This is a genomic window from Serinicoccus sp. CNJ-927 (assembly GCF_001942435.1).
Classification (GTDB): domain Bacteria; phylum Actinomycetota; class Actinomycetes; order Actinomycetales; family Dermatophilaceae; genus Ornithinicoccus; species Ornithinicoccus marinus.
In genome coordinates, this window is sequence record NZ_MKKF01000011.1 from 340766 (window position 1) to 396767 (window position 56002).

Annotated in this window: 53 protein-coding genes, 4 tRNA genes, 4 pseudogenes and 1 riboswitch (1 of these 62 only partly in view); of the genes and pseudogenes, 41 read left to right on the forward strand and 20 right to left on the reverse strand. The window is 72.3% G+C overall.

Annotation, left to right across the window (positions count from 1 at the left end; genetic code table 11):
• From BJF86_RS05565 to BJF86_RS05590, 6 genes are all read left to right on the forward strand, one after another.
• On the forward strand, positions 1–223 hold the 3' end of the coding sequence (locus BJF86_RS05565) for an NAD(P)-dependent oxidoreductase (protein WP_075817264.1). It extends 722 nt beyond the left edge of the window; the window shows 223 of its 945 coding nt (coding positions 723–945); the start codon falls outside the window, past its left edge; it ends in the stop codon at positions 221–223.
• A 237-nt stretch (positions 224–460) separates the two neighbouring features.
• Complete coding sequence (locus BJF86_RS05570; RefSeq protein ID WP_158068377.1) at positions 461–3307, forward strand: cell wall-binding repeat-containing protein; 2847 nt, start codon at positions 461–463, stop codon at positions 3305–3307.
• A 138-nt stretch (positions 3308–3445) separates the two neighbouring features.
• A complete protein-coding gene (locus BJF86_RS05575) occupies positions 3446–3970 on the forward strand; it encodes a SixA phosphatase family protein (RefSeq protein WP_075817266.1) in 525 nt (174 codons plus the stop codon).
• Between the two features lie 56 nt (positions 3971–4026).
• The gene (locus BJF86_RS05580; protein ID WP_083652733.1) at positions 4027–4950 is read left to right on the forward strand and encodes an ABC transporter ATP-binding protein; all 924 of its coding nucleotides are present in this window, start codon (positions 4027–4029) and stop codon (positions 4948–4950) included.
• A complete protein-coding gene (locus tag BJF86_RS05585; RefSeq protein WP_075817270.1) occupies positions 4943–5800 on the forward strand; it encodes an ABC transporter permease in 858 nt (285 codons plus the stop codon). Before BJF86_RS05580 ends, BJF86_RS05585 begins: the two co-directional genes overlap by 8 nt.
• Complete coding sequence (locus BJF86_RS05590; protein WP_414819931.1) at positions 5797–6639, forward strand: ABC transporter permease; 843 nt, start codon at positions 5797–5799, stop codon at positions 6637–6639. The genes BJF86_RS05585 and BJF86_RS05590 overlap by 4 nt, the downstream gene beginning before the upstream one ends.
• A gap of 14 nt (positions 6640–6653) precedes the next feature.
• On the opposite strand, the gene BJF86_RS05595 is transcribed toward BJF86_RS05590, so the two are convergent.
• Entirely contained in the window at positions 6654–7520 is an 867-nt protein-coding gene (locus tag BJF86_RS05595) for a hypothetical protein (RefSeq protein WP_075817272.1), read from the reverse strand.
• A 289-nt stretch (positions 7521–7809) separates the two neighbouring features.
• Between BJF86_RS05595 and BJF86_RS05600 the strand changes: the two genes are divergently transcribed.
• The gene (locus BJF86_RS05600; RefSeq protein WP_075817274.1) at positions 7810–8910 is read left to right on the forward strand and encodes a branched-chain amino acid aminotransferase; all 1101 of its coding nucleotides are present in this window, start codon (positions 7810–7812) and stop codon (positions 8908–8910) included.
• A 48-nt stretch (positions 8911–8958) separates the two neighbouring features.
• Here BJF86_RS05600 and BJF86_RS05605 read toward each other — a convergent pair whose 3' ends face one another.
• A complete protein-coding gene (locus BJF86_RS05605) occupies positions 8959–9840 on the reverse strand; it encodes a 3-methyladenine DNA glycosylase (RefSeq protein WP_075817275.1) in 882 nt (293 codons plus the stop codon).
• 81 nt (positions 9841–9921) lie between these two features.
• Positions 9922–9988, forward strand: a riboswitch (guanidine-III (ykkC-III) riboswitch).
• A 21-nt stretch (positions 9989–10009) separates the two neighbouring features.
• Here BJF86_RS05605 and BJF86_RS05610 point away from each other — a divergent pair.
• Genes BJF86_RS05610 through murI form a run of 5 tightly spaced genes read left to right on the forward strand, consistent with a single transcriptional unit; the run spans position 10010 to position 12717 of the window.
• The gene (locus BJF86_RS05610; protein ID WP_321166150.1) at positions 10010–10345 is read left to right on the forward strand and encodes a multidrug efflux SMR transporter; all 336 of its coding nucleotides are present in this window, start codon (positions 10010–10012) and stop codon (positions 10343–10345) included.
• 43 nt (positions 10346–10388) lie between these two features.
• Positions 10389–11168, forward strand: coding sequence for a fumarylacetoacetate hydrolase family protein (locus BJF86_RS05615; RefSeq protein WP_075817277.1), 780 nt, complete (start codon positions 10389–10391; stop codon positions 11166–11168).
• Positions 11169–11199: 31 nt separating this feature from the next.
• Positions 11200–11451, forward strand: coding sequence for an antitoxin (locus BJF86_RS05620; RefSeq protein WP_022924336.1), 252 nt, complete (start codon positions 11200–11202; stop codon positions 11449–11451).
• Positions 11448–11876, forward strand: coding sequence for a TA system VapC family ribonuclease toxin (locus BJF86_RS05625; protein ID WP_075817279.1), 429 nt, complete (start codon positions 11448–11450; stop codon positions 11874–11876). The genes BJF86_RS05620 and BJF86_RS05625 overlap by 4 nt, the downstream gene beginning before the upstream one ends.
• 13 nt (positions 11877–11889) lie before the next feature.
• Positions 11890–12717, forward strand: a complete 828-nt coding sequence (gene murI / locus BJF86_RS05630; protein ID WP_075817281.1) for a glutamate racemase — start codon at positions 11890–11892, stop codon at positions 12715–12717.
• Here murI and BJF86_RS05635 read toward each other — a convergent pair.
• Both BJF86_RS05635 and BJF86_RS05640 read right to left on the reverse strand, forming a co-directional pair.
• Entirely contained in the window at positions 12711–13088 is a 378-nt protein-coding gene (locus tag BJF86_RS05635; RefSeq protein WP_075817283.1) for a type II toxin-antitoxin system VapC family toxin, read from the reverse strand. The two genes, murI and BJF86_RS05635, sit on opposite strands and share 7 nt — an antisense overlap.
• The gene (locus BJF86_RS05640) at positions 13085–13336 is read right to left on the reverse strand and encodes a ribbon-helix-helix protein, CopG family (RefSeq protein WP_075817285.1); all 252 of its coding nucleotides are present in this window, start codon (positions 13334–13336) and stop codon (positions 13085–13087) included. The genes BJF86_RS05635 and BJF86_RS05640 overlap by 4 nt, the downstream gene beginning before the upstream one ends.
• Positions 13337–13467: 131 nt before the next feature.
• On the opposite strand from BJF86_RS05640, the gene BJF86_RS05645 reads away from it, so the two are divergent.
• The 6 genes and pseudogenes from BJF86_RS05645 (at position 13468) to BJF86_RS05670 (ending at position 20731) form a co-directional block, all read left to right on the forward strand.
• Complete coding sequence (locus BJF86_RS05645) at positions 13468–15039, forward strand: inorganic phosphate transporter (protein WP_143553698.1); 1572 nt, start codon at positions 13468–13470, stop codon at positions 15037–15039.
• Positions 15040–15181: 142 nt separating this feature from the next.
• Complete coding sequence (locus BJF86_RS05650; RefSeq protein WP_075817287.1) at positions 15182–16594, forward strand: hemolysin family protein; 1413 nt, start codon at positions 15182–15184, stop codon at positions 16592–16594.
• Complete coding sequence (locus BJF86_RS05655; RefSeq protein WP_075817289.1) at positions 16591–17607, forward strand: CNNM domain-containing protein; 1017 nt, start codon at positions 16591–16593, stop codon at positions 17605–17607. Before BJF86_RS05650 ends, BJF86_RS05655 begins: the two co-directional genes overlap by 4 nt.
• A gap of 118 nt (positions 17608–17725) precedes the next feature.
• A pseudogene (locus BJF86_RS05660) lies at positions 17726–18483 on the forward strand (MBL fold metallo-hydrolase).
• A gap of 154 nt (positions 18484–18637) precedes the next feature.
• Positions 18638–19045 (forward strand): hypothetical protein, encoded by a 408-nt coding sequence (locus BJF86_RS05665; protein WP_075817291.1) that lies wholly within the window; start codon positions 18638–18640, stop codon positions 19043–19045.
• A gap of 63 nt (positions 19046–19108) precedes the next feature.
• A complete protein-coding gene (locus BJF86_RS05670; protein ID WP_075817293.1) occupies positions 19109–20731 on the forward strand; it encodes a molybdopterin-dependent oxidoreductase in 1623 nt (540 codons plus the stop codon).
• Here BJF86_RS05670 and BJF86_RS05675 read toward each other — a convergent pair.
• Both BJF86_RS05675 and BJF86_RS05680 read right to left on the reverse strand, forming a co-directional pair.
• Positions 20718–21050 carry a hypothetical protein gene (locus BJF86_RS05675; RefSeq protein WP_237768092.1) on the reverse strand — a complete coding sequence of 111 codons (333 nt, stop codon included), beginning with the start codon at positions 21048–21050 and terminating at the stop codon, positions 20718–20720. The genes BJF86_RS05670 and BJF86_RS05675 overlap by 14 nt on opposite strands.
• 52 nt (positions 21051–21102) lie before the next feature.
• Positions 21103–22578 (reverse strand): PLP-dependent aminotransferase family protein, encoded by a 1476-nt coding sequence (locus tag BJF86_RS05680; protein WP_083652735.1) that lies wholly within the window; start codon positions 22576–22578, stop codon positions 21103–21105.
• A gap of 106 nt (positions 22579–22684) precedes the next feature.
• Here BJF86_RS05680 and BJF86_RS16885 point away from each other — a divergent pair.
• A pseudogene (locus tag BJF86_RS16885) lies at positions 22685–23397 on the forward strand (YczE/YyaS/YitT family protein).
• A 42-nt stretch (positions 23398–23439) separates the two neighbouring features.
• On the opposite strand, the gene BJF86_RS05695 reads toward BJF86_RS16885, so the two are convergent.
• Positions 23440–23724: a Rho termination factor N-terminal domain-containing protein gene (locus BJF86_RS05695; RefSeq protein ID WP_075817301.1), complete on the reverse strand. Its 285-nt coding sequence runs from the start codon at positions 23722–23724 to the stop codon at positions 23440–23442.
• Here BJF86_RS05695 and BJF86_RS18120 point away from each other — a divergent pair.
• The 6 genes from BJF86_RS18120 to BJF86_RS05725 all read left to right on the forward strand — a co-directional run bounded on the left by BJF86_RS18120 (position 23723) and on the right by BJF86_RS05725 (position 27942).
• Positions 23723–23995: a hypothetical protein gene (locus tag BJF86_RS18120; protein WP_187345594.1), complete on the forward strand. Its 273-nt coding sequence runs from the start codon at positions 23723–23725 to the stop codon at positions 23993–23995. The two genes, BJF86_RS05695 and BJF86_RS18120, sit on opposite strands and share 2 nt — an antisense overlap.
• A 122-nt stretch (positions 23996–24117) precedes the next feature.
• Complete coding sequence (gene rph, locus BJF86_RS05705) at positions 24118–24912, forward strand: ribonuclease PH (protein ID WP_075817303.1); 795 nt, start codon at positions 24118–24120, stop codon at positions 24910–24912.
• Positions 24909–25640 (forward strand): non-canonical purine NTP pyrophosphatase, encoded by a 732-nt coding sequence (locus BJF86_RS05710; protein ID WP_075817413.1) that lies wholly within the window; start codon positions 24909–24911, stop codon positions 25638–25640. Before rph ends, BJF86_RS05710 begins: the two co-directional genes overlap by 4 nt.
• A gap of 161 nt (positions 25641–25801) precedes the next feature.
• Positions 25802–26896 carry a threonine synthase gene (gene thrC / locus BJF86_RS05715; RefSeq protein ID WP_075817305.1) on the forward strand — a complete coding sequence of 365 codons (1095 nt, stop codon included), beginning with the start codon at positions 25802–25804 and terminating at the stop codon, positions 26894–26896.
• Complete coding sequence (locus BJF86_RS05720; RefSeq protein ID WP_075817307.1) at positions 26896–27846, forward strand: homoserine kinase; 951 nt, start codon at positions 26896–26898, stop codon at positions 27844–27846. The genes thrC and BJF86_RS05720 overlap by 1 nt, the downstream gene beginning before the upstream one ends.
• A gap of 13 nt (positions 27847–27859) precedes the next feature.
• Positions 27860–27942: transfer RNA gene (locus BJF86_RS05725), tRNA-Leu, on the forward strand.
• A 92-nt stretch (positions 27943–28034) separates the two neighbouring features.
• Here the strand turns inward: BJF86_RS05725 and BJF86_RS05730 are convergent.
• Entirely contained in the window at positions 28035–28517 is a 483-nt protein-coding gene (locus BJF86_RS05730; protein ID WP_075810831.1) for a peroxiredoxin, read from the reverse strand.
• A gap of 88 nt (positions 28518–28605) precedes the next feature.
• Between BJF86_RS05730 and BJF86_RS05735 the strand changes: the two genes are divergently transcribed.
• Positions 28606–28884 carry a DUF3618 domain-containing protein gene (locus BJF86_RS05735; protein WP_022924315.1) on the forward strand — a complete coding sequence of 93 codons (279 nt, stop codon included), beginning with the start codon at positions 28606–28608 and terminating at the stop codon, positions 28882–28884.
• 32 nt (positions 28885–28916) lie between these two features.
• On the opposite strand, the gene BJF86_RS05740 is transcribed toward BJF86_RS05735, so the two are convergent.
• Positions 28917–30890 (reverse strand): heavy metal translocating P-type ATPase, encoded by a 1974-nt coding sequence (locus BJF86_RS05740; RefSeq protein WP_414819932.1) that lies wholly within the window; start codon positions 30888–30890, stop codon positions 28917–28919.
• 9 nt (positions 30891–30899) lie between these two features.
• Here BJF86_RS05740 and BJF86_RS18730 point away from each other — a divergent pair, with 9 nt between their 5' ends.
• Positions 30900–31085, forward strand: a complete 186-nt coding sequence (locus BJF86_RS18730; protein ID WP_237768093.1) for a hypothetical protein — start codon at positions 30900–30902, stop codon at positions 31083–31085.
• Positions 31086–31264: 179 nt separating this feature from the next.
• Here BJF86_RS18730 and BJF86_RS05745 read toward each other — a convergent pair whose 3' ends face one another.
• The 4 genes and pseudogenes from BJF86_RS05745 to tdh form a co-directional block, all read right to left on the reverse strand.
• Positions 31265–31762, reverse strand: coding sequence for a hypothetical protein (locus BJF86_RS05745; RefSeq protein WP_237768094.1), 498 nt, complete (start codon positions 31760–31762; stop codon positions 31265–31267).
• 2 nt (positions 31763–31764) lie between these two features.
• The gene (locus tag BJF86_RS05750) at positions 31765–32253 is read right to left on the reverse strand and encodes a hypothetical protein (protein WP_075810828.1); all 489 of its coding nucleotides are present in this window, start codon (positions 32251–32253) and stop codon (positions 31765–31767) included.
• A gap of 52 nt (positions 32254–32305) precedes the next feature.
• Complete coding sequence (locus BJF86_RS05755) at positions 32306–33499, reverse strand: glycine C-acetyltransferase (protein WP_075810827.1); 1194 nt, start codon at positions 33497–33499, stop codon at positions 32306–32308.
• A 10-nt stretch (positions 33500–33509) separates the two neighbouring features.
• Positions 33510–34561: pseudogene (gene tdh, locus BJF86_RS05760) on the reverse strand (L-threonine 3-dehydrogenase).
• A 167-nt stretch (positions 34562–34728) separates the two neighbouring features.
• Between tdh and BJF86_RS16890 the strand changes: the two are divergent.
• From BJF86_RS16890 to BJF86_RS05785, 4 genes are all read left to right on the forward strand, one after another.
• Positions 34729–35673, forward strand: a complete 945-nt coding sequence (locus BJF86_RS16890) for an NUDIX domain-containing protein (RefSeq protein ID WP_083652736.1) — start codon at positions 34729–34731, stop codon at positions 35671–35673.
• A gap of 152 nt (positions 35674–35825) precedes the next feature.
• Positions 35826–35901, forward strand: a tRNA-Lys gene (locus tag BJF86_RS05775).
• A gap of 182 nt (positions 35902–36083) precedes the next feature.
• Entirely contained in the window at positions 36084–36713 is a 630-nt protein-coding gene (locus BJF86_RS05780; protein ID WP_075810815.1) for an ATP-binding cassette domain-containing protein, read from the forward strand.
• Entirely contained in the window at positions 36710–37399 is a 690-nt protein-coding gene (locus BJF86_RS05785) for a hypothetical protein (RefSeq protein ID WP_075810814.1), read from the forward strand. The genes BJF86_RS05780 and BJF86_RS05785 overlap by 4 nt, the downstream gene beginning before the upstream one ends.
• Positions 37400–37409: 10 nt before the next feature.
• On the opposite strand, the gene BJF86_RS05790 is transcribed toward BJF86_RS05785, so the two are convergent.
• On the reverse strand, positions 37410–38060 hold the full coding sequence (locus tag BJF86_RS05790; protein WP_075817313.1) for a DUF1801 domain-containing protein: 651 nt from the start codon (positions 38058–38060) through the stop codon (positions 37410–37412).
• Between the two features lie 72 nt (positions 38061–38132).
• On the opposite strand from BJF86_RS05790, the gene BJF86_RS05795 reads away from it, so the two are divergent.
• Positions 38133–39188, forward strand: coding sequence for a YihY/virulence factor BrkB family protein (locus tag BJF86_RS05795; RefSeq protein ID WP_237768095.1), 1056 nt, complete (start codon positions 38133–38135; stop codon positions 39186–39188).
• Positions 39189–39291: 103 nt separating this feature from the next.
• Positions 39292–39364 (forward strand) — tRNA-His (locus BJF86_RS05800).
• Between the two features lie 73 nt (positions 39365–39437).
• Here BJF86_RS05800 and orn read toward each other — a convergent pair.
• Entirely contained in the window at positions 39438–40049 is a 612-nt protein-coding gene (orn, locus tag BJF86_RS05805) for an oligoribonuclease (RefSeq protein ID WP_075815006.1), read from the reverse strand.
• A gap of 42 nt (positions 40050–40091) precedes the next feature.
• Between orn and BJF86_RS05810 the strand changes: the two genes are divergently transcribed.
• Positions 40092–41321, forward strand: a complete 1230-nt coding sequence (locus tag BJF86_RS05810) for a PrsW family intramembrane metalloprotease (protein WP_083652738.1) — start codon at positions 40092–40094, stop codon at positions 41319–41321.
• Positions 41322–41405: 84 nt separating this feature from the next.
• Here BJF86_RS05810 and BJF86_RS05815 read toward each other — a convergent pair whose 3' ends face one another.
• Both BJF86_RS05815 and BJF86_RS05820 read right to left on the reverse strand, forming a co-directional pair.
• Positions 41406–41636, reverse strand: coding sequence for a hypothetical protein (locus BJF86_RS05815; RefSeq protein ID WP_022924305.1), 231 nt, complete (start codon positions 41634–41636; stop codon positions 41406–41408).
• A 94-nt stretch (positions 41637–41730) separates the two neighbouring features.
• Positions 41731–41803 (reverse strand) — tRNA-Arg (locus BJF86_RS05820).
• Between the two features lie 44 nt (positions 41804–41847).
• On the opposite strand from BJF86_RS05820, the gene tyrA reads away from it, so the two are divergent.
• The 6 genes from tyrA (at position 41848) to BJF86_RS05850 (ending at position 49852) form a co-directional block, all read left to right on the forward strand.
• Positions 41848–42990: a bifunctional chorismate mutase/prephenate dehydrogenase gene (tyrA, locus tag BJF86_RS05825; protein ID WP_075815005.1), complete on the forward strand. Its 1143-nt coding sequence runs from the start codon at positions 41848–41850 to the stop codon at positions 42988–42990.
• Between the two features lie 53 nt (positions 42991–43043).
• Entirely contained in the window at positions 43044–44747 is a 1704-nt protein-coding gene (locus BJF86_RS05830; RefSeq protein ID WP_075815004.1) for a dynamin family protein, read from the forward strand.
• Positions 44747–46390 carry a YfjP family GTPase gene (locus tag BJF86_RS05835; protein ID WP_075815002.1) on the forward strand — a complete coding sequence of 548 codons (1644 nt, stop codon included), beginning with the start codon at positions 44747–44749 and terminating at the stop codon, positions 46388–46390. The genes BJF86_RS05830 and BJF86_RS05835 overlap by 1 nt, the downstream gene beginning before the upstream one ends.
• A gap of 149 nt (positions 46391–46539) precedes the next feature.
• Positions 46540–47112 (forward strand): single-stranded DNA-binding protein, encoded by a 573-nt coding sequence (locus BJF86_RS05840; protein WP_158068378.1) that lies wholly within the window; start codon positions 46540–46542, stop codon positions 47110–47112.
• Between the two features lie 61 nt (positions 47113–47173).
• Complete coding sequence (ettA, locus tag BJF86_RS05845; RefSeq protein WP_075817317.1) at positions 47174–48856, forward strand: energy-dependent translational throttle protein EttA; 1683 nt, start codon at positions 47174–47176, stop codon at positions 48854–48856.
• 285 nt (positions 48857–49141) lie between these two features.
• Positions 49142–49852: a pseudouridine synthase gene (locus BJF86_RS05850; RefSeq protein ID WP_237768096.1), complete on the forward strand. Its 711-nt coding sequence runs from the start codon at positions 49142–49144 to the stop codon at positions 49850–49852.
• Here the strand turns inward: BJF86_RS05850 and BJF86_RS05855 are convergent.
• Positions 49844–50038, reverse strand: a complete 195-nt coding sequence (locus BJF86_RS05855; protein ID WP_075817319.1) for a hypothetical protein — start codon at positions 50036–50038, stop codon at positions 49844–49846. The genes BJF86_RS05850 and BJF86_RS05855 overlap by 9 nt on opposite strands.
• Positions 50039–50202: 164 nt before the next feature.
• Here BJF86_RS05855 and BJF86_RS05860 point away from each other — a divergent pair, with 164 nt between their 5' ends.
• On the forward strand, positions 50203–52035 hold the full coding sequence (locus BJF86_RS05860) for a glycoside hydrolase family 15 protein (protein WP_075814994.1): 1833 nt from the start codon (positions 50203–50205) through the stop codon (positions 52033–52035).
• 131 nt (positions 52036–52166) lie between these two features.
• On the opposite strand, the gene BJF86_RS05865 is transcribed toward BJF86_RS05860, so the two are convergent.
• Both BJF86_RS05865 and BJF86_RS18735 read right to left on the reverse strand, forming a co-directional pair.
• Positions 52167–53558, reverse strand: coding sequence for a S8 family serine peptidase (locus BJF86_RS05865; protein ID WP_075817321.1), 1392 nt, complete (start codon positions 53556–53558; stop codon positions 52167–52169).
• A gap of 92 nt (positions 53559–53650) precedes the next feature.
• Positions 53651–55966 (reverse strand): annotated as a pseudogene (locus BJF86_RS18735) (cell wall-binding repeat-containing protein); the annotation flags it as partial.
• Positions 55967–56002: the final 36 nt, after the last annotated feature.

Sequence of the window (56002 nt, forward strand, 5' to 3'; positions counted from 1 at the left end):
CCTCGCGGAGTGCGCGTCCGGCCGGCTCCGGGCCGCCCTGGACGTCACCGACCCCGAGCCGCTGCCCGACGGGCACCCGTTGTTCTCCACCCCGGGGGTGCTGGTCGTGCCGCACGTCGGGGGAGCCTCACCGGCCTCGCTGCCGCGCATGGGAAGTTACCTCCGGTCCCAGCTCGAGGTATACCGGGACACGAGACAGCTGCGCCACACCGTCGGTAGTTGAGCATTCACCCACCGCCTGACCTGCACAGATGCATCTCCAGGTGAACATCTGGCCCCAGCGTCCCCTGACCCTTGCGCCAACCTACCGACCTCGGTATATGGTGCATGGAGCCGGTGCCCATGGAAGGCGGCGGCTCCACCTGCCGGTCGCCTCGCCGCGATCTGGCGTGACACTGAAACAGGGGTTAGTGCAGTGACGCAACGGACAACGTCGGGGGCACGCCGCGCCCTGGCCATGGTGGCTGGGATCAGCCTCGCGGCCGGACTGGCGCCAGCAGCCGCCTCCGCGATCGACGGGCCGGCACCGGCCGGGCCGGTCAGCGCGACCGGTGACTTCCAGGACGGCACCTACATCGTGGTGCTGAACGACCTCCCGCTGGCGACCAACCCGGGCACCGCCGGGTCGGCCCTGGCCAAGACCGACACCACCTCGGCCGACGCCGTCGCCTACACCGACCGGCTCCTCGCCCAGCAGGACGCCGTCCTGCAGGGTGTCGCCGCCGAGCCGACCTACCGTTACACCGTGGCGCTCAACGGCTTCTCCGCGACGCTGACCGCGGCCGAGGCCGCATCGCTGTCGCAGCGCTCCGACGTGGCTTCGGTGACGAAGTCCTCGCTGCGCCAGCTGCAGGAGGTCGTCAACGGCCCGGACGGCGGCATGCCGCAGCCGGACACCGAGATCTCCCCCGACGTCCTCGGCCTGCGTGGTCAGGGCGGCGTGTGGTCGCAGGTCGGTGGCCCGCTGTCGGCCGGCGCCGGCACCGTCGTCGGCGTCATCGACTCCGGCATCGCCTTCGACAACCCCGCCTTCGCCGGCGAGGGCATCCCCGCTCCGCCGGCCTCCTGGTCCGGCGAGTGCGAGACCGGCGAGGGCGACGACGCCGGGGACTTCCCCGCGTCGGCCTGCACCAACAAGCTGGTCGGTGGCCGCTACTTCGTCGAGGGCGCCCGCAGCTACGGTCTCGAGGTCGCCGAGGAGGACAGCGTCAGCCCGCTCGACACCGACAACCACGGGTCGCACGTCGCCGGCACCGCCGCCGGCCGTGAGGTCTCGGTCGAGGACACCGGTGGCAACACCTACGAGATGGCCGGCATGGTGCCGGGTGCTCACGTGGCCGCCTACAAGGTCTGCTACGACTTCAGCAACGGCACCGCCGGATGCGCTCCCGAGGACTCCATCGCGGCGATCGACGCCGCCGTGGCCGACGGGGTCGACGTGCTGAACTTCTCCATCAGCGGTGACCCGGAGACGCTCGAGGACCCGGTCGACCTGGCCTTCAAGAACGCCGCCGCTGCCGGGGTCTTCTCCGCCGCCTCCGCCGGCAACTCCGCCGGGGACGGCGTGCCGGTCGCGCACCTGGGCCCGTGGCAGACCACGGTCGCCGCCGCCGCGCACCGCGAGGAGGACGGCCCCGTCCCGTCCGTCGGCTCCTTCTCCGGCCGCGGCCCGATCTCCGTGGACGCCGAGGACCAGACGATCCTCAAGCCGGACATCGGCGCCCCCGGCATCAACGTGCTGGCCGCCTACGCCAGCGACGCCGACGGCCCGAACTGGGGCTACCTGACCGGGACTTCCATGTCCTCCCCGCACATCGCGGGGCTGGGTGCCCTGCTGGCCGCGGAGTACCCGGACTGGTCGCCGATGGCCATCAAGTCGGCCATGCAGACCTCTGCCGCTGACTACGCCAACGCCGAGAGCAACCAGGCCTTCGTCGGCGGCACCGGTTTCGTCGAGCCGCGCGACTTCCTGAACCCCGGCCTGGTCTTCGACTCGACCGAGGCCGACTGGGACGCCTTCCTGGCCGACCCGAGCACGGGCTACGACCTCAACGCGGCCTACGTGCACATCCCGCAGCTGGGCACCGAGCCCACCACGGTGACCCGCACGGTCACCAACCCCGGGAGCGCCGACGCCACCTTCGAGGCCTCCTTCGCCGGGCCGGACACCCTGTCCGTCACGGTCGAGCCCGCCTCGGCCACCGTCCCCGCAGGCGGCACCGCGGAGGTGACCATCACGGTCGCCAACACCGGCGCCCCGACGGACGAGTGGCAGGAGGGCGACCTCAGCTGGACCTCGGGCGACACGGTCGTCGAGATCCCGGTCCTGGCCCGCGGCCAGGTCGCCGGTGAGGACCCCGGTCCCGAGCCCGACCCGATGGTCGAGCGCGTCTTCGGCTCGGACCGCTACGACACCGCCGCCGAGATCTCCGCGCTCTACCCGGACATCGAGACGGTCTACGTCGCCTCCGGCACCGGCTTCGCCGACGCCATGTCGGGCTCGCCGGCCGCCAGCCAGGGCCTCGTGCCCCGGATGATGACCACGCCGGACGGTGACCCCGCCCCGGTGCTGCTCACCAAGAACGACCGGCTGCCGAACACCACGGCGGCGGCGCTGGGCGAGCTCGACCCGAGCAACATCGTCATCCTCGGTGGTGACGGCGCCGTCAACGGCGACGTCGAGGCCGAGCTCGCCAGCTACGGCGAGGTGACCCGGGTCGAGGGGACGGACCGCTACGAGACCTCCGCCAACCTCGCCATGATGTTCGGTGGGGACGTCGACACGGTCTACCTCGCCTCCGGTGCGGATGCCGCCTACGCGGACGCCCTGACCGGTGCGGCCCGTGCGGGCAGCGAGACCGCTCCGGTCCTGCTGACCCGTCCGGACATGGTGCCGGCCGCCACGGCCGAGGCGCTGGCGACCCTGAACCCCGACAACGTCATCGTCCTCGGTGGTGAGGGTGCGGTGAGCGACGCCGTCTACACCGCGGTGCAGGCGGACGACCGCATCGCGGGCGCTAACCGCTACGAGACCGCTGTCGCGATCTCGCAGGAGCACGAGCCCGACGTGGAGATCGTCCACATCGCCTCGGGCCGTGACTTCCCCGACGCCCTGGCCGGCTCCGCGCTCGCGGGCACCCAGGACGTGCCGGTGCTGCTCACCAAGCCCGACCAGCTCCCGTCGGCCACGCTGGCCGAGCTGGAGCGGCTGAGCCCGGAGCGGGTCGTCATCCTCGGTGGCACCAAGGCGGTGTCGCAGGACGTCGAGGACCGGCTCAACGAGGAGTACCCGGGCTGGGTCGGCTGAGGCTGACCTGACCGGCCGGGTCTCCCGGCACGCATGACCTGCAGGGCCGGGGCGGGTATCCGCCCCGGCCCTGCGGCGTCCCCGCGTGGGCATGCGGGACGATGGTCGAGCCCGCGGAGCGGGCCAGGAAGGAGAGACATGCGCACACTGGTGCTGGTCCGACACGCCAAGGCGGAGACCACTCCGTCCGGCCCAGGAGGCGACCACGCCCGGACGCTGGTGGCCCGCGGCCGCCGGGACGCGGCGGCGCTGGGGGAGATGCTGCGCGACTCGGGTCTCCTCCCGGACCTCGCGGTCGTGTCCACCGGGGCGCGGGCACGACAGACGCTGGAGTCGATGCTCGGCGACGACGGCGTCGAGACCTGGCCGACGAGGCGGGTCTACGACGGCGGCCTCGACGGGGTCCTGGAGGCGGTGCGGGAGGTGCCCGACCACGTCGAGGTGCTGTGGGTCGTCGGGCACGAGCCGGTCATGTCGACGTCGGCGTGGGAGCTCGCCGACCCGGGGCGGACCGGGCCGGCGCTGCGCGAGGCGATGTCGAGCGGTATGCCGACCGCCACCGCCGCGGTGCTCGAGCTGGACGTCCCGTGGTCCGAGGTGGATCTCGGCTGCGCGCTCCTGGTGGGCAGGCATACCGGACGGGGTGAGGAGCCGGACGGGTGACACGCGGGCGCAACACCGGCTGACGTAGCGAGTCCGGCGACATAGGGTGGGTCGTCGTGCCAGCAGTGATCACGGCCCGGGGGCTGCGCAAGACCTACGGCGACGTCCACGCCGTCGACGGGATCGACCTGGAGGTCGAGGCGGGGGAGAGCTTCGGGCTGCTCGGTCCCAACGGCGCCGGCAAGTCCACGACCATGAGGATGATCGGGGGCACCCTGGACCGCACGAGCGGGTCCTTGGACGTGCTGGGCCTGGATCCCGGCGTCCGGGGCCCGGCGGTCCGGGCCCATCTGGGGGTGGTCCCGCAGCAGGACAACCTCGACGAGGAGCTGCGGGTCCGGGAGAACATCGTGATGTACGGCCGCTACTTCGGGCTGTCCCGGTCCTTCCTCGCGGCGAAGGCCGACGAGCTGCTGGCCTTCGCCCAGCTGGAGGCCAAGGCGCAGGAGAAAGTGGTCAACCTGTCCGGCGGCATGAAGCGACGGCTGACCATCGCCCGCGGCCTCGTCAACGAGCCGCGCATCCTGCTGCTGGACGAGCCGACCACCGGTCTGGACCCGCAGGCCCGGCACGTGCTGTGGGACCGTCTCTTCCGGCTCAAGGAGTCCGGCACCACGCTGGTCGTGACGACGCACTTCATGGACGAGGCGGAGCAGCTGTGCGACCGGCTGGTCGTGGTCGACCACGGGCGCATCGTGGCGCACGGCTCGCCGGCTCAGCTCATCCGCGAGCACTCGACGCGGGAGGTGCTCGAGCTGCGCTTCGGGTCGGCCCGCAACGCCGCCGTGGTGCAGCAGCTGGACGGGGTGGGGGAGCGCCACGAGGTGCTGCCCGACCGCATCCTCGTCTACGCCCCGGACGGCGAGGCGGCGCTGGAGGAGGTCACGGGCCGGGGTCTGCACCCCACGACCTCGCTGGTGCGTCGGTCCTCGCTGGAGGACGTCTTCCTCCGGCTCACCGGGAGGTCGCTCGTTGAGTGAGGTCGACAACGCCCTGGTCACGACCGGCGTCGGGGGTGCCCCCGCCCACACCGAGATGGCGGCGCGGGCGCGACGCTCCGGCATCTGGTTCTACGCCGAGACCGTGCTGCGGGGCATGCGCGCCTTCGCGCTGCCCATCGCCCTGTATGCCGTGGCCCAGCCGCTGCTCTACATGATCGCCCTCGGGGTGGGCCTGGGGGCGCTCGTCGACCGCGGCGTCGGGTCGGTGGCGGGCGTGGACTACCTCGTCTTCGTCGCCCCCGCGCTGCTCGTCTCGACCGTCGTCATGTCGGTCTCGGCGGAGATGACGTTTCCCGTCATGAGCGGCTTCAAGTGGAACCGGCTCTACTACGGGCCCGTCGCCTCGCCGCTGGAGCCGAGCCAGGTGGCGCTGGGCCACTTCACCGCGGTGATGCTGCGCTTCCTGGCGCAGGGCCTCGTCTTCTGGCTGGTGATGCTCGCCTTCGGCGCCGCGCCGGCGGGGTGGGTGCAGTCGGTCCTGGTGGTGCCGGTCGGCATGCTCGCGGCGGCGGCCTTCGGCGCGCCGCTCCAGGCGTATGCCGCGACCCTGGACGACGGCTTCCAGTTCTCGCTGATCCAGCGTTTCGTCGTCATGCCGATGTTCCTCTTCTCCGGCACCTTCTTCCCGCTCTCGGCGATGCCGGGCTACCTGCACTGGATCGGCTGGATCTCCCCCGTGTGGCACGGCACCGAGCTGGCCCGCTGGGCGTCCTACGGTGCCCACCTGCCGCCGCCGCAGGCCGCGGTCCACCTTCTGTTCCTGCTCACCTGCTCCGCGCTCGGCCTGTGGTGGGGCGTGCGGACCTACACCCGCAGGTTGCGCTCGTGAGCACGGCGACCGGCGGTCCTCGCGAGGTCCCGGCGAGGGTGCGGACGGGCATACCGGTGCTCGCGTCGCTGTCCTCGGGCAACGTGCGCTCGGTCGTGGAGCGCAACGCCAGGGTGATCCGCAACCAGAACGGCGTCATCCTCGTCTCCGGCTTCTTCGAGCCGGTGCTCTACCTGCTCGCGATGGGGCTGGGGATGGGTGCGCTGGTCGGCGAGGTCAGCGGGCCGGGCGGGGAGCCGGTCGAGTATGCCGCCTACATCGCCCCGGCGCTGCTCGCGACCTCGGCGATGAACGGGGCGGTCTACGACTCCACCTGGAACGTCTTCTTCAAGCTGCGGCTGTCCAAGCTCTACCAGGCGATGCTGCAGACCTCGCTGGGGCCGTTGGACGTGGCGCTCGGGGAGATCCTCATGGCGCTCTTCCGCGGTCTGCTCTACGCCCTGGGCTTCCTCGGGGTCATCGCCGTGCTCGGCCTGGTGACGTCGTGGTGGGCGCTGCTCATGGTGCCGGCGGCGCTGGTCATCGCCCTCGGCTTCGCCGCCTTCGGCATGGCGGTCACGAGCTATCTGACGACGTTCCAGCAGATGGACCTCGTCAACTTCGCGCTGCTGCCGATGTTCCTCTTCTCCGCGACGCTCTACCCCATCGCGATCTACCCGGAGTGGATCCAGTGGCTCATCATGGCGATGCCGCTGTGGCACGGGGTGGAGCTCATGCGGGCACTCTCGGTGGGCTATCTCGACACCTCTACCGTGGTGCACGCCGGCTACTTCGTGGGGATGACGGTGGTCGGGCTGGTGCTGACGACGCTGCGGCTGCGGACGCTCTTCCTGCGCTGACCGAGGTGGGGGCCTCAGCGCAACCAGCTGGTCATCTGCCGCACCGCGCGACCGGCGCGCTCGAGCGGGTGGGCTCCGGCGGCCGCCTCCCGGCGGGAGGTCGCTGCCGGCTCGCTGGCTGCCTGCCCGGAGGGACCGTGGTGGCTGGCGAAGCCGGCGGAGTAGATCTGGTCGACGTGGGTCTTGAGCTCGTGGACCAGCGCGACGTAGGCGACCTCGGGCTCGACGCCGCGTGCCGCCAGCTCGTCGTAGGCGGACTCCAGGGCCTCCTGCAACGGCGTCTGGACGCGCTCGCGGGCAGCCTCCATGGCCAGGGCCTCGTGCTCGACCGTCGTGACGATGGCGCCCGAGCGCAGCGCACCCATGGCCGCGGCGTAGGCGGTCACCGTGGCCCACGCCGCGCCGCTGCGGTCGTGCTCGACCGCCACCAGGGCGGGGCAGCCGCGACCGTCGAGGTACTCCTCGCGCACCCGGTCGCCGTCGCCGATGGTGCGGAGCATGGCGAGGTCCACGCCCGTGGGGACGGTCAGCCGGCCGGTGTGCACGGCGTCCGCGCCGGTGACGACGACCAGGTCGCCGGGCTCGGTGTGCTCCTGCACGAGCCGTTGCACGGTGTCGATGTCCTGCTCACCGCGCGCGCCGCCGGGCACCAGCACGATGTCGCACCGCTGCACCGCCTCCTGCGGTGGGACGATGGGCAGGCCCTCGATCTCGGCGCGGGCCGCCAGCCGGCTCTCCGGGTCGGTGCCGACCCAGACGTCGACCCCGCTGTCGCGCAGGTTGAGCGCGTGCGCCGCGGCGACGGCGTCGAAGCCCAGCACAGCCACCTGGCGGTCCTGGAGCAGGGTCAGGTCGGCGCTGTCCGGGTCGAGGGTCGTCACGGCGCCTAGCCTACGAGTGCGTGCCGGGCCTGCTGGGTCCGGCCGTGTGCCCAGGGCCCGAGGGGGTATGCGTGACGGAGCCGACGATGCTTGTGCGCGGCGTCGTGCGTCTCCTGGGGACGCAGGCGTGCCCAGAAGCACGCGTGCGACACATGCTTCGGCGCACGACGAAGCACCTTCGTGCGGGCGGCGTGGGATCAGGCATACCCGGAGGTCAGCGGTCCAGCATGACGCTGCGTCAACCTTGCCGCTGGCGGTGACGCCTCGTCAGGTGGATACCCTGACGCCCATGACCCAGACAGCGTCGTCCCCGTCCTTCGCCGTCACCGAGGTGAGCGACCGTCGCTCGCCCGAGGAGATCGCCGAGCTGCTGCGCAACCCGGGCTTCGGCAGCCTGTTCTCCGAGCACATGGTGATGGTCGAGTGGGACCGGGAGCAGGGCTGGCACGACGCCCGGGTGGTGCCCTACGGGCCGATCCCGCTGGACCCCTCGGCCGCGGTCTTCCACTACGCGCAGGAGATCTTCGAGGGGATGAAGGCCTACCGGCACGAGGACGGCACGGTCTGGACCTTCCGGCCCGAGCGCAACGCCGAGCGCTTCAACAACTCGGCACGGCGCCTGGCCATGCCCGAGCTGCCGCCGACGCTCTTCCTCGACGCGATCAAGGAGCTGGTCAGCCTCGACGAGGCCTGGGTCCCGGGCGCCGACGCGGGTGAGATGTCGCTCTACCTGCGGCCCTTCATGATCGCCACCGAGGAGGCGCTGGGGGTGCGACCCAGCAACCGCTACCTCTTCAGCGTCATCGCCTCCCCGGCCGGCGCCTACTTCTCCGGCGGGCTCACGCCGGTCAGCCTGTGGGTCAGCGACCAGTACGTCCGCGCCGCGGCGGGGGGCACCGGGGCGGCCAAGTGCGGTGGCAACTACGCCGCGTCCCTCGCGAGCCAGGCCGAGGGCATCGAGCACGGCTGCGACCAGGTGGTCTTCCTCGACGCGGTGGAGCACCGCTACGTCGAGGAGCTCGGCGGGATGAACCTCTTCTTCCTGTATGCCGACGGCCGGGTCGTCACCCCCGAGCTCACCGGCACGATCCTCCCGGGGGTGACCCGCTCCTCGCTGCTCGACCTGCTCCGCGAGCGCGGCCACCAGGTGGAGGAGCGCCGCTTCACCCTCGACGAGTGGCGCGACGGGGTCGCCTCGGGGGAGATCACCGAGGTCTTCGCCTGCGGCACGGCGGCCGTCATCACGCCGGTCGGGCGGCTCGCGTGGAGCGGCGGCGAGCTCGACATGCCGGAGGAGCACAAGCTCACCGAGGACCTGCGCGCCGAGCTGCTCGACATCCAGTACGGCCGGGCCGAGGACCGGCACGGCTGGCTCTACCAGCTCGTCTGAGCGCGACGGAGTGGACCTCGGGTCACCGGACCGTCGCCTCGGCGCACCTCAGCCCAGCTCCGGTCCGAGCCCGTCGAGCACGTCCAGCAGCCGCTGGCGCAGCGCGTTCGACCGGCGGGCGAAGGCGCGCTGCGCCTCGGCATACTCGCGCTTGCCCTCGGTCGTCTCGATACGCACCGGCGCGTAGCCCAGCTCGCGCAGGTCGTAGGGCGCCGCCCGCATGTCGAGCTCGCGGAGGTCCCGGGCGAGCAGGAAGGCGTCGAGAGTGAGGTCGCTGGGCACCGCGGGGGCGAGCTTGAAGCACCACTTGTAGACGTCCATCCCCGCGTGCAGGCAGCCCGGCTGCTCGTGCTCGACCTGGCTCTCCCGGGTCGGGCGCAGCGCGTTGCGCGGGGCGGCCTCCGGGGTGAAGAAGCGGTAGGCGTCGAAGTGCGAGCACGCGACCTGGTGGCCCTCGACCACCGCGTCGGTGCCCTCGCGCCCCAGCCGCAGCGGCCAGTCGTGCCTCGTCTCGTCGGCGCGGTAGACCATCGCCCACTCGTGCAGCCCGAAGCAGCCGAAGCGTCCCGGCCGGGACAACGTCGCGGTCAGCAGGTCGCGGACGAAGCCGACGGTCCGGCCCCGTCGGCGCACGAAGCCGGCCACGTCGAGGTATGCCGTCCCGCTCCCGTCGACGAGATAGCCGCTCCACGCCGCGCGCTCGTGGGCGTGGGCGAGACCGACTCCCGGCCCGGGGTGCCAGCGCGCGAGCTGCGCCGGGCGGAAGGCGTAGTACTCCCAGAGGAAGTCGTCGACGGGGTGGGTCCGCCCCTCCACCTGGCGGGCGAGGCGGCCGGCGGTCAGGGCGTCCACGGCTTCCGCGTGCGCCGTGGCGCGCGCCCGCCATACCTCTGCCTCGAGGAGCTGGAGGTTGGTGGTGGGGGTCGGCACGGCGGTCCAGCCTAGCGCCGACCCGGTGTTGCGAGGCCGCCCGGAGCTGGCTCCTGCCGTCGCCCGTGTGAGATTCTTGACGTGGATGCCCGCGGTGGGCGGTTCCCCGGACGAGGCACGTCGTACCCGGCTCCGACGACGACGTGGCGCGCCCGGGGAGGGCGTCATCATGGTGGCCATCTCCTGGATCGTCCTCATCCTGTCCGGTGTCCTCGAGAGCGTCTGGGCCGCGGCCCTCACCGCCTCGGACGGCTTCACCAAGCTGTGGCCCAGCGTGCTCTTCGGCGTCGCGCTCGCCGTGAGCATGATCGGGCTCGGCTGGTCGCTGCGGACCATCCCGCTCGGCACGGGGTATGCCGTCTGGGTGGGGATCGGTGTCGTCGGCACCGCGCTCTGGGGGATCTTCGCCCTGGGTGAGCCGGTCTCGGTGGCCCGCGTGATCTGCCTGGTCGCCATCGTCGGCGGCATCGTCGGGCTGCAGCTCACTGGCTCGGGCGGCCACTGACGCCGCGCTCGGACGGTGGCGCGGCACGGCATACCCTGGCGGTATGCGTATCTGCCGCTTCACCGACGGTGACGACCCCCGCTTCGGCCTGGTCGACGGGGCCGGGGAGCGGATCGCCGAGATCTCCGGCGACCCGCTCTACACCAAGATCGACCTGACCGGCGAGACCTTCGACGTCGCCGACGTGCGGCTGCTGGCGCCGGTCATCCCGCGCAGCAAGGTGGTCGCCGTGGGCCGCAACTACGCCGACCACGCGCGCGAGATGGGCAACGAGCTGCCCGCCGAGCCGATGATGTTCTTCATCCCCAACACCTCGGTGTGCGGCCCCGGCGACCCGGTCGTCATCCCCCCTTTCGCGACCGAGATCTCCTACGAGGCCGAGCTCGCCGTCGTCATCGGGCGGATGTGCAAGGACGTCGCGGCGGAGGACGCCGCGTCGGTGATCTTCGGCTACACCTGCGCCAACGACGTCACCGCGCGCGACCTGCAGCGCGGCGACGGGCAGTGGGCCCGCGCCAAGGGGATGGACACCTTCACCCCGCTGGGGCCGTGGCTCGAGACCGACCTCGACACCTCCGACCTGCGGATCTCGTGCACGGTCGACGAGGAGGTGCGCCAGGACGGCACGACCGCCGACATGCACTTCGGCATCGGCGAGGTCATCGCGCACGCCTCGGCCGCCTTCACGCTGCTGCCGGGCGACGTCATCCTCACCGGCACGCCCGCGGGGGTCGGTCCGATCACCGCCGGGCAGCGGTGCGAGGTAGAGATCGAGGGCATCGGGACGCTCGCCAACCCCTTCGTGGCCGGTGACGCATCTTGATGCCACACGCACGATGCATCATGATGTCTCCATGAGGACCACGCTGACCCTGGACGCGGACGTGGTCCGGCTGCTCGAGCAGGCCGTCCATGACCGGCGCACCTCCATGAAGAGCGTCGTCAACGACGCCCTGCGGCAGGCCCTCCGACCAGCGCAGGCTCCCCGCCCCTACCGCGTCGACGTGCACCACAGCGAGCTGGTGGTCGGGGTCGACCCAGCACGACTCAACCAGCTCGCCGACGAGCTGGAGGACGAGACGATCGTGGACAAGCGCCACCGATGATCGTCCCCGATGTCAATGTCCTCCTCTATGCGCACGTCGATGCCTTCCTGGAGCACGACCGAGCCCGTACGTGGTGGGAGGAGACCTTGTCGGCGGGCCGGCCCGTGGGCCTGGCGCCCGTCGTGGTGTTCGGCTTCATCCGCATCGCGACCAGCCGTCGAGTGCTCACCCGACCGTTCAGCGTCCAGCAGGCGCAGGCCGTCGTCGAGTCGTGGCTCGCTCAGCCAGGCGTCCAGATCCTGGAAAGCGGGAGAGAACACCTCGGCCGCACGCTCGAGGTCCTGACGGGTGTCGGCACGGCCGCGGCGCTGACCACGGACGCCCAGATCGCCGCCCACGCCTTCATCGAAGGTGCTGCGGTCGCGACGCACGACACCGATTTCGGCCGCTTCGCCGACCTGGACGTCGTGGACCCGGTCCGATGATCGGGCGTCGATCATGACCGAGGCGCCCATCGGGGTCTTCGACTCCGGCTTCGGCGGGCTCACGGTCGCCCGCGAGGTGCTGGACCAGCTGCCGCACGAGTCGGTGCTCTACCTCGGCGACACCGCGCGCACCCCCTACGGGCCGCGCCCCATCGCGCAGGTCCGCGAGTTCTCCCTCGAGTGCCTGGACCGGCTGGTCGAGCACGGGGTGAAGGCGCTGGTCATCGCGTGCAACAGCGCGTCCGCCGCGGTGCTCGCCGACGCCCGGGAGCGGTATGCCGTCCCCGTCGTCGAGGTCATCCGACCCGCCGTGCGGCGCGCGATGGCGGTGACCCGCAACGGGCAGATCGGGGTGATCTCGACGGCTGCGACGCACCAGTCACGGGCCTACCTCGACTCCTTCGTCGCCGCCCCGCCGACCGTGCAGGTGGCGAGCCAGCCCTGCCCGCGCTTCGTCGAGCTGGTCGAGGCGGGGGTGACGAGCGGTCCGGAGGTGATCGAGGTGGCGCGCGACTACCTCGCGCCGCTGCAGGAGCGCGACGTCGACACCCTCATCCTGGGGTGCACGCACTACCCGTTGCTCACGCAGGCGCTGCAGTACGTCCTCGGCGAGCAGGTCCAGCTCGTCTCGTCCGCGGCGGCGACCGCGGCCGACCTCTTCCGGGTGCTCACCGACTCCGGGCTGCTCGCGGCGCAGGACAACGAGCCGGTGCACCAGTGGCTCACGACCGGCGACCCGTACGGCTTCCACTACCTGGCGCGCCGCTTCCTCGGACCGGAGGTGGAGCAGGTGCACCGCGCCTTCGTGGGGCGGGCCGACGAGCGGCTCGCCGCTCAGTAGGGTGCCGCGAGGTCGGGAAACATGGGGAAGTGCTTGACGTTGCGCGTCAGCAGCGGGACCTCGAGGTGCACCGCCGTGGCGGCGATGACGAGATCGGCGGTGTCGATGCCGCGGTGGCTGGGCAGCCAGCGACGCCCGAGATCCCCAGCCAGCTCTGCGAGGCCGGTGTCGACGGGGTGCCAGGTGAGGGTGGAGAGAAGGCTCTCGGTGGCCCGCCGCTCGCGAGGGCGCATCCCGCAGAGCACCTCGGCTCGCGTGATCTCGCTGGCGTGAACCGGTCCGGCCCGGCGGCAGGACAGCAGCAGCGAGGTCGCGGCAGCGTCGCCGCACAGCGTGTCGATGAGCACGGAGGTGTCGACGAGCGCGGTCATGCCTTCTCACGCAGCCGAGACCCGGAGCGCAGCGTCTCGACGTAGCCGGCGCCGTCGACGTCGCGACCGACCCACGCACCGCTGGCCGAGGAGATGGCCGCGATGTCGTCGTCGGCGTCGCGGCCCGCGCCGTAGGTCTGGTTCACCGCATCGCGGATCAGGCGGGACAGCGACAGCCCGGTGCGGGCGGCTGCGGCGTCGAGCAGGCGCCGATCCTCTGCCGTGAGGGAGATCTGCGTCCGTTGCATGATGTAAGACTACATCACTCTGGGCCCGGTGGTCTCTGCCCGGTGGCTCGTCGTGACCCCACCGCCGCGCGCCACGGTGGGTTAGTGTTCACCGGACGTTCGACCGCACGACAGGCGAGAGCAGGTGACCGGTGACCCAGGTGGACTTCCGGCCCGTGGAGAAGGCCACCAGGAGCACCGCCGGAGAGGTGGGGCGGATCGGCGTCGCCATCCTCTTCATCGTCGGCGTGATCGTCTTCACCGGTGCGGCCTTCGGGCACGTGGAGCAGGCATACCTGCTCATCGCGGCGGCCGTCATCGGCGGCTACATGGCCCTCAACATCGGCGCCAACGACGTCGCCAACAACGTCGGCCCGGCCGTCGGCTCGATGGCGATGACCATGGCCACCGCCATTGGCATCGCCGCGGTCTTCGAGGCGGCGGGGGCCATCATCGCCGGCGGCGACGTCGTCGACACCGTGAAGAACGGCATCATCGATCCGGACAGCATTGCCGACCCGCAGATCTTCGTCTGGGTGATGCTGGGCTCGCTGCTGGGGGCGGCGCTCTGGCTCAACATCGCGACCTTCATGGGGGCCCCGGTCTCGACCACCCACGCCATCGTCGGCGGGGTGCTCGGCGGCGGCGTGGCCTCCTCCGGCTGGGCGATCGTCAACTGGGACGTCATGGGCTCGATCGCCATGAGCTGGGTGATCTCGCCGCTCGTGGGGGGTCTCATCGCGGCGGGCACGCTCTACCTCCTCAAGCGCACCGTCCTCTTCCGCGACGAACCGGTCGACGCCGCGACCCGGGTGGTGCCGCTGCTCATCGCAGTCATGGCCTGGGCGTTCGCCACCTACCTGGCGCTCAAGGGCCTGTCCAACCTGGTCAGCATCTCCTTCCCGGTCGCGCTGGTCGGAGGGCTGGTGATCGCGGTCATCACGTATGCCGTCGTCCGCCCCATGGTCATCCGCGCCGCGCCCGGGCTCACGCAGGACACCGAGGGGGTCAACAGCCTCTTCACGATCCCGTTGATCTGCGCCGCGGCGCTGCTGAGCTTCGCGCACGGCGCCAACGACGTTGCCAACGCGGTCGGGCCGCTGGCCGGCATCGTCGAGGTGCTCGACGGGGGAGCGGCCGGGGGTGAGGCCGGCATACCGCTCTGGGTGCTCGTCATCGGTGCCGTGGGCATCTCGGTGGGTCTGGCCCTCTTCGGCCCCCGCCTCATCCGCACCGTCGGGTCCGAGATCACCGACCTGGACCGCTCCCGGGCCTTCTGCATCGCGCTGGCCGCCGCCGTCACGGTCATCGTCGCCAGCCAGCTCGGCCTGCCGGTCAGCTCCACCCACGTCGCGCTCGGCGGCATCTTCGGCGTCGGCTTCCTCCGGGAGTTCCTCGACGACCGGATGAACCGGGCGATCGAGAAGGTGCTCCGCGCCCACCGCGACGACACCGACTTCGCCAAGGTCGAGGGGATGCTCGAGGCCTTCCGCGAGGCGCGGCCCGAGGACAAGCGGCGGATGCTGGACACGCTGCAGGAGATGGGCTCCGAGGCCGTCATCACCGCCGCCCAGGGCAAGAAGCTGCGCAAGGCGCTCAAGCGCCAGCTGGTCCGCCGCTCGCACATCCTCAAGATCGCCTCCGCCTGGGTCATCACGGTCCCGGTGGCGGGGCTGCTCTCGGCGCTGTTCTTCTTCGCGCTGCGGGGGATGCTGCTCCCCTGACCGGGGAGCGCCGAGGCGGCTCGCGGCGCTGCGCTCACGTATCCTGAAGCCTCGCCCCGACCCTCGCACCAAAGAACGGTTCCATGCCCCCTGGCTGTCCTGACGGCCCGTCCCTGCCCGCCCCGACCACGGCGGTGCTCTCGTGACGACCGCCATCCTGCTGCTGCTCGTCGGCGTGCTCGCCATCGCCGTCATCATCGCGGCCAACGGCTACTTCGTGGCCCAGGAGTTCGCCTACATGTCGGTGGACCGGCTGCGGCTCGCGGCAGAGGCCGAGAGCGGGGACGAGGCCGCCGAGCGTGCGCTGCGGGTGACCCGCCGCACCTCCTTCATGCTCTCCGGCGCCCAGCTCGGCATCACGGTCACCGGCCTGCTCGTCGGGTATGTCGCCGAGCCCCTCGTCGGGCGCGGCCTGTCGGTCATCCTCGGGGGCACAGGCGTGCCGGAGGCGCTGAGCATCACCGTCGGCACGGTGGCGGCGCTGGCCATCGCGACCGTGGTCCAGATGATCTTCGGAGAGCTCTACCCCAAGAACCTCGCCATCGCCAACGCCGGCCCGCTCGCCCGCGCGCTCGCCCGGTCGACCCTCATCTACCTCGCCGTCTTCGGCTGGCTCATCAAGGTCTTCGACTGGTCGGCCAACGCGTTGCTGCGGCTGGTGGGGATCGAGCCCATCCACGACCTCGACACCACGGCGACCGCGGAGGACCTCGAGCGGATCGTCGCCGACTCCCGCGACAGCGGCGACCTGCCGGCCGAGCTGTCGGTGCTGCTCGACCGGATCCTGGACTTCCCCGACCAGGACGTCGAGCACGCCCAGATGCCGCGCTCGCGGGTCGACACCATCGCCCCCGCCACCCCGGTCGGTGAGCTGCGGGAGCTCATGGCGCACGGGCATACCCGCTATCCGGTCATCGACGACGAGGGCCAGCCGGTGGGCGTGGTCAACCTCGTCGACGTGCTCCGGCACCCCGACGCCGAGCACGCCAGTCAGATCATGCGGGAGCCGCTCATCGTGCCCACGCTGATGGCGCTGCCGGACGCGGTCGCCGAGCTGAGCAGCTCGGGCCAGCAGCTGGCCTGCGTGGTGGACGAGTGGGGCGGCTTCGCCGGCGTCCTGACCATGGAAGACCTGGCCGAGGAGCTGCTCGGCGAGATCACCGACGAGCACGACGACGAGGTGCCGGAGGGGATCGTCGGCGAGGACGAGCACCTGTGGCGGATGGACGGCGACGTCCACGTCGACGAGCTGCAGCGCGCTCTCGGCCACGACCTGCCGGAGGGCGACTACGAGACCGTCTCGGGCCTGGTCATCGCCGAGCTCGGGGCGCTGCCGGAGGTCGGCCAGAGCGTGGTCGTCGACCTCGCCGAGGACCCCGCCGAGATGGTGCTCGACGAGCGGGTCACCCGGTCGGTCGAGATCGAGGTGCGGGAGATCGACCGGCACGTGCCCAGCCTGCTGGGAGTGCGGCTGGTGGAGCGGGCGCTGTCGCAGGACCCGGAGTCGATGGACGACGACACCGAGGCCGCCGGGCGCGAGGAGGAGCAGCGATGAACGGACTGACCGTCACCCTCGTCACGGTGCTGCTCATCGTGCTGAGCGGGCTCTTCGTCATCGTCGAGTTCGCCCTCCTGGGTGCCCGCCGCAGCCGGCTGGAGAACGAGGCCGAGCACTCGGCCTCGGCCCGGGCCGCCCTGCGCGGCATGAACGAGCTCACCGTCATGCTCGCCGGCGCCCAGCTGGGCATCACGGCCTGCACCTTTGCCCTCGGCGCGGTCACCAAACCGGCGCTTGACTACTGGCTCGGCCCGATCCTCGCCGACCTCGGGCTGCCCGGCTGGCTGGCCGGGGGTATGTCCTTCGGCCTGTCCCTGCTCTTCGTCACCTTCCTGCACCTCGTGGTGGGCGAGATGGCGCCCAAGTCGTGGGCGATCGCGCACCCCGAGCGGGCGGCGCGGCTCATCGCGCTGCCGATGCGCGGCTTCATCACCGTCGTCCGGCCGCTGCTGGTCTGGGTCAACGCCGTGGCCAACCGCCTGGTGTCCGCCAGCGGGGTCACCCCGGTGGACCGTGCCGCCGTCGGCGGGCAGGACGCGCAGACGATCCGCGTCCTCGTCGAGCAGTCGGCGGCCGAGGGGGCGCTGGAGAGCACCTACCAGGAGCAGATCTCCGAGGCCCTCGAGCTGCAGGACCTCACCCTGGCGCAGGTGGCGCCGAAGGAGCTCGATCTGGCGGCGGTGGGCTCCGGCGCCTCGATCGGCGAGGTGCAGGAGGCGTCGGCGCGCACCGGCCACAAGCGCATCCTCATGCTCGACGACGACACCACCGACCCCCGCGTGGTCCACGTGCGGGACACGCTGCTGCACTCCGGTGAGGAGCGCGCCGAGCCGCTGGCCAGGGCCGCGCTCGTGCTGCCGGCGCAGACGCCGGTCTACGAGGCGCTCACGACCATGCGCGGCTCGGGCGAGCAGCTCGTGGTGCTGCGCGGCGAGGGGCGGCTGGTCGGGCTGGTGAGCATCGCCGACATCATGCACCGGGTACTTCCGCTGGAGCGGTCGGCCGGCTGAGGTCGGGGACGTCGCCGGAGGCGGGTCAGGGACGACGCCGACGCCGATGACGCCGTCCGTGTGGACGCCGACGCTGAGACGATCCGGGCCTGTCGGTCCGGTGCGGCAGCATGGGGCCATGAGGCTCACGGTGATCGGCTGCTCCGGCTCGCTGCCGGGGCCGCGCGGCGCCGCGAGCTGCTACCTCCTCAGCGCGCACGAGGGCGACCGGGAGTGGCGGGTGCTGCTCGACCTGGGCTCGGGGGCGCTCGGGCCGTTGCAACGGCATACCGATCCGCTCACGCTCGACGCCGTGCTGCTCACGCACCTGCACCCGGACCACTGCCTCGACCTCACCGGCCTGCACGTGCTGCGCCGGCACGGCCCCACGCCGGCGACGGACGACCTGCCGGTGTGGGGGCCGCCGGGCGTGGCGGAGCGGATGGCCCGCGCGCACGGAGTGCGCGCCGCGGAGCCGCTGCGGGGCATCGCCTGGGGCGAGCTCACCGACCGGGTCGCGGTGCGCGTCGGACCCTTCACCATCACCCCGTATGCCGTGCGCCACCCTGTGGCGCCTTCGGCTTCCGGGTCGAGGCGGGTGGGCGGGTGCTGGCCTACACCGGTGACACCGACAGCTGCGCGGCTCTGGTGCCGTTGCTGACGGGCGCCGACCTCGCCCTGGTCGAGGCGGGCTTCGAGGCCGCGGAGGCGACGCGGGGCATACACCTCACGCCGGAGCGGGCCGGGCAGGCGGTCGCCGGGGCAGGAGGCGTGGGCCGGCTCGTCCTCACCCACCTGCCACCCTGGGCCGACCGCGAGGCGGCGCGACGGGAGGCAGAAGAGGCGTGGCCAGGCCCGCTGACACTCGCTGAGGAAGGAGGGATGTGGGAGGTCTGAGTGACCTCAGAAGCCCCAATTGCTACACCAGTCACGTCAGACAGTGATGTTTCGGGGCGTTTCGGCTCTCAGATTGGTGTCAGGTTCGTGACGGTGCGGCGAGGTCCATGCCATCTGGCGGGCCGTGACCGCGCAGACATCGACCCAAGGAGAGATGGATACCCAGCGGGACTACGACTGGGTGGGGCTGGCCGAGAAGGCCGGGATCGCCCTCATCATCCTCATCGTCACGTGGATCGAGGCGCGTCTGGTGAAGGCGGGCTTCACCACGCTGGTGGGCAGGGCCAAGTTCCTGCAGCGCCATTCCTCCGACGGTCACGCTGAGGGCGGCGCTGGGGCAGATCGCCTCGCTGCTGGTCTGGCTGTTCGGCGCGCCGCGGGCGTCGTCCCCTCCACGGGGTCGGCGCCCGCGCCGCGTCCGGAGGTGGGGCCCGCGCCACGTCCAGAGATCTTCCCCTGGGCCGACCTGGGCAAGGTTCCGCACCGCATACCCCGTCGAGAGTGCTGCCTGCGGTGCAGAGCCTTGCTCAGGTGGCGTCCCGTCGCCCCGGGCCACGTCTGACGAAACGATGACGATCCACGGCTCCGGTGCGCAGACGGGCCTCGGGGCGCGCATCATGGAGGTATGTCCGTGCTGACCCGTCCCGAGCCGACCTCGACCCAGCGACCCCAGGGCCGCGGCCTGCTCGCGGCCCTCGCCGGGATCGCTGCCGGGGCCCTGACCCTGGGTCTGGCCGAGGTCCTGGCCGCGGTGTGGACCAGCTGGCTGGGCTCGGCCGGGACCTCCTCGCCCCTGCTGGCCGTCGGTGGCGCCTTCGTCGACCGCACACCGCCGTGGCTCAAGGACTGGGCCATCGAGACCTTCGGCACCGCGGACAAGCTGGCGCTGGGCGTCGGCATGGCGATCACCCTCACCGTCGTGTGCGCGCTCATCGGCGTCCTGGCGCTGCGTCGCCGGGGGCCAGGGATCGGCGCCTTCGCGGTGGTGGGCCTGGTGGGGCTGGCGGCCGTCTACAGCCGTCCGGCCACGGGTCTGCTCGACCTCGTGCCCACCGCCCTCGGCGTGGTGGTCGGCGGACGGGTGCTCCTGTGGCTGCTCGACCGGGTGGCCGGCGTGCGGGACGGCGGCCCGCGCTCGTCGCACCACCCGTCCGCGGCGCCACCGAGCGGATCCACCCGGCGCAGCGTCCTGCTCCTCGGTGGTGGCCTCACCGGCCTCGGTGTGCTGGGCGTCGTCGCAGGTCAGGTGCTGTCCACGGCCGGTCGGGCGGTGCAGCGCACCGCTGAGGCGCTCGGTCTGCCCACGCCGACCCGGACGGTGAGCGTGCCCGAGGGTGCGACCAGCGACATCACCGGGCACACGCCATACCTCGTCGACAACGAGGACTTCTATCGCATCGACACCGCGCTGCGCGTGCCCCGCGTCGACGCGGCCGGGTGGACTCTGCGCGTCACCGGTCTGGTCGACCAGGAGGTCGAGATCACGTATGCCGACCTGCTCGCTGAGGAGCACGTCGAAGCACTCGTCACCCTCACCTGCGTGTCGAACCAGGTCGGCGGCGACCTCGTCGGCAACGCGCGGTGGCTCGGCTGGCCGGTGCGCGAGCTGCTCGCCCGTGCGGGGGTGCAGCCGGAGGCCGACATGGTGCTCTCGCGCAGCACCGACGGCTGGACCGCCGGCACCCCGATCGAGGCGCTGACCGACGACCGCGACGCGCTGCTCGCGGTGGCGATGAACGGCGAGCCGCTGCCGGCCGAGCACGGCTACCCGGTGCGGCTGGTGGTGCCGGGGCTCTACGGCTACGTCTCGGCGACCAAGTGGGTGACCGAGCTCAAGGTGACCCGCTTCGACGCGGACGAGGGGTACTGGACGCCCCGCGGCTGGTCGGCCCGGGGCCCGATCAAGACGGCCTCCCGGATCGACGTGCCGCGCTCGGGGGGTCGGCTCGAGCCGGACGCGGACGGCACCGTCGTCCTCGCCGGGGTCGCCTGGGCCCAGCACCGCGGCATCGAGCGGGTCGAGGTGCAGGTCGACGACGGCGACTGGCAGGAGGCCACCCTGCTGGAGGAGCCGACCGTGGACGCCTGGCGGCTGTGGACGTATGCCTGGCCCGAGGCGACCTCCGGCGATCACCAGGTGCGGGTGCGCGCGACCGACGCCGACGGACAGACGCAGACCGAGGAGAGCGCCGCCCCGGCGCCGAACGGCGCGAGCGGCTGGCACACGGTCGACTTCACCGTCGCCTGACCCCCGACCGGGCGCCGCGGATGGTTGCTCGCGGTATGCCTATCGCGCCGTGGACGCCAGCTCCGTCCTGGGTGCCGGCGCAGGAGTCTCCGCCTGACTGCGCACGGCACCTGCACCCGCCCAGGCCAGCCCTGCCGCGAGCGCCGTGGAAGGCGGTGACAGCGAACGCGGGCAGATGTCCGACGAGGTCCGCGAAGCGACCGGCAAGAGCCGCGCCGAGGGCATACCCGGCGCCGGTCGACGCGGCGAGGGCGGTCATGGCGGCGCCGAGCCGCCGGACCGGCGTGGTCCGCTCGGCCAGCGTGAACGTCGTGATCATGGCGGCGCTCGGTGGGGTTGGGGCAACCACTGGTGGCGCTCGGTGGGGGGGGTCAGGCGATGATGCGGGGCTCGACCGGCTGAAGTCCGCGCCGGTCGTCCCGGCCAGCGCTAACCCGGCCCGCCAGCACGTCGGCCCAGGCTTGCGCGAGCCGCGGTGCGACCTGCTCGAGCTGGTCGTGGCCGAGCACGTAGGGCAGCCGGACCCAGCCGTCGAGCCCGCCGCCCGCGGCGAAGTTGGGGCCGGCGGCGAGCGCGACATCATAGGCCCGCGCCGCGGTCGCCAGCGCGGTCGATCCCGGGCGCGGCAGGGCGCACCACAGCGCCATGCCGCCGCTCGGCACCCGCACCCGCCAGTCGGGCAGGTGCTCGCGCAGCCCGGCCAGCAGGACGTCGCGGCCCGCCCGGAGCCGGGCCTGCTGCTGCGGAAGGACCTCGGGCGCCGCCTGCAGCATCCGTGCGGCGACGAGCTGTTCCAGAACCGGCACCCCCAGGTCCAGCTTGAGCCGGCTCGCCGCCATGTCTGCGGCGCGGCCCCGAGGCACCCGCAGCCAGCCGACCCGTAGCCCGCCCCACAGCGACTTGCTCACGCTGCCGACGGTGATCGCGTCCGGGACGTGACGGCCCAGCGGCTCAGGGACGACCTGCCCGTCGAGCGGCAGGTCGACGATCGACTCGTCGATGATCGGCACGACGCCCGCGGCCCGCAGCATCCGGCCGATCTCGGCCCGCTGCCCAGCCGGCATGAGAGCGCCGGTGGGGTTGTGGAAGTCGGGGATGAGGTAGGCGACGCGCGCCCCGCTCTGACGCAGCGTCCGGCCCAGCCCTGCGACGTCCCAGTCGTCGTGGGCGTGCTCGATCGGGTGCGCCACGGTGCGCGCACCGGCGCCCTCCAGGGTGGCGATGGCGTTGGGGTAGGTGGGCGTCTCGACGAGCACCCGGCCCCGTGGCGCCAGCAGCGCCCGAGCCGCGATCGCCACTCCGGCCAGGGCCCCCGGCGCGACGATGACCTGGTCCGGTGTCGTCGCCAGGCCACGTGCCGTGAACCGCTCCGCGACGACCTCGCGCAGGACGGGGAGGCCGCCGGGGTAGTAGCCGGTGCCGGGCAGGTAGGCCCCGAGCTCCTCCAGCGCCTGCCCGTAGGCCTCCGAGGTGCCACCCGGCGCACCGGCCGCGGTGCAGGTCAGGTCGATCGCGCCGTCGCTGAGCGCCGAGGGCGTCAGCAGGTGGTCGATGCGCCCGCCCGGCACGTCCGGCACCTGGACCACGCTGCCCGATCCCCGGCGGGTGTGCAGGTAGCCCTGGGCGCGCAGCTCGGTGTAGGCACGGGTGACCGTGGTCCGGCTGAGGCCCAGGGGTCCGGGCAGGTCCCGCTCGGAGGGGAGCCGGCTGCCCTCGGGCAGCCGGCCGTCGGCGATGAGGTGCCGCAGCGCCTCGGTGAGGCGGCCATAAGCCGGCCCGGACGACTCGGCGGCCAGCGCCGGCGCCACGAGGTCGGCGACGGCGCGGGCGGTGAGGACGCGGGGCATACCCCCACTGTGTTCGACAGGTGGCCCTCTCGTCCATAGCCACTTCGTGTCCACCGGCTCGTAAGTGGCTATGGATCGCATAGCCAGTTGCGCCCACCCTGGAGGTATGAGCATCCTCACCCACGTGGAGAACTCCCGGGCCGTCACGAGCGCGCGGCGCCGCGCGGCCGACCCGCGCCGCCAGCTCGCCGCGCTCGGTCCGGTCGAGCAGCTGCGCGCCGGGCGGCTCGGTCGCCGCATCCCGCAGCTGCTCGTCGGGCTCGCCCTCTACGGCGCCTCGATCGCTCTCATGGTGCGCGGCGTGCTCGGCAACATGCCGTGGGACGTGCTGCACCAGGCGTCGCCCGGCACGTGCCGCTCAGCCTCGGCGTCATCATCATCGCGGTGTCGGTGCTCGTGCTGCTCCTGTGGGTGCCGCTGCGACAGTCGCCAGGGCTCGGCACCATCGCCAACGCCCTCCTCGTCGGCCTCGCGGCGGACGCGACGCTGTGGGTCGTGGCGCCGGGTGAGGGCTGGGTCGAGCGCAGCGCGCTCATGGCTGCGGGGGTGCTGCTCAACGGGGTCGCCAGCGCGATGTACATCGGCGCCCAGCTCGGTCCGGGCCCGCGCGACGGGCTGATGACGGGGCTGGCGCGCCGCACGGGGTGGTCGCTGCGGCTGGTGCGCACCGGCATCGAGGTGACGGTCATCGCGCTCGGCTGGCTGCTCGGCGGCGTGGTCGGCCTGGGCACGGTGGTGTATGCCGTGGCCATCGGCCCGCTGACCCAGGCCTTGCTGCCGTGGTTCACCGTCGACCTCGGGGACCACGCCCGGGGGTGACGGTGCCCGCCGGTCGGCAGGCCTGCTCCTGTGCGCGTCGGCTCAGTGCTCGCGCAGGGCCTCGATGAGCTCGTCCTTGGTCATGGAGGAGCGGCCCTCGATGTCGAGCTCGGCGGCCCGCTCGCGCAGCTCCTCGACGGTGCGGTCCTCGTAGTCGGAGGCCTCACCGCCGCGCTCGCCGACCTCGGAGCGGGAGGAGTTCGCCGCGGCGTTGGCGATCCGCGCCGCCTTCTCCTTGCTCGCGCCGTCCTCGCGCACCGCCTCGTAGACCTCGGGGTCCTTGACGCTCGGGCCTGGGTCGCCCTGCGTCTTCTTCTCGCCTGCCATGCTCCCGACGGTATGCCGTGCCACGCTGGGCCGCATATCGAAGACCCCTGAGCGCCCCGTCCGCCTCGGCGTGCAGATCCGGCCGCAGCACGCGGCATACCCGCAGGTGTCGGTCGCCGGCGGCGCGCTCGACGGTCCCGGGCCGGGGCAGGCGGCGCAGGACCTGTATGCCGAGGGCGCACGGCTCGTCACGGTCACCACGAGCGGCCCGGACCACCCGCTCGACCAGCTCGACGCCTGGCTCGCGTGGCGGGACGAGCGGAACGGCTGACGCAACCATTCGCGGCGCTCGGTGAGGTTGAGGACAAACATTCGCGGCGCTCGGTGGGGCTGAGGGCAACCATTGGCGGCGCTCGGTGGGGGGAGCGGGGTCGAGCGCCTACCCTGGCTGCCATGACCTCACGCCACGACGGCCGTAGCGCCGACCAGCTCCGCGAGATCCGGATCACCCGCAACTGGCTCGACCACGCCGAGGGCAGCGTCCTCGTGGAGTTCGGCAAGACCCGGGTGCTGTGCGCCGCGTCGTTCACCGGGGGCGTCCCGCGCTGGCGCAAGGGCAGCGGCAAGGGCTGGACGACGGCGGAGTACGCCATGCTCCCGCGCTCCACGCACACCCGGTCGGACCGTGAGTCGGTCAAGGGTCGGCTCGGGGGCCGGACGCACGAGATCAGCCGGCTCATCGGCCGCTCGCTGCGCGCCGTCGTCGACCTGGACGCCATGGGGGAGAACACGATCCAGCTCGACTGCGACGTGCTGCAGGCCGACGGCGGCACCCGCACGGCGGCGATCACCGGCGCCTACGTCGCGCTCGTGGACGCCGTCGAGACGGCGCGCGCCAAGGGGCTCATCGCCAAGAAGGCCGAGCCCATCACCGGCTCGGTCGCGGCCGTGAGCGTCGGCGTCGTCGAGGGTGAGCCGGTGCTCGACCTGGACTACCCGGAGGACTCGACCGCCGAGACCGACATGAACGTCGTCATGACCGGCGACGGTCGCTTCATCGAGGTGCAGGGCACCGCCGAGGGCACGCCCTTCGACCGCGAGCTGCTCGACGCGCTGCTGGACCTGGCCACCGAGGGCTGCGCCGAGCTGACCGCCCGCCAGGCCGCCGCCTTCGGGGCCGACGACATGGCCGGGTCGGACAGCCACGAGGCCGGCGCCGACGTGGACCAGGGCCCGCCCACGTGGTGAGCGACCCCACCTCGGGCGCGGACCGTCCTGGCCAGGTCGTCCTCGCCACCCGCAACCCGGGCAAGGTGGGCGAGCTGCGCGACATCCTCGCGGGCGTGCTCGACCGGGCCGGGCTCGAGCTCGTCGGGCTGGACGCCTTCCCCGGGCTCGAGGACGTCGTCGAGTCCGGCGTCACGTTCGGGCAGAACGCCCTGCTCAAGGCCCGGTATGCCGCAGCCGCCACGCGCGTTCCCGCGCTCGCCGACGACTCCGGGCTGGCCGTCGACGTGCTGCACGGTGCGCCGGGGATCTTCTCCGCCCGCTGGTCCGGCCCGCTGGGCGAGGCCACCGGCCGCAGCAAGGACGAGGCCAACAACGATCTGCTCCTGGCCCAGCTCGCCGACGTGCCCGACGAGCACCGTGGGGCGGAGTTCGTCTGTGCGGCGGCGCTCGTGCTGCCCGATCGCCGCACCCCCGAGGAGGTCGTCGCCGCCGGGGGCGCCAGCCCTCAGGTGCCGGGGACCGAGTGGGTCCGAGAGGGCCGGTGCTGCGGCGTGCTCGGCCGGGAGCCGCGCGGCAGCAACGGCTTCGGCTACGACCCGCTGCTCGTCCGCCCGGACGGCCGCACCCTCGCCGAGCACACGGCTGCGGAGAAGCACGCGATCTCACACCGCGGCGAGGCCTTCCGGACGCTGGCCCGAGACCTGGAGGCCCTGCTCGGCCCCGACGCCGGACCGTGGTCGGGATAGCACGACCGTCATCAGCAACGTCGGCGATGACGGTCGTGCCAGGCCGTGGTCACTCCCGCAGTGGGGCGTGGTCGCTTCCCGGGTGAGGTGCAGGACGGGGCGCGCGACCCCATACCCTTGTCCCTTGACCCGTGGTCACCTGCGACGAAAGACACCCCACGATGGCCCACCAGTGGCGCGGCGTGATCGCCGAGTATGCCGACCGCCTGCCCGCCTCGATCACCCAGCAGGTCGTGACCCTGCGCGAGGGCGGGACGCCGCTCATCCCGGCCGAGCACCTCAGTGAGCTCGTCGGGGCCCAGGTGCACGTGAAGTACGAGGGCCTCAACCCCACCGGCTCGTTCAAGGACCGGGGGATGACCGCGGCCATCAGCGACGCCGCGCGGCAGGGCGCGAAGGCCGTCATCTGCGCCTCGACCGGCAACACCAGCGCGAGCGCCGCGGCCTACGCCACGAAGGCCGGGATGGAGTGCGGCGTGCTCGTGCCCGACGGCAAGATCGCGATGGGCAAGCTCAGCCAGGCCATCGCCGGGGGCGCGACGCTCATCCAGGTCCAGGGCAACTTCGATGACTGCCTCACGCTCGCGCGCAAGCTGGCCGAGGCCTACCCGGTCGAGCTGGTCAACTCGGTCAACCCGGCCCGCATCGAGGGGCAGAAGACCGCCGCCTTCGAGGTCGTCGACGCGCTCGGCGACGCCCCGGACATCCACTGCCTCCCGGTGGGCAACGCCGGCAACATCACGGCCTACTGGAAGGGCTACGGCGAGTATGCCGACCCGCAGGCCCCCGGCGCGGGCGGCACGGCCCCCGCCACGCGCCGACCGCGCATGTGGGGATTCCAGGCCGCCGGGGCCGCACCGATCGTCAAGGGTCATCCGGTCGACGACCCGGAGACCATCGCGACCGCCATCCGCATCGGCAACCCGGCCTCCTGGGAGCAGGCCGAGGCGGCCCGCGACGAGTCGGGAGGGCTCGTCGACGCCGTCACCGACGAGGAGATCCTCGCCGCGCACCGGCTGCTGTCCTCGCGCGAAGGGATCTTCGTCGAGCCCGCGTCGGCCGCCTCGGTCGCCGGGCTGCTGAAGCGGCACGCCGCGGGGCAGGTCCCGGCCGGCGCCACGATCGTGTGCACGGTCACCGGGCACGGGCTCAAGGACCCGCAGTGGGCGCTGAAGGGGGCCGACGGCAGCGACGTCGACCCGGTGCGGGTCTCGGTCGACGTCGTCAGCGTCGCCGACGCCCTCGGGCTGGAGTGATGGCGCCGCTCACCCCCGGCGCGACCGCCCGGGTGCGGGTGCCGGCCAGCAGCGCCAACCTCGGCCCGGGCTTCGACAGCGTCGGGCTGGCCCTCGGGATCTGGGACGAGTATGCCGTCGAGGTCCTCCCCGAGCCCGGCGCCCTGGAGCTCGTGCTCGCGGGCGAGGGGGCGGGCGACCTGCCCGCGGACGAGCGGCACCTCGTCGCGACCCGGCTGCGGGAGGCGCTGCAGGCGTGCGGGGTCGGCTGGCTCGACGGCTTTGGGCTGCGGCTGACCTGCGCCAACACCATCCCGATGGCCGCCGGCATGGGCAGCTCGGCGACGGCGATCGTGGGCGGCTTGGGGCTCGGCTTCGCGCTGGTGCGCGGCGGCGACCTGACCGAGGCCGACCTGGGCCTCGTCAACACGCACGCCGGAGTCGCCGAGGGGCACCCCGACAACTCCTCCGCCTCCGTCCACGGCGGGCTCACCGTGTCGTGGATGCCCAGCGCGCAGGTGGTGCGCACCGCGCGGCCCCCGCTGCACCGCGACGTCGTGCCGGTCGTGCTGCTGCCGGAGGGGCAGCGCCTCGACACGGCCACCGCCCGCGCGGTGCTGACGCCCACGGTGCCCCGGACCGACGCGGTGCGGCAGGCGGGCCGGGCCGCGCTGCTCGTGCACGCGCTGACCAGCGACCCCACCCTGCTGCTCGACGCCACGAGCGACTGGCTGCACCAGGAGCAGCGGCGCCAGGCATACCCCGTCACGATGGGGGCGGTCGACACCCTGCGGGCCCTCGGGCACGCAGCCGTCGTCTCGGGGGCCGGCCCGACGGTCCTCTGCCTCACGACCGCCGACCTCCTCACCACGGTGCTCGCCGAGGCCCGCTCGTGGGGACTCGGCTGGCGGGTCCTGACCCCGGGCATACCGAGCACCGGGCTGCACGTGGTGACCGACGCGGCTGGCTAGGCTGGTCCCTCACGCGCTCGTGGTGGAACTGGTAGACACGCAGGATTTAGGTTCCTGTGCCTTGTGGGTGTGCGGGTTCGAGTCCCGCCGAGCGCACCGCACGCTGGTGCGGCTCCCTGTGACCTGGGCGTCGCCATGGTGACGCCTGCGTCACCAGCGAGCGCACCACCAGGCGCACAGGTATACCCTCAGCCGGCTCCCGGCAGCTCGACGCCGAGCTGCTTGGCCAGGGAGGCGACGTGGCCCTTGGCGCGCACGTTGTATTTCGCGACCTCGACGACACCCTCCTCGTCGAGGACGAAGGTCGAGCGGATGACGCCGACGACGGTCTTGCCGTAGTTCCGCTTCTCGCCGTAGGCCCCGTAGGCGGTGAGCATCTCCTTGCTCTCGTCGGACACGAGCGGGAAGCCGAGCGACTCCTGCTCGGCGAAGGTCGCGAGCTTGCCCACCGGGTCGGGGGAGACGCCGACGACCGCATACCCCTCGCGGGTGAAGACCGCCTCGTTGTCGCGGAAGTCGCAGGCTTGCGTCGTGCAGCCCGGCGTCATCGCGGCGGGGTAGACGTAGAGGACGACCTTGCGGCCGGCGAGGTCGGCGAGGCTCAGCTCGCCGCCGTCGGCGGTGGGCAGGGTCCAGGCGGGGGCGGGCTGGCCAGGCTCGAGGCGGGGCACGGGGGTCCTTTCGACGTCACCAACGGGGCAGGCCTAAGTTATCGTCTCAGCAGACAGCACGACCACGTCGACCCGAGGACTTCACCACATGGCCAACAAGCAGCCTGCCCGCTCCGTCAAGGAGATCGAGGCCGACATCTCGGCGACCCGCAGCCGGCTCGCGCGCACCGTCGACGAGCTGACCTACCGGGTGAGCCCGGACACCATCAAGGCCAACGCGGTCGCGTCGCTCAAGGGCAAGGTCAACGACGCGACCATGGACGCCGAGGGCAACCCGCGCTTCGACCGGCTCGCGACCGTGCTCGGGGGCGTCGCCGTCCTGGCGGTCACCCTCGGCAGCCTGCGTCGGGTCTTCAACCGCAGCTGAGCGGTATGCGGGGCCGCGCCGCGGCTGCGTGATCAGGCCCGCTCGCGCACCCGGCCGGCGCTCGCCTCGGGGGAGAGGTCGAGCCCCCGCAGCAGCTGGGCGTTGAGCGCCACGACGACCGTCGAGGCCGACATGAGAATGGCGCCCACGCTCATGGGGAGCACGAAGCCCACGGGGGCGAGGATCCCGGCCGCGAGCGGGACCGAGACCAGGTTGTAGCCGGCGGCCCACCAGAGGTTCTGCGTCATCTTCCGGTAGCTCGCGCGGGAGAGCTCCATCACCGACAGCACCGACCGCGGGTCGGAGCCGGCGAGGACGACCCCGGCACTGCCGATGGCCACGTCCGTGCCGGCGCCGATCGCGAGACCGACGTCGGCCTGGGCCAGGGCCGGGGCGTCGTTGACGCCGTCGCCGACCATGGCCACCGTGCGGCCCTCGGCCTGCAGCTCGGCGACCTTGTCCGACTTGTCCTCGGGGCGGACCCCGGCGAAGACCCGGTCGATGCCCAGCTCGCCGGCGACCGACTCGGCCACCGCTCGGGCGTCACCGGTGATCATGACGACCTCGACGCCCTGCGCGTGCAGCGCGTCGACCGCCTCGCGGGACTCCTCGCGGACGCCGTCGGCGAGCCGGAGCGCGCCGGCGACCTCGCCGTCGACGACGACGTGCAGGATGATCGCGCCCTCCTCCCGCCAGGCGTCGGCCACCGGCAGCTCGTCGAGTCCCTCCTGCTCGAGGAGGTAGGGGCCACCGACCTGCACCGTCGTCCCGTCCACGGTGGCGCGCACCCCCACCGCGGGTGAGGAGGAGAAGTCGGCCGCGCGCGGCAGGTCGAGGTCGCGGTCCTGCGCGGCGCGGACGATCGCGCGGGCGAGCGGGTGCTCGCTGTCGGCCTCCGCCGCGGCGGCGAGCCGGAGCAGGTCGTCCTCGCCGGCCTCGCCTGCGGGCTCCACGGCGGTGACCCGGGGCTCGCCCTCGGTGAGTGTGCCGGTCTTGTCGAAGAGCACTGTGTCGACCCCGCGCATCGCCTCCAGCGCCAGCCGGTCGGTGACGAGCACCCCTCCGCGCGCCGCCCGCTCGGTCGCGATCGAGACCACCAGCGGGATGGCCAGACCCAGCGCGTGCGGGCAGGCGATGACCAGGACGGTGACCGCCCGCACGACGGCGGAGTCGGGCATACCGAGCGTCGACCACACGATCGCCGTGACGACCGCGGCGACCAGGGCGAACCAGAACAACCAGCCCGCGGCGCGGTCGGCGAGCCGCTGGGTGCGGGTCGAGGAGGACTGCGCATCGCTCACCAGGCGCTGGATGCCGGCGAGGGTCGTCTCGTCACCGGTCGCGGTGACCTCGACGCGGAGGCCGGAGTCGGTCGCGACCGTCCCGGCGACCACGTCGTCGCCCTGCTCGCGGCGCACCGGGGTGGACTCACCCGTGACCATCGACTCATCCATGCTGGCCGAGCCGTCGACGACGCGACCGTCCACGGGCACGGCGGCTCCGGGGCGCACGACGACGACATCGCCGACCTCGAGGTCGGCGGGGGAGACGGTGACGGTGGTGTCGCCCTCGACCTTCTCCGCCTCGTCCGGCAGCAGGGCGGCGAGGCTGTCCAGGGCCGAGCTCGTGGCGGCCAGCGAGCGCATCTCGATCCAGTGGCCGAGCAGCATGATGACGACGAGGAGCGCCAGCTCCCACCAGAAGTCGAGGCTGCCGTCGAGCAGGCCGAGCGTGGCCCCCCACGACGCGAGGAAGGCGACGGTGATCGCCATGCCGATGAGCAGCATCATCCCCGGCTGCCGCGAGCGGAGCTCCGCGATCCCCCCGGTGAGGAAGGGCCGCCCGCCCCAGGCATACATCACCGTGCCGAGCAGCGGCGAGACCCAGCTCACCCAAGCGGCGTCGGGCAGGTGGTAGCCGAGCAGGTGCGCGAAGGCCCCGCTCGCGAGCACCGTGGGGACGGCCAGGACGAGCATGATCCAGAAGAGGCGGCGGAACTGCGCCACGTGATCGCCGTGCCCCCCGTGGCCCGCGTGGTCGCCGTGACCCTCGCTCGCAGGGTGCTCGTGCCTGTCGTGGCCCTGGCCCTGGCCCGCATGCTGCTCGTGGCCGTCGTGGCCGTCGTGGCCGCCGTGGCCGCCGCTGTCGTGCTGCTGTTGCGTAGGCCGGGCGTGCTCCATGGCCCGAACATATACCCCTAGGGGGTATATGTCAACCAGCTCACGGACCTGGGCAAGGCTCTGCACCGTAGGCAGCGTCGAGAAGGGTGCTTGTGGTGCAGAACGTTGCCCAGGTCCCGTCGCTGACGCCCGGACAGGGCATACCGGGGTGTGCGGCGGCCGCCAGGTCGTGCGCTGGCGGGGTATGCCGGCGTGCCTGCTCAGGCGGCGCTGCCCCGCACCGTCAGGACGGGACGCGTGCTGCTGACGTGCTCCGGGACGACCAGACCCATGGAGTTGCCGTAGTCCAGGCGGGGGCAGACCAGCACCGTGTCGCCGCGGCGGAACCCGGAGGTGCCGCGTGGCATCACCACACGCACGCTGACGTCGCCCCGCGCCAGCACGACGACCTCGCCACGAGACTCCGCAGTCCCGACCCGCTCGACCCGAGCCTCCACCAGCGGACCTCCCGGCCGCCGGACCCAGACCGGCCCGAGGAAGAGGTACTGCACCAACCCGATCCCGGCGAGGAGCACGATGCCGAACCTGAGGGACTCACCCAGGGGCCGGCCGAGCAGCCAGACCTCGAAGCCGAGATAGAGGCCGAGGACGAACAGGACCGAGAGGGCGAGGAGAAGCCGCGTGCGTCGCGCCTCGGCCCGCAGGATCCGCCTGGCCTGCGCCTCTGACATGGGGTCCGCGCTGTCTCGCCTGCTCACACTCACCTCCTGCGTCGTCCTGGCGCGCCGGCATGACCGTCCGGTCGCGCCGCGGCCTCGACCGCGTCAGACCGGCTGCCGACGACGTCCTGCGTCAGACCGAAGGACCGGGCGGCCCGGACCAGGACGATCCACTCGCCCGGCGCGATCCGCGGCGCGGCCCAGACCTGCTGACCGGCCCGGAGGCCCAAGGTCGAGTCGGGCCGCCACGTCACCTCGTGCCGCTCGCCCCGCACCGTCACCGTGCCGCGCTCCGTGGCCGTGACGACACCCGGCTCCACCTCGGTGGCGTCGAGCGCCGAGGAGCGGGTGGCCCGTCGGCGGCGCTCGGCCCAGGCCCACATCACCACGAAGACGGTCGCGTAGATCGTCGAGAAGATCGCCGCCTCGGCCACGGGATCGTCGGCCCACACGGCACGGAAGACGAACATCAGGCCGCCGAGCACGACGAACATGAACGCCAGCTCGCCGCGGGACGCCCGGTGCGACACGCCTCGCGCCAGCGTGCGAAGGGCCTCTCGTTCGTCGCGCTGCGGGGCCACGTCAACCCACGGCGTCGCGCGCGTCGACGAAGGCGTCGACGCAGGCGCGCACGTCCTCCTCGGAGTGCGAGGCCGACAGCTGCACCCGGATCCGGGCCTGCCCCTTGGGGACGACGGGGTAGGAGAAGGCGATGACGTAGACACCGCGCTCGAGCATGGCGTCGGCGACCTCGCTGGCCGTGCGGGCCCCGTCCTCGCCGGGGAACATCACCGGCACGATCGCGTGCTCGCCAGGCAGCAGCTCGAAGCCGGCCTCGCCCATGAGCGACCGGAAGAGCTCGGCGTTGCGCCGCAGCTGCGCGCGCGGCTCGTCGCTGTCGCGGGCGATCTCCAGGGCCTTGAGCGAGCCGGCGACGACCGAGGGGGCGACCGCGTTGGAGAAGAGGTAGGGCCGGGCCCGCTGCTTGAGCAGGTCGACGATCTCCTGGTGCGCCGCGACGAAGCCGCCGCTGCCGCCACCGAGGGCCTTGCCCAGGGTGCCGGTGACGATGTCGACCCGGTCCATGACGCCGCACGCCTCGTGCGACCCGCGGCCCCCTTCGCCGACGAAGCCGGTGGCGTGGCTGTCGTCGACCATGACCATCGCGCCGAACTCCTCGGCCAGGTCGCAGATCTGCTCCAGCGGCGCGAGGTAGCCGTCCATCGAGAAGGCGCCGTCGGTGACGACGAGCACCCGCCGCGCCCCGCCGTCCCGCGCGGCCTGCAGCTGGGTGCGCAGGTCGTCCGTGTCGCGGTTGGCGTAGCGGAAGCGCTGCGCCTTGGACAGCCGCACCCCGTCGATGATCGAGGCGTGGTTGAGCTGGTCGGAGATGATCGCGTCGTCCTTGCCGCAGATCACCTCGAAGATGCCGCCGTTGGCATCGAAGCAGGACGGGAAGAGGATCGAGTCCTGCGCGCCCACGAAGTCGGCGATCGCCCGCTCCAGGTCGCGGTGCTGGGTCTGGGTGCCGCAGATGAAGCGGACCGAGGCCATCCCGAAGCCCCAGTCGTCCAGCGCCTGCCGCGCGGCGCCCACGACGTCCGGGTGGTCGGCGAGCCCGAGGTAGTTGTTGGCGCAGAAGTTCAGCGCCTCGCCGGCCGTCGTCGCGATGTGCGCCGACTGCGGCGTGGTGATCTGCCGCTCGGCCTTGGTGAGCCCGTCGGCCTCGATCTGCGCGAGCTCCTCGCTCAGCTGGTCCTTGACATCGGCATACATCTGATCGCTCCTAGCTCCAGTCCATGATGATCTTGCCGCCCTGCCCCGCGCGGGCGGCGGCGAAGGCGTCCTGCCACCGCTCGGCGGAAAAGCGGTCGGTGATGACCGAACGCACGCGATCGCGCAGCAGCTCCGAGCTCTGCAGCATGGCGGTCATCTTGTACCACGTCTCGTACATCTCGCGGCCGTAGATCCCCTTGAGGGTGATCATGTGCGAGATCACCTTGCCCCAGTCGATCGCGAACGGCTCGGCGGGTATGCCCAGCATCGCCACCCTGGCGCCGTGGGTGCAGTTGTCGATGAGCTCGGCCATGGCGCGCGGGTTGCCCGACATCTCCATCACCACGTCGAAGCCCTCGTCCATCCCGAGCCGCTCCTGCGCCGTGGCGATGCGGTCGCCGGAGACGTCGACGCCGAGGTCGGCGCCGACGCGGCGGGCCAGCTCGAGCCGCGCCTCGGAGACATCGGTGACCACGACATACCTCGCGCCGGCGTGCCGGGCGATCGCCGCGGCCATGACGCCGATCGGTCCGGCGCCGGTGATGAGCACGTCCTCGCCCTCCAGCGGGAACGACAGCGCGGTATGCACGGCGTTGCCGAGCGGGTCGAAGACCGACCCGAGGTCGGGGTCGATCAGCTCCGGCTGCACCCAGACGTTGGTGTGCGGCACGACGACGAAGTCGGCGAAGCAGCCGTCCCGGTTGACCCCGAGGTTGGAGGTGCGCACGCACATGTGACGCCGGCCGGCGCGGCAGTTGCGGCAGACGCCGCAGACGACGTGGCCCTCGACCGAGCAGCGATGCCCGACCTGCAGGCCGTAGCGCTCGTCGGTCGGCACCCCGTCGCCGAGCTCGACGATCTCGCCGTAGAACTCGTGGCCCACGACGAGCGGCGGCTCAAGCATCGAGGCGGCCCAGTCGTCCCACGCCTCGATGTGCAGGTCGGTGCCACACAGCCCGGCGCGCAGCACCCGGATCTTGACCTCGCCCGGTCCGGGCGCGGCTCGGGCACGTCGGTGAGCTCGAGTCCCGGCCCGGTGCTGGGCTTGATCAGGGCGCGCATGGGTCCATCTTGACGCATGGGTCAAGCCGTCGCGGGAGGTGGGCGGGGCGGCGCGCTTAGGCTGACGCGATGGACTGGGACACGCGAGTGGGCTGCTACGCCTGGGTGGAGCGCGATGGGGCGGTCCTGCTGAGCACTGGTCGGGGGGACGCACCGACGACGGGCGCGTGATCCGGGCGGCGTGGTCGCTCGTGGGGGGCGGGCTCGAGCTCGGGGAGACGCCGGAGCGGACCGTGGTCCGGGAGGTGTGGGAGGAGAGCGGCTACGACGTCGAGGTCGGCCCGCTGCTGACCTCCCAGGGGTATGCCGTCGCCCCGCACGACCGCGCCCGGCAGCCGGGGAAGGCGCTGCAGATCGTGCAGGTCGTCTTCCGCGCCGAGGTCGTGTCGGGCGAGCTGCGGGTGGAGCGTGACGGCAGCAGTGACGACGTGCGCTGGGTGCCGCTCGACGAGCTGGACACCCTGCCGTGCGCCTCGGTCGTGGACGTGGCCTGGCGCGCGGCAGGCGGGCCAGGGCTGCGCCAGCCGCCGTTGCGCGGCGTGCCCGTCGACGAGGGTCACGTGGCAGGGGTCCGCGAGCTCGTGGACGCCTCCTCGCCGCGGCGGGGAGACGTGCGGGTGGTCGCGATCGACGGTCTGAGCGGATCGGGGAAGACCTCGCTGGCCACGGCTCTGGCCCGCGACCTGCGGGCCCCGTTGGTGCAGATGGACGACCTCTACCCCGGCTGGGACGGGCTGGCCGCCTCGCCCGCGCTGCTGGCCGAGCAGGTGCTCGAGCCGCTCTCACGGGGCGAGCGCGCGGCATACCGGCGGTGGGACTGGTATGCCGATCGCTGGGCCGCCGAGCCGGTGCCGGTCGTGGTGGAGCCCGGCGGGGTGCTCGTGGTGGAGGGCTGCGGGTCCAGCGTCGGGCCGGCGTCGGAGCACGCCGACGTGCGGGTGTGGGTCGAGGCGGAGGAGGGCCTGCGCCGGCGCCGGGGGCTCGCTCGCGACCGCGAGACGTTCCGCCCGCACTGGGAGCGCTGGGCGGACCAGGAGCAGCAGGTCTTCGGCGCCGACGGCACACGCGAGCGCGCCGACCTGGTTCTCGACACCACCCCGGCGCCGCGCTGACCGGGAAAGTCCGGCCCCGGCGGGCTTTCCACGGTCACCCCCGCGCCCCGACCGGCGAAGTGCTGCCCCGGCAGACATTCCACGGTCACCTCGGGCGCCCTGCGCGGATTTCGTCGCCCGGCTGACCCGGTGGTAAAGTTCTGCGCTGTTGCGCGCCTATAGCTCAATTGGCAGAGCAGCTGACTCTTAATCAGCGGGTTCGGGGTTCGAGTCCCTGTGGGCGCACCACATGTACATCGCGGTGAACTGTCACCTAGATTCACGAAGCCCCTGGTCAGATCACATCTGACCGGGGGTTTCGCCGTGTCCGAGCAAGTTTCCTGGGGGGCAGCAACCGACGCGGCGAAGGACACCGACAGCCGTCCTCATCTAAGGTGCTGTCTGCAGGGAGCAGACGAAGGAGGGGCGCCATGCAACAGCCCGCCGGGACCGAGGGCCAGCACCCGCTCATCGAGGTACGTGGCGTCACCAAGTCCTACGGACGGCACGCGGTGCTGGACGACGTCTCGTTCGAGGTGCGGCCCGGGCGCTCCCTCGCAATCATCGGAGCCAACGGTTGCGGCAAGTCGACGGTGCTCAAGATCTGTGCGGGCCTGCTGTCACCGGACGCAGGCATCGTCAGGGTCTCCGGGCGAGTGGGCTACTGCCCGCAGCAGGCGGACCTCGGCCACTTCCTGACATCGGACGATCACTTCACATGGTTCGGGGCGGCCGGGGGCCTGAGGGCGCGGGGAAGCCGTCGGCGCGGTCGGGCCCTCGCGGCCTCCCTCGACTGGCAGGTGACGTCCAAGCAGGTCGGCGACTTGAGCGGCGGCACGACGCAGAAGCTCAATGTGGCCTGCTCCGTGCTCGGCGATCCGCAGGTGATCCTGCTCGACGAGCCCTACCAAGGCTTCGACGAGGGCAGCTACCTCGACTTCTGGGACATGGTCGACAGATGGTGCGCCGGCGGTGCTGCAGTGATCGTGGTCACTCATCTGCTGCGAGAACTGCACCGTGTGGATGAGGTGCTCGATCTCGGCGCGGGGAGGGCGGCATGAGCGCTTTCCTCCGGACGGCGGAGATGACCATGCGCGATCTTGTCGGGCGTCGATGGGCGTTGCTCCTCCTCATTCTGGTGCCGCTGGTCTTCTATGGCGCTCGCCGGGGGGACGCTAGCTGGCAGGGCATCCGGTTCGCCTGCATGGGTCTCGCGTGGGCCTTGAGCACGGTCGCACTGTTCTCCACGATCAGCGCCAAATCACTTGAACCGCGACTTCGACTGGCCGGTGCCCGGGTCAGCGCGCTGCTGGCGGGCCGGGTCCTCGCGCTGGTGATAGTGGCATTGGTGGTCGGTGGGGTGTATGCCGCGCTCATCGCTGCCGATCAGGCGCCGGAGAACCCGTGGTCGATCACGGCGGCGCTGCTGCTGTCGGCGGTGATCTCCGTGCCGCTGGGCATGCTCATCGCTCGACTCGTCCCACGGGACTTCGAGGGAATGCTCGTCCTGATCACCGTCGTCGGGCTCCAGACCATCGTCGACCCCGAGTCCGCTGTGGCGAAGTTGCTGCCGCTCTGGTCCATCAGAGAATTGCTCACTCACGGGGTCGAGGGCGCGGGCGACCTGAGATCCGCCGCGATCCACGCCAGCGTCTACGGAGCCGCGCTGGTGCTGCTGAGTCTCATGCTCGCCTGGCGCAGCCTGCGTGCTCGTCCTCACGTCGTGAGACACGCCGCTCCTGCGTGACGTACTTGCCTCAGCCCGCCCAGGCGGCGGCGACCAGCCGTCGCAGCGCGGCGAGGTCGATGTCCTCCAGCTTGTTGACGTAGATGCAGCCCTTGCCGAGCCTCGTCCTGCCGAGCGCCTCGACCAGGTCCTCGCGCGAGCCATAGGACTGCAGGCCGTAGAGGGTGATCGCGCCCTTGCGGGGGGAGAAGCCCACGCGGGCGGTGTCGCCCTCGCGGCCGGTGGCGTACTGGTAGTGCGCCTCGCCGAAGCCCACCATCGACGGGCCCCACATGCGGGGTGGTGCCCCGGTGACGTCCTCGAAGAGCTCCAGCAGCTCCAGCCCCTGCTCCACCCGCTTGGGCCAGGGGAGCGACTCGATCCAGGCACGGGGCGACTCGCCGGTCGGGGTCGTCTTCGCCTCCGCCGTGCGGCCGCCGCTGCCGGCGAGCGGCCGCTCCCCGCGGTCGGTCGCGCTCCAGACCGCGTGCCCGTCCCGCAGCGCCAGCCCTTCGTCACCCATCGCCTCCTTCAGCCGCGCCAGGCCGACCTTGCCCACCCCGTGGAGCCCGGCGACGGCGGTGCGCGGCTGCCCGTCCGGGTCCGCGAGCGTGCTGAAGCCGGCCAGCGCCAACGCGTCCCGCATCGGACGTGACAGGCCCGGGGTATCGGCGATCGTCATACCCATGCGCCGATCGTAGAGGGGTGCGCCGACACCCTGCCCCGGCCGCGACGCCGTGCCAGACTGACGACCGTGAGTGACGACGACGCAGACAAGAGCGCCACGACGATGGACTGGAAGGTCGTGGGCAAGCGCACCTTTGCCGAGTTCATGGGCGACAAGGGGACCGACCTCGCGGCCGCGCTGACCTACTACTCGATGATGTCGATCTTCCCGATGATCCTGGCGATCTCGACGTCGCTGAGCTTCATCGGCCAGGGCGACGCCACCAACGAGGCCATCGCCGACCTGGGCAGCGACCTGGGGATGCGTGACTCCACGATCTCCACGGTGCAGGACTACCTCGCGAGCATGAGCGGCTCGGGCGGCGCGGGCATCCTGCTCATCGTCGGTCTGCTCGGCTCCCTCTGGTCGGCGTCGAACTACGTCAACGCCTTCAGCCGGATGATGAACACCGTCTACGGCATCGACGAGGGACGGCCGATCTGGAAGCTGCGACCGTGGCTGCTCGCACTCACCGTCCTGGTGATGCTCATGCTCATGACGATCGTGCTGTCGGTGACCCTCTCGGGCACCCTGTCCGAGGCGATCTTCGGTCTCGTCGGCCTCGACGAGACCGCCACCATGGTCTGGAACATCGCCAAGTGGCCGGTCATCCTCGTCATCCTCATGACCATCGTCAGCCTGCTCTACTGGGGCACCCCCAACGTCCGGCAGCCCAAGTTCCGCCTGCTCGCGCCGGGCGCGATCCTCGCCGTCATCATGGCGATCCTGGCCGGGGCGGGCTTCTTCGTCTACGCCATGAACGCCGGCAGCTACAACGCCACCTACGGCGCCCTCGGTGGTGTCATCATCCTGCTGCTCATGGTCTGGCTGATCAACACCTCGCTGGTCATGGGGGCCGAGCTCGACGCCGAGATCGAGCGCGGCAAGGAGCTCGCCGCCGGGATGGCGGCCGAGGACGAGATCCTGCTGCCGCCGCGCGACGTGGAGGGCACGGAGAAGAAGGAGGCCAAGCAGGCCGAGGTGGTCCGCGAGGCGCGGGAGACGCGCATGCAGGCCGCCGCGGACCTCGAGGCCGCGGGGGAGGAGCCCGGGCTGGAGGGTCGCGAGCCCTCGCGGCGTTGAGCCGTCCCCGCGTCCACGCTCCTGATGACCGCCGCGTTTCTCGGGCACACCCCGGAGGCGCTACGATGGTCGGCGTTGCCCGGGCTCGCCCGCAGGCAGCATGGTGGGCGTAGCTCAGCAGGTAGAGCATCGCGTTGTGGTCGCGAGGGTCGCGGGTTCAAACCCCGTCGCTCACCCCGAGAGAAGGCCCCGGCAATCGTGCCGGGGCCTTCGTCGTGCTCGGGGTGGGTATGCCGCGGGGGCGTCGGCTCAGGCCGGCGCCGCGCCCTCGGTGTGCCGCGCCGCGATCTCCTTGAGCGTGGTCGAGTCCAGCCCGGGCAGCTCGCGGAAGAGCGCCTCGCGGTAGTAGCGCAGCTCGGCGATGCTGTCCCGGATGTCGCCGAGCGCGCGGTGGCCGCCGGTCTTGGCGGGGGCCATGTAGTAGGCGCGGGGGTACCACCGCTTGGCCAGCTCCTTGATCGAGGAGACGTCGACGATCCGGTAGTGCAGGTGCGCGTCCAGCTCGGGCATGTCGCGCGCGAGGAAGGCACGGTCGGTGCTCACCGTGTTGCCGCCCAGCGGCGCCTTGCGCGCCTCCGGGACGTGCGCACGGACATACTCCAGGACCTGGCGCTGCGCCTCCTCCAGGGTGATGCCGTCCTCCAGCAGCGGGAGGAGCCCGGAGTCGGTGTGCATCGTGCGCACGAAGTCGCCCATCTGCTCCAGCGCCTCGTCCGGCGGCCGGATCACCACGTCGACGCCGTCACCGAGCACGGTCAGCTCGGAGTCGGTGACGAGGCAGGCCACCTCCACCAGCGCGTCCGCGACCGTGTCCAGGCCGGTCATCTCGCAGTCGATCCAGACGATCCGCTCACCACTCACGGCATCCAGGGTAGGCGCTCGTGTCCCGGTAGCCTCAGGCCCATGGTCTTCCAGCCCACGCCGCCGGGCAGCTCCCTGCCCGGCTCCTCCGCCGGCAGCGGCGCCCCCGGCACGTCCGGGGACTGGCACCAGGTGATGTCCTTCCAGCAGCCGCAGGGGCCGACGCCGCCCAACGCCACGCGGCGCCCGGTCATCCGTCGCGTGCTGCTCTGGAGCGCGGTGGTGAGCGTCTTCGGGCTGGCCGCGCTGGCCATGACCCTCATCGTCACCACGACGGTCGGGCTGCAGGCCGCGATCCTCGGCATGCTGAGCGCCTCGCTCGCACTGGGCATCGTCATACCCCTCTTCATCTGGGTCGACCGGCTCGAGGCCGAGCCCGCACGCCTGCTGTGGTTCGCCTTCCTCTGGGGCGCGCTGATCTCCACGCTCGCGGCGCTGCTGCTCAACGAGCTCGGGGTGGCGGTCCTCGCGGGCACCGGGGCCGACCCGCTCGTCGCGGGCGCCGTCCTGGTGGCCCCGCTCACCGAGGAGGTCGCCAAGGGACTCGGCGTGCTGCTGATCTTCCTCTTCGCCAGGCGGGAGTTCAACGGTGTCACCGACGGCATCGTGTATGCCGGGATCGTCGCCGCGGGCTTCGCCTTCGTGGAGAACATCCTCTACCTGGGGCAGACCTTCCTCGAGGCCGGCGCCCCCGGGCTGGTCGGATTGTTCATCATGCGCTGCCTGGTCAGCCCGTTCGCCCACCCGATGTTCACCGTCTGCACCGGCCTGGCGCTCGGGCTGGTCGCCCACCGACGCCGGGCCAGCTCCGCCTGGGTCGTGCTCGTCGGTCTGGCGTGCGCGGTCTTCCTGCACGCGCTGTTCAACTACAGCGCGGTCGCCGCCTCGGAGCACTACCTCGTGCTCTTCCTCGTCGTCCAGGTCCCGCTCTTCATCGCCTTCCTGCTGCTGCTGCGCTGGGCCCGCAACCGCGAGTCCCGGCTCATGCGCGACGCGCTCACGACCTACGGCATGGCCGGGTGGTACACCCCCGCCGAGGTCGCCATGCTCGCCAGCCCCGGCGAGCGTCGCCGGGCGCGCCGCTGGGCCGGCGGTGTCGGGGGCAAGCAGGCCGAGAAGGCGATGGAGGCCTTCCAGGACGAGAGCGGGGAGCTGGCGATGGTGCGCAAGCACCTCATCTCCGGCGGCCCGGACCCGGTCTGGCAGGCGCGCGAGAAGCGGATCCTCGACGCCGTCACCGCGCACCGGCGGGTCTTCGTGCCCCAGGCCTGAGCACGCCTGTGCCTCATCCTGTGACACGAGCGTCGCCAGAGGCACGCCCGCGTCACGAGGAGAGGCACGAGCGTGGGGGAGCGCTCAGGCGTCGCGGGCCTCGACCTTGGGCTGGCTGATCTCGACCCCGGGGACCGAGAGGTCCTTGAGGGCCTTGGAGACGCCCGCCACCAGGCTGGAGGCGGCGCGCTCCTCCTCGCGGATGTCGTGCGGGGACAGCGAGTCGTCAGGGGTGTCCTGCTCGACCGACTCCACGAGGGCGTCCTCGTCGGTGATGTCGGCCTCCAGGGTGATGGTGAGGGTGTGCTTGCTCATGCCTCCAGCGTCCCCGATCGCGCCGGGGTGTGCGACCTGGACGGGCCCCGGGCGGCGACCCGGTCGGGCCGGACCCGGCGCCTGCTCCGATCGGTGCCCCCGGCGCGACTCGAACGCGCAACCGACGGATTAGAAGGCCGTTGCTCTATCCATTGAGCTACGGGGGCCGGAGCGTCCCAGTCTAGTGCGCGCTCCTCTAGGATCGGTCGCCATGAGCACACCCTCGGGGGCGCAGGAGGCCCTGGCGCCGCTGCGGGACCAGATCGACGACGTCGACGCCCAGGTGATGGAGCTGCTCGCGCGCCGGCTGGAGCTCGTCTCCCAGGTGGGGGAGGTCAAGGGGCGGCACGGGTTGCCGATCTACGACCCCGCGCGGGAACGCGCGATGATCGCCACGAAGCGCGAGCGCGCCGCCGAGCGCGGCCTGCCGCCCGACCTCGTCGAGGACGTGCTGCGCCGGTGCATGCGCGAGGCATACACCCACGAGAAGAACATGGGCTTCACCCGGCAGGCACCCGACCTCGGCCCGGTCGTGGTCGTCGGCGGGGCGGGGCGGATGGGCGCGCTGTGGGGGCGGATGTTCGCGCTGTCCGGGTATGACGTGCGCGTCGTCGAGCGCGACGACACCCCCGAGCAGGTCGCGGCCGCGGTGCACGGTGCCGGGATGGTGCTCGTCTCGGTGCCGATCCACGACACGGTCGGGGTGGTGCGCGGCCTGCCCGCGCTGCCCGCCGACTGCCTGCTCGTCGACCTCACCTCCACCAAGCGGGAGGTCATGCGGGCGATGCTGGAGACCCACCCCGGGCCGGTGCTGGGGATGCACCCGATGTTCGGCCCCGACGTCGACAGCTTCGCCAAGCAGGTCGTCGCGGCGGTGCCGGGGCGCGACCCGGGCGCGAGCATCTGGTTGGTCGAGCAGGTGCGGCTGTGGGGCGCCCGGGTGCACGAGGTCGACGCCGACGAGCACGACCACGCGATGGGTCTGATCCAGGCGCTGCGGCACTTCTCGACCTTCGCCTACGGCTGGCACCTGGCGCACGAGGACCGCGACCTCGACACCCTCCTCGCGCTGTCCTCGCCGATCTACCGGCTCGAGCTGGTCATGGTCGGCCGCCTCTTCGCGCAGGACGCCGAGCTCTACTTCGACATCATCACCGGCTCCTCGGACGCGTTGGAGCTCATCGAGCGCTACCACCGGCGCTACGCCCGGGCCATCGAGCTGTTGCGCACCGGCGACCGCGAGGCCTTCGTCCGGCAGTTCGGCGAGGTCGAGGAGTGGTTCGGCGAGCACGCCGAACGCTTCCTCGGGGAGTCCAAGGCGCTGCTGGCGCACGCCGACGCGACGCGCAGCTGAGCGGCCCGGCGGTTCGTCTTGGTGGACGGCGGCCCGAGGGCCACACTAGGGCCGTGACTTCGGACCCCGCTGCGCTGCTCGCTGCTGTCGAGAGGCTCCGCTCGGGTGCCGGGGAGGTCGCGCTCCCGCTCGACCTGGACGGCGCGCAGGAGGCCCGCACGGCCCGCCGCGAGCTCGAGCAGCAGCTCGACGACTACGTCCTGCCGCGGCTGCGTTCCCTCGACGCGCCGCTGCTCGCCGTCGTCGGCGGGTCGACCGGCGCCGGCAAGTCGACGCTGGTCAACACTGTCGTCGGCGAGGAGGTCAGCAGGGCCGGCATCCTGCGGCCGACGACGAAGGCCTCGGTGCTCGTGCACCACCCCGACGACGCGCGCTGGTTCACCGACACCAGGGTGCTACCCGGGCTGGCCCGGGTGCGCGGCGACGCGGCCGAGGTCGAGGACCCGGGAGCGGTGCGGCTGGTGGCCGCAGACGCGCTCCCCGCCGGGCTCGCGCTCCTGGACGCTCCCGACATCGACTCGGTGGTCGAGGCCAACCGCCAGCTCTCCAAGCAGTTGCTCTCCGCCGCCGACCTGTGGCTCTTCGTCACCACCGCGTCCCGGTATGCCGACGCCGTCCCGTGGGGCCTGCTGCGCGAGGCCAGCGAGCGCGGGACCTCGGTCGCCATCGTGCTCAACCGGGTGCCGCCGGAGGCGATGGAGCAGGTGCGGGTGCACCTCGCCACCATGCTGCGCGAGCAGGGCCTCGGGCAGTCCCCGATCTTCACCGTCCCCGAGGTCGACCTCGACGACGGCGCCATCCCAGGCAAGCAGAGCGAGCGGCTGCGCGGCTGGCTGCACTCGCTGGCCAGCGACGCCCGGGCACGCTCGGTCGTCATCCGCCGCACCCTCGCCGGCACGCTCGGCTCGCTCGGTGCCCGCGCGCAGGCGCTCGCCACGGCCGGCAGGCACCAGGTCGAGGCGCTGGGCGCGCTGCAGCAGGCGCCGGAGCAGGCATACCGGGACGCGCTGGAGTCGGTCGGCGAGGGAGTCCAGGACGGGTCGCTGCTGCGCGGCGAGGTGCTCGCGCGCTGGCACGAGCTGGTCGGGACCGGTGAGTTCTTCCGCTCGATCGAGGCGGGCGTCGGGCGGATCCGTGACCGGCTGGCCTCCTTCTTCACCGGCAAGGAGGTCACCTCCGAGCCGCTGGGCGAGGCGCTGCAGACCGGGGCCGCGGCGCTCATCACCTCGCACGGGCAGGTCGCCGCCAGCACCGCCGCCCGCGCGTGGAAGCAGGCGCCCGGCGGCCGGGGCCTGGTCGAGGAGCACCCCGAGCTCGGCAAGGCCTCGCCGGGCTTCACCGAGCAGGTGGAGCGGCTGATCCGCGACTGGCAGCGCGACATCCTGGAGATGGTCAAGGAGGAGGCCGGGTCGCGACGCACGACCGCGCGCTACCTCGCCTTCGGCGTCAACGGGCTCGGCGTCCTGCTCATGGTCGTCGTCTTCAGCGCGACCGCCTTCATCCCGACCGGGGCCGAGGTCGCCGTCGGCGCCGGCTCGGCCGTGCTCGCCCAGCGCCTGCTGGAGGCCGTCTTCGGCGACGAGGCGGTCCGTCGGATGGCGGCGCGTGCCCGCGACGACCTCGTCGTCAAGGTGCGCGCCCTGTATGCCGCCGAGCAGGCCCGCTTCGACGGTGTGCTGGCGGAGTCGGTGCCGGTGTCGCCGGAGCCGATCGAGGAGCTGGAGTCGGCCGCGGCGCAGGTCGAGGGGGCACGCTGATGAGGAAGGGCAAGGGCAACGCCATCGCCGAGCACACCGTCGTGGAGCGTTCGGAGCACCTGTCCACCGCGCTGGACGTCGGTGGGCCCGAGCTGGAGCAGGAGTCCGCCGGTGCCGCCCGGGAGGTGCTCGGCCGGGTCGGTGAGCGGTGGGCGATCGCCGGTGGCCGGACGGTCGTCGCGCTCGCCGGCGCCACCGGCTCGGGCAAGTCGAGCCTCTTCAACGCCCTGACCGGCGAGGACGTCTCCGCGATCAGCCCCCGTCGCCCCACCACCGCGGAGGCCGGGGCCGCCGTGTGGGGCGACGAGGACGCCGCCGAGCTGCTGGACTGGCTCGGGGTGGCCAACCGCCACCACGTGACGATGACCGAGGACAACGCCGGGCTGGACGGGCTGGTCCTCGTCGACCTGCCCGACGTCGACTCCCGCGAGCTGCGGCACCGGGTCGAGGCCGACCGCATCCTGGAGCGGGCCGACGTCTTCGTCTGGGTCGCCGACCCGCAGAAGTATGCCGACGCCCGGCTGCACGACGACTACCTCCGGCCGCTGCGCCACCACGACGCGGTCATGCTCGTCGTCCTCAACCAGGTCGACCGGATCCGCGAGGAGGGCGGGGTCGAGCAGATCGCCGCCGACCTGCGCCGCCTCGTGCAGGCCGACGGGGCCGGCGAGCACGACATCATCGCCACCTCGGCGCGGACGCAGCAGGGCATACCCGAGCTGCGCGACCGGATCGGCGAGGTCGTCGGCGCGCGCAACGCGGCCGAGGCGCGCCTGGTGGCGGACCTGCGCTCCAGCGCCGACCGGGTGCGCGAGCGCGGGACGGCCGACCAGACCCCGGAGCTCGGGCAGGAGGCCGACCAGCGGCTGCACCAGGCGCTCACCGTCGCCTCCGGCGTCCCCGTGGTGCTCGACGCGGTGGACCGCGACTACCGCCGCCGGGCTGCCGCACGGACCGGCTGGCCCTTCACCCGCTGGGTCGCGGGGCTGCGCCCGGACCCGTTGCGCCGGCTGCGGCTCGGCGACGACTCACCCGGTGAGGCCGGGATCGCGCCTTCCGACGTGCGCGCCGTGCTCGGCCGCTCCTCGCTGCCGAGCCCGACGCCGGCCGCCCGCGCCAACGTGCAGCTCGCCACCCGACGCCTCGGTGAGGACGTGGGCGGGCAGCTCCCGCAGCGCTGGGCGGACGCGGTGCTCGAGGCGGCCAGCCCGCCGGAGGACACCCTCGCCGACGCGCTCGACCAGGCGATCGTGGGGGTGCCGCTGCGCACCCGCCCCCCCTTCTGGTGGTCGGTGCTCGGCATGCTGCAGCTGCTCTTCGCCACGACCGCGGTGGCCGGGCTGCTGTGGCTCGTGCTGCTCGTCGTCCTGGGCTGGCTGCAGCTCCCGATGGACGCGCCCTTCTGGGGCCCCGTGCCGATCCCGCTGGCGCTGCTCGTCGGCGGGGTGCTGGCCGGGCTGCTGCTCGCCCTGATCGGCCGGCTCGCGGCCGGGGTCGGTGCCGCGCGACGCCGGCGGCACGTGCAGCAGGTGCTCGACGACGCCATCGACGAGGTCTCCTACCGGCACGTGCGCAAGCCGGTCATGACGGTGCTGGACCGGCACGAGAAGACCCGCACCCTGCTCGACCAGGCCGCCGCCTGACGCTCCCGTCCACACCCTGCGCCGGGCGCGGCGCTCGTCCACAGATCCCGGTATACCGGTAGTCACCGGCGTCCGGGATGGTCAGGGTGGGGGCACGCCCGCATCCGCGGGTGGGACGTCCAGGAGGGGAACGCACCATGATCAACGAGATGACCGTCACCGTCGCCGGCAACCTGACCCGCGACCCCGAGCGCAAGGTCAGTCACGCCTCGGGCAAGCCGTTCGCCGTCGTGCCGATCGCGGTCAACCGACGGCGCTTCGATGCCGGCCAGGAGGCCTGGATCACCGAGAACACGACGTATGTCGACCTGCAGTGCTTCCGGGGGACCGGGGCCACCGCCCTGGCCAGCTTTCGCAAGGGGGACCCGGTCCTCGCCCACGGCAAGCTGGCGCTGCGCGAGTGGAAGGCCGGCGACGCGAGCGGCACGCGCGTCAGCGTCACCGTCGACAGCATCGGGCACGACGTGACCTTCGGGGTGAGCAGCTTCACCCGGGGCAAGGTCGCCTACGACCCCGACCCGACGAGCGCCCACGACCAGGCCCCGCCGGAGCACGGGGGCGGCGGGGTCGTCGGGGCGCTGGAGGAGAGGACCGGCGGGCCGGTCGCCTCGTCCGAGGAGGTGCCCGACGGGGAGGTGCCCGACGCGGAGATCACGACCGACGCGGACGGCGTGGTGCAGGATGATGAGCAGGCCGACGCCGCCCTGGCCCGCAGCGCCTGAGCGCGGGCGGGCCGGGCCCGGAGATTCGGACTCGGCCCGCCCGCCCTTATACCCTGGCGGCATGGCCGAATTCATCTACACCATGACGCGTGCCCGCAAGGCGCACGGCGACAAGGTGATCCTCGACGACGTGACGATGTCCTTCTACCCCGGCGCCAAGATCGGCGTCGTGGGGCCCAACGGCGCGGGCAAGTCCACGATCCTCAAGATCATGGCCGGCATGGACCAGCCGTCCAACGGCGAGGCCCGGCTCACCCCCGGCTACTCGGTCGGCATCCTCGAGCAGGAGCCGCCGCTCAACGAGGACAAGACCGTGCTCGGCAACGTCGAGGAGGGGCTCGGCGAGATCAAGCAGAAGGTCGACCGCTTCAACGCCATCGGCGAGGAGATGTCGTCGCCCGACGCCGACTTCGACGCCCTCATGGCCGAGATGGGCACGCTCCAGGAGGAGATCGACCACGCCGACGCCTGGGACCTCGACGCCCAGCTCGACCAGGCGATGGACGCGCTGCGCTGCCCCCCGGGGGACAGCGACGTCACCGTCCTGTCCGGTGGTGAGCGCCGCCGGGTCGCCCTGTGCAAGCTGCTGCTGTCCAAGCCGGACCTGCTGCTGCTCGACGAGCCCACCAACCACCTCGACGCCGAGTCGGTGCAGTGGCTGGAGCAGCACCTCGCGTCCTACCCGGGCGCCGTCCTGGCCGTCACCCACGACCGCTACTTCCTCGACAACGTGGCGCAGTGGATCGCCGAGGTCGACCGCGGTCGGCTCTACCCCTACGAGGGCAACTACTCCACCTACCTGGAGAAGAAGCGCGAGCGGCTGGCCGTCCAGGGCAAGAAGGACGCCAAGCTCGCCAAGCGGCTGGAGAACGAGCTGGAGTGGGTCCGCTCCAACCCCAAGGCCAAGCAGACCAAGAACAAGGTGCGCCTGGCCCGCTACGAGGAGATGGCGGCCGAGGCCGAGCGCACCCGCAAGCTCGACTTCGAGGAGATCCAGATCCCGCCGGGCCCGCGGCTGGGCAGCCAGGTCATCGAGGTCAAGAACCTCACGAAGGGCTTCGGCGAGCGCACCCTCATCGACGACCTGACCTTCACGCTGCCGCGCAACGGCATCGTCGGGGTCATCGGCCCCAACGGCGTCGGCAAGACCACGCTGTTCAAGACCATCGTCGGGCTCGAGGATCCGGACGCCGGGGAGGTCAAGGTCGGTGAGACCGTCGAGATCTCCTACGTCGACCAGTCACGCGGCGGCATCGCCGCCGAGAAGTCCCTCTGGGAGGTCGTCTCCGACGGGCTGGACTTCATCCAGGTCGGGCAGGTCGAGATCCCCAGCCGCGCCTACGTCAGCCAGTTCGGCTTCAAGGGCCCGGACCAGCAGAAGAAGGCCGGGGTGCTCTCCGGCGGTGAGCGCAACCGCCTCAACCTCGCCCTCACCCTCAAGGAGGGCGGCAACCTGCTGCTGCTGGACGAGCCGACCAACGACCTCGACGTCGAGACCCTCGGCAGCCTGGAGAACGCGCTGCTCAACTTCCCCGGGTGCGCCGTGGTCATCAGCCACGACCGGTGGTTCCTCGACCGCGTCGCGACCCACATCCTCGCCTACGAGGGCACCGACTCCGAGCCGGCGAACTGGTACTGGTTCGAGGGCAACTTCGGCGCCTACGAGGAGAACAAGGTCGAGCGCCTCGGCGTCGAGGCCGCCCGCCCGCACCGGGTGACCCACCGCAAGCTCACCCGCGACTGAGCGACGGAGCGACTGAGCGACTGAGCGACTGAGCCTCGTGGACCGGCCACCCGGTCCGCACGGTATGCCCCCCCGCCCCCGCCCCCAGCCCCCGTTGCCGCCGCGTGACGGGCTGGGGCCGGCGCGCGTCCGCATGCCCCTGGAGGCTTCCTGGGAGAGCGTCGTCGCCTTCCTCGTCGAGCGCACCGGCGACGAGGACGGGATCGCCCGCCGCCTCGCCGTCGGCGAGATCCGCCTCGCGGACGGCACCCGTGTCGACCGCGGGACGGCATACCGGCCGGGCGGGTGGTCCACCTCTACCGCGACCTGCCGCAGGAGGTGCCGGTCCCGTTCGAGGTCGACGTCCTCGAGCACGACGAGGGCACCGGGCTGCTGGTCGTGGACAAGCCGCCCTTCCTGGCGACGATGCCCCGCGGCCGGCACGTCGCGGAGACCGTCGTGGTGCGGCTGCGTCGGGCGCTGGACCTGCCGGAGATCGCGCCGGTCCACCGCCTCGACCGGCTGACCAGCGGCGTCCTGCTCCTCACTACCCGCGCCTCGGCCCGCGCTGCTTACCAGCGGATGGTCCAGGCCGGCGGTCTGCGCAAGACCTACGAGGCGCTCGCCCCCGCCCGAGACGACGTGGACCTCCCGCTCACCGTCCGCACCCGGATCGTCAAGGAGCGCGGCTCGCTGCAGGCGCGCTCGGTCGCCGGAGAGCCCGACGCGGTCACCCACGTGGAGCTGCTCGGCGAGCGTGCGGGTCGTGGGCACTACCGGCTCACGCCGCAGACCGGCCGCACCCACCAGCTCCGGGTGCACCTCGCCGGGCTCGGCATGCCCATCGACGGCGACCCGCTCTATCCCACGGTCCGGCCGGTCGACCCCGACGACCTCGGCACGCCGCTGCAGCTGCTCGCGGCCGGGCTGTCCTTCGTCGACCCGGTCACCGGGCAGGACCGCGACTACGCCTCGCGGCGGCGGCTGCCCATCAGCGGTGTCGACGGCTCAGCCTGACCGCGAGCGCAGCATCCCGAGCAGCGGTGAGCCGGCACCCATGAGGAAGCCGAGGTCGTACCAGTTGCCGGCACGCATCTCGTTGTAGAAGGGGAACTGCTCCCACGCGCCGAAGACGTGCGCGATGAGCACCACCCACGCCGTCAGGCCGTTCCACACACCCCACAGCAGGTCGCTCCACCACATCGCCGGTGTCCTCTCGCTCGTCCGTCACGGGCGGTCAGCCACCCACGGGTGCGGCCGACCGGTCGCTCTATGGTGCACCGCCCACCTGTGCCGCAGGTGTGCACCGCCACGCGCGGGCGGCAGGGGTGCCGGACGCGCCGCACGCGGCTGACAGAATCCTGGGTATGACTGCGGCGGAGAACCCTGGCCCGGACGTCCCCATCGGCGACTACGCGGTGGTCGGCGACATGCGCACCGCCGCGCTCGTCTCACCCGAGGGCAGCGTGGACTGGCTCTGCCTGCCCCGCTTCGACTCGCCCTCCGTCTTCGCCTCCCTGCTCGGGACCGAGCAGGACGGGCGCTGGTTGATCCGCGTCGTCGACGGCGAGGTCGAGGACCGCGACTACGTCGAGGGCACCTTCGTCTTCCGCACGCGCTGGCGAGGCCCCGACGGCGCCGCCGAGGTGACGACCTTCATGCCGCACGTCGACGGCCGCTCCGACATCGTCCGGGTGGTGCGGTGCACCTCCGGACGGGTCGAGGTCGAGCACGAGCTGGTCATGCGCTTCGAGTACGCCACGGTGCGGCCGTGGGTGCACCGGACCACGGTCGAGGAGGAGGACGGCCGGACCGAGGAGGTGCTCACCGCGGTCGGTGGGCCCTCGCGACTCATCCTGCACGGCCCGCTGCCCGAGGCGGTCCGCGAGGAGGACGCGCACCGGGCCCGGCACACCCTGGACGAGGGGGAGGAGCTGGCCTGGGTGCTGACCGGCCAGGCATCGTGGAAGCCGCTGCCCGCGCGGATCGACGTCCCCGCGGTGCTCGAGGAGACCATCCGGGACTGGCGTGGCTGGAGCGGGCAGATCCAGGCGACCGGTCCCTGGGCGCGGCAGGTGACGCGCTCGCTGACCGTCCTGCGGGCGTTGACGCATACCGACACCGGCGGCATCGTCGCCGCAGCGACCACCTCGCTGCCCGAGGACCCGGGCGGCGAGCGCAACTGGGACTACCGCTTCACGTGGCTGCGCGACTCCGCGCTCACCCTCCAGGCGATGATCATGCACGGGCTCGACGGCGGGGCGCAGGCGTGGAAGGACTGGTTGCTGCGCGCCATCGCCGGCCACGCCAACCAGCTGCGGATCATGTATGGCCTGGCCGGTGAGCGCGACCTCCTCGAGCGCGAGCTGGACCACCTGCAGGGGTATGCCGACTCCCGCCCGGTCCGCATCGGCAACGGCGCCGCGTCGCAGTACCAGGCCGACGTCATCGGCGAGGTCATGCTCGCCCTGGCCGACCTGCGGGACGCCGGCATCGCTGAGGACGGCTACAGCTGGGGGATCCAGAAGATGATGCTCGCCACCCAGGCCGAGCGGCTCGACGAGCCCGACCACGGCATCTGGGAGATGCGCGGCGACAAGCACTTCTTCACCCACGGCCGGGTCATGGTGTGGGCCGCCTTCGACCAGGGGATCCGGGCCGTCGAGGAGCACGGCCTGCGCGGCGACGTGGAGCACTGGCGCGAGCTGCGCGACCGGGTCCGCCGGGAGATCGAGGAGCAGGGCGTGGGCCCGGACGGAGCCTTCCGGCAGACCTACGGCGCCGACGAGGTGGACGCCTCGCTGCTGCAGATCCCGCACACCGGCTTCTGCGGCTACGACGACCCGCGCATGCTCGCCACGGTCGAGCGGCTGGAGCGCGAGCTCGTCGACGACGAGGGCTTCCTGCACCGCTACCGGATGACCGAGAGCGACAACATGGACGGTCTCGCCGGGGGAGAGGCACCCTTCCTCATCTGCACGTTCTGGCTGGTCGAGCAGTATGCCCGCTCCGGCCGGATCGAGGACGCCGAGCGGCTCATGCACGCATGCGTGGACGCCGGGGCGCCGTTGGACCTGCTCGCCGAGGAGTACGACCCGGCCTCGCGTCGGATGCTGGGCAACTACCCGCAGGCGTTCAGCCACCTGGGACTGGTCCGTGCCGCCGACGCCATCGCCGACGTGCGGGAGCCGTCGGCCTGAGGCATACCGCGCGGTCGGTCGACGTAGACCGCGCGGCCGTTCGGGGGAAGGCGAAGGGCCTGCCCCTCCCGGTGGGAGAGGCGGGCCCGTCGCGGTGACCGGCCGGGGCGCTGCGCCCCGGCCGGCCGAGGTCACGGCGTGTTGACCGAGACCAGGGTGTAGGCGACCTCCTCGGTGCCGTCGCTGTAGCCGATCGCACCCATGTAGCGGGTGGCGGCCTCCAGCCCGGTCCAGGCGGCGGTCAGGTCCAGCGGCGTGCCGGCGACCACCGTCACCGGGGACGGCGTGACCGACATGTTGCCCTCGTCCGCGGACGGCGTGAAGACGTGGAGCGGACCGTTGGCCGACGCACCAGCGGCGCCGTTCCAGTAGTCGACGGCCACGGTGTAATCGCCCGGGGCAGGCGCCATCATCGTGATCGACTCGTCCGAGCCACCGGCGGCCGACTGTGCGACGACGTTGCCGTCGCTGTCCTCCAGGAAGAGGTCCAGGTCGAGCTCGGCCGGCGTCCATTCCGACTCCACGACCTCGACCCGGATGGCCGTGGTGCCCTCCGGCACCGTGACCGTCTGAGTGTAGTCGTCGTAGTCGGCGCCACCGGCCGGGCCGTCGGAGGTGACCTCCACCTCGGTGACCTGCGAGGCCATGAGGCCGTGCACGACCGAGGTGAGCTCACCGGTGAAGCCCGGGGTGACCTCGAAGGTCGCCGAGCCCTCGGTGGTGTCGCCGCGGATCTCCTCCGGCGCACCCATGGCCACCGGCCGGATGGCCAGCGGGCTCGTCACGTCGGCGCCGGGACCAGTCCAGGTGAGCGACCCGAAGGTCCACTCGTCCAGCGGCGCACCCGCGGTGGTGAACGAGACCGTGAAGGTCGCCGTGCCACCGGGCTCCACGGTGACCGTGGCGGGCTCGACGACCACGTCGACGCCCGGGGGCGCCTCGACCTCGGCGGTGAACGTGCCACCGTCGCCCGTCGCGTCGGTCACGGTGCGGGTGACGGTCTGCGCGCCGCCCAGGTCACCGATGGCGATGCTCGGGTAGTTGAGGTCGCTCGCATCGGTCGTGCCGATGTCCTCGCAGATGGCGGCCAAGCCGACCAGCTGCAGCTGGCCGATGGCGCAGGCGTAGGCCAGCCAGTCCTCGGCACCCGAGTCGTAGACCAGCGGCGTGTCGTAGGCAACACCCGGCTCGACCTCACCGGACCCGTAGTGGAGCGGGCTGGCCGGCGCACCGGCGTAGTTGATCAGCTCGCCCTCGGAGTTGGTCGGGTCGGCCGTCGTCATCATGGCGGACTTGACGCCCATCGGGCCCCAGTCCGGGTTGTCCTGCATCATCAGCGCGGCCAGGCCGGCGATGTGCGGGGCGGACATGGAGGTGCCGGAGAGGCTGTCGAAGTTGCTGCCACTGGCGGACCCGGCCGGGGAGACCGCGGCGATGACGTCGACACCCGGGGCGGTGATGTCCGGCTTGAGCAGGTCCCCGCCACCGGCGATCGCCGGGCCGTAGGAGCTGAAGCCGGCCATCTCCGGGACGGTGATCTCCGGGCCTCGCCGGAGGCCGAGATGGTGGCCATCGGGTCGGGGTCGGAGGCCTCGTACTCCTTGATCGCGTCACCGGCCGTGCCGTTGACGTGGATCGTGGGCACCGAGTGGAAGTCGCCGTTGAGCGACTCGTCGTTGGTGTTGTTGGCCAGGATCATGCCGACACCACCGGCGGCCTCGACCGTCTCGCTCTTCTCCACCCGGGCGTTGGTGCCGCGGGTGCAGATGACGATGTGGTCCGCAGCCTCGGCCGCGTCCAGCGAGCCCGGCAGGCACAGCAGCGCCTGGTCGGCGGTCGCGCCCGCAGCGGGGATGTCGACCGAGTTGACCAGCGGGGCCGGGCCGGCACCTGCACCGGCGCTGATGCCGGCATAGGTCTGAGTGCTGTCCGCGAACAGCGCCTTGATCTGGATCCGGACGTCGTCGTTCAGCGCACCCTCGCCACCGAGGATGACCGCGGACTCGGGAGCCAGCGCCTCCATGCCGTCGAGCACGACGCTGGGCACCCGGTCGGGGCGGCTCAGCATGACGGGCACGCCCTGGTAGCCGGCGAGTGCCGACCCCGCGAGAGCGTCCGGGTAGTCGCGCCCGGTGGCGGTGTGCACCACGGGCGCCGGGTCGTCCGCGCTGAAGCCGAACTGCTCGGCGACGGCGACGGACGTGCCGTACCGGTCCTTGCCGGCGAGGCGCTCAGAGGCGCCGAGCTCCTCGAAGACGTCACCGGTCACGGCCTTGGGCCCACCGATGACGTGCACCTCGGGGTCGCCCATCGCGGCAAGTGCCTCACGGACCGAGTTGGGCACCCGGTCGGTCTTGGTGAGCAGCACGGGCACGCCCTCGCTCCCGGCGAGCGCGGAGCCGGACAGCGCATCCGGGAAGGCCTCGTCCTGTCCGGTGGCGACGTAGACGTGGTCCGCGTCGCCGTACTGCTGCGCGACCAGGGCGGCGGTCTCGTAGCGGTCGGCACCCGCGACACGGGTCACCGTGCCGTAGTCCTCCAGCTCCTCCGCGACGCTGTCGGAGACCGCGACCTCACCGCCGAGCACGACGATGTTGTCGGGGTCGATCGACTCCAGCGCGTCCATGGTGGCGCCCGGGATCTCGTCGACCTTGGTGAGCAGCACCGGGGCGGGCGAGCCGTCGGGAGCGACCGCCGGCTGGTCGAGACCGGTCGCGGGGACCAGGCCCTGCGAGGCGGCCGCGGCGCCGGACAGCGCGTCGGCGAACTGGTTGCCGGTGGCGATGTAGACGGTGTCCACGCCCTCCGGGTAGGCCGCGGCGATCTGGGCCGCGGTGTCGTACCGGTCGGTGCCGGAGACGCGGGTGACGGGTGGCCCGTCGCCCAGCTCGACCTCGGCCGAGTTGGTGCGGTCGTGCGTGGAGGCGGCGACCGTCGTGGTCCACGGCGAGTTGTGCGCGACCGAGCCCGGACCCAGGTCGTCGCCCGAGTTGCCGGCCGAGGTCGACACGAAGACGCCGGCGTTCGCGGCGTCGAAGAAGGCCAGCTCGTCAGCGGTCACCACGAACTGCGAGGAACCGGAGACCGAGTAGTTGATGACGTCCACACCGTCCGCGACCGCGTCGTCGATCGCGGCGACCAGGCCACCGGTCGTGCCGCTGCCGCCGCCGTCCTCGGTCGCCCAGAGCGCCTTGTAGAACGCGAGGTGGGCGGCCGGCGCCATACCGCTGCCGGTGCCCAGCTCGGTGCCGGCGAAGTCCATGGGGACGTCGATGTTGCCGGCCGAGGTGCCACCCACGTGGCTGCCGTGACCGTCGGTGTCGCGCGGCGACAGGAAGTCGAACGCGGTGTTGTTGCCCTCGGGGTAGTACCGCGCGCCGATGACCTTGCTGTTGCACTCCACGTTGTCGGCCGGGTCGGCCGAGTCGCCCTCGACGCACTCACCGTTCCAGTCGGCGGGCGGCTCCGGGTCGCCCGGCAGCGCGGCGAAGCTGGGGTTCTCCGGCCAGAAGCCGGTGTCGATGATGCCGACGACCATGCCCGCACCCGCGTCGGCGTCGCCGCCGAACTGGGTGTTCCAGACGCCGTCCTCGCCGGTCAGGCCCAGGTAGTCCGGGGTGGTGATGGTGTCGGTGGTCCGGACCTCGTCCTCCCACACCGCGGCGACGGCGGGGTCTTTGCGCAGGGCGGACACCTGCGAGCCGGTCAGCTCGGCGGTGAAGCCGTTGAACGAGGTCGAGTAGGTGTAGCGGGCGTCCGCCCGGTCCAGGCCGACCGAGTCGAGCACGGCGTTCTGCTGCCGGTCGAGGTATGCGGTGTACTCCTCGGCGGCGGCGCTCGTGGTGCTGAGCTTCTCCCCCTCGGCGGGCTTGGTCGCGGGGATGCCGCTGACGCCGCCCTCGTAGGCGGCCAGCGAGCTGTCCGCGAGCATGACGATGTAGGTCCCGTCCTCGTTGACCGTGATCTC

Excerpts from the sequence above, each read along its gene's own strand:
- BJF86_RS05655 (WP_075817289.1), top strand. The coding sequence starts at position 16,591 with ATGAACGGACTGACCGTCACCCTCGTCACGGTGCTGCTCATCGTGCTG.
- BJF86_RS05620 (WP_022924336.1), top strand. The coding sequence starts at position 11,200 with ATGAGGACCACGCTGACCCTGGACGCGGACGTGGTCCGGCTGCTCGAG.
- BJF86_RS05865 (WP_075817321.1), bottom strand. The coding sequence starts at position 53,558 with ATGGCCGGCTTCAGCTCCTACGGCCCGGCGATCGCCGGTGGCGGGGAC.
- BJF86_RS05840 (WP_158068378.1), top strand. The coding sequence starts at position 46,540 with ATGACCGTCACCGTCGCCGGCAACCTGACCCGCGACCCCGAGCGCAAG.
- BJF86_RS05835 (WP_075815002.1), top strand. The coding sequence starts at position 44,747 with ATGAGGAAGGGCAAGGGCAACGCCATCGCCGAGCACACCGTCGTGGAG.
- BJF86_RS05735 (WP_022924315.1), top strand. The coding sequence starts at position 28,606 with ATGGCCAACAAGCAGCCTGCCCGCTCCGTCAAGGAGATCGAGGCCGAC.
- thrC (WP_075817305.1), top strand. The coding sequence starts at position 25,802 with ATGGCCCACCAGTGGCGCGGCGTGATCGCCGAGTATGCCGACCGCCTG.
- ettA (WP_075817317.1), top strand. The coding sequence starts at position 47,174 with ATGGCCGAATTCATCTACACCATGACGCGTGCCCGCAAGGCGCACGGC.
- BJF86_RS05675 (WP_237768092.1), bottom strand. The coding sequence starts at position 21,050 with ATGATCACGACGTTCACGCTGGCCGAGCGGACCACGCCGGTCCGGCGG.
- BJF86_RS05625 (WP_075817279.1), top strand. The coding sequence starts at position 11,448 with ATGATCGTCCCCGATGTCAATGTCCTCCTCTATGCGCACGTCGATGCC.
- BJF86_RS05785 (WP_075810814.1), top strand. The coding sequence starts at position 36,710 with ATGAGCGCTTTCCTCCGGACGGCGGAGATGACCATGCGCGATCTTGTC.
- BJF86_RS05610 (WP_321166150.1), top strand. The coding sequence starts at position 10,010 with ATGGTGGCCATCTCCTGGATCGTCCTCATCCTGTCCGGTGTCCTCGAG.
- BJF86_RS05790 (WP_075817313.1), bottom strand. The coding sequence starts at position 38,060 with ATGACGATCGCCGATACCCCGGGCCTGTCACGTCCGATGCGGGACGCG.
- BJF86_RS05815 (WP_022924305.1), bottom strand. The coding sequence starts at position 41,636 with ATGAGCAAGCACACCCTCACCATCACCCTGGAGGCCGACATCACCGAC.
- rph (WP_075817303.1), top strand. The coding sequence starts at position 24,118 with ATGACCTCACGCCACGACGGCCGTAGCGCCGACCAGCTCCGCGAGATC.
- BJF86_RS05720 (WP_075817307.1), top strand. The coding sequence starts at position 26,896 with ATGGCGCCGCTCACCCCCGGCGCGACCGCCCGGGTGCGGGTGCCGGCC.
- BJF86_RS05615 (WP_075817277.1), top strand. The coding sequence starts at position 10,389 with ATGCGTATCTGCCGCTTCACCGACGGTGACGACCCCCGCTTCGGCCTG.
- BJF86_RS05810 (WP_083652738.1), top strand. The coding sequence starts at position 40,092 with ATGGTCTTCCAGCCCACGCCGCCGGGCAGCTCCCTGCCCGGCTCCTCC.
- BJF86_RS18120 (WP_187345594.1), top strand. The coding sequence starts at position 23,723 with ATGCTCCCGACGGTATGCCGTGCCACGCTGGGCCGCATATCGAAGACC.
- BJF86_RS05635 (WP_075817283.1), bottom strand. The coding sequence starts at position 13,088 with ATGACCGCGCTCGTCGACACCTCCGTGCTCATCGACACGCTGTGCGGC.
- BJF86_RS05780 (WP_075810815.1), top strand. The coding sequence starts at position 36,084 with ATGCAACAGCCCGCCGGGACCGAGGGCCAGCACCCGCTCATCGAGGTA.
- BJF86_RS05665 (WP_075817291.1), top strand. The coding sequence starts at position 18,638 with ATGGATACCCAGCGGGACTACGACTGGGTGGGGCTGGCCGAGAAGGCC.
- BJF86_RS05695 (WP_075817301.1), bottom strand. The coding sequence starts at position 23,724 with ATGGCAGGCGAGAAGAAGACGCAGGGCGACCCAGGCCCGAGCGTCAAG.
- murI (WP_075817281.1), top strand. The coding sequence starts at position 11,890 with ATGACCGAGGCGCCCATCGGGGTCTTCGACTCCGGCTTCGGCGGGCTC.
- BJF86_RS05680 (WP_083652735.1), bottom strand. The coding sequence starts at position 22,578 with ATGCCCCGCGTCCTCACCGCCCGCGCCGTCGCCGACCTCGTGGCGCCG.
- tyrA (WP_075815005.1), top strand. The coding sequence starts at position 41,848 with ATGAGCACACCCTCGGGGGCGCAGGAGGCCCTGGCGCCGCTGCGGGAC.
- BJF86_RS05600 (WP_075817274.1), top strand. The coding sequence starts at position 7,810 with ATGACCCAGACAGCGTCGTCCCCGTCCTTCGCCGTCACCGAGGTGAGC.
- BJF86_RS05755 (WP_075810827.1), bottom strand. The coding sequence starts at position 33,499 with ATGTATGCCGATGTCAAGGACCAGCTGAGCGAGGAGCTCGCGCAGATC.
- BJF86_RS05640 (WP_075817285.1), bottom strand. The coding sequence starts at position 13,336 with ATGCAACGGACGCAGATCTCCCTCACGGCAGAGGATCGGCGCCTGCTC.
- BJF86_RS05670 (WP_075817293.1), top strand. The coding sequence starts at position 19,109 with ATGTCCGTGCTGACCCGTCCCGAGCCGACCTCGACCCAGCGACCCCAG.
- BJF86_RS05855 (WP_075817319.1), bottom strand. The coding sequence starts at position 50,038 with ATGTGGTGGAGCGACCTGCTGTGGGGTGTGTGGAACGGCCTGACGGCG.
- BJF86_RS05860 (WP_075814994.1), top strand. The coding sequence starts at position 50,203 with ATGACTGCGGCGGAGAACCCTGGCCCGGACGTCCCCATCGGCGACTAC.
- BJF86_RS05575 (WP_075817266.1), top strand. The coding sequence starts at position 3,446 with ATGCGCACACTGGTGCTGGTCCGACACGCCAAGGCGGAGACCACTCCG.